Origin of the sequence: Streptomyces sp. NPDC046716 (genome assembly GCF_040645755.1) — a bacterium.
Classification (GTDB): domain Bacteria; phylum Actinomycetota; class Actinomycetes; order Streptomycetales; family Streptomycetaceae; genus Streptomyces.
Genome location: NZ_JBEYYU010000046.1, coordinates 1 through 55,202 on the forward strand (window position 1 = coordinate 1; position 55,202 = coordinate 55,202).

Annotated in this window: 57 protein-coding genes and 1 pseudogene (1 of these 58 running past the window's edge); 22 read left to right on the forward strand and 36 right to left on the reverse strand. The window is 70.6% G+C overall.

The genetic code is table 11. From position 1 onward, the window contains the following. Positions 1-172: 172 nt before the first annotated feature. The 10 genes from rlmB to ABZ930_RS29015 form a co-directional block, all read right to left on the reverse strand. Positions 173-1,123, reverse strand: coding sequence for a 23S rRNA (guanosine(2251)-2'-O)-methyltransferase RlmB (gene rlmB / locus ABZ930_RS28970; RefSeq protein WP_361553913.1), 951 nt, complete (start codon positions 1,121-1,123; stop codon positions 173-175). 95 nt (positions 1,124-1,218) lie between these two features. Next, complete coding sequence (gene cysS, locus ABZ930_RS28975; protein WP_361553915.1) at positions 1,219-2,619, reverse strand: cysteine--tRNA ligase; 1,401 nt, start codon at positions 2,617-2,619, stop codon at positions 1,219-1,221. Between the two features lie 137 nt (positions 2,620-2,756). After that, positions 2,757-3,161 (reverse strand): PPOX class F420-dependent oxidoreductase, encoded by a 405-nt coding sequence (locus ABZ930_RS28980; protein WP_361553917.1) that lies wholly within the window; start codon positions 3,159-3,161, stop codon positions 2,757-2,759. Positions 3,162-3,165: 4 nt separating this feature from the next. Beyond that, a complete protein-coding gene (locus ABZ930_RS28985; protein ID WP_361553920.1) occupies positions 3,166-4,446 on the reverse strand; it encodes an MFS transporter in 1,281 nt (426 codons plus the stop codon). Next, positions 4,443-6,224 (reverse strand): ABC transporter permease subunit, encoded by a 1,782-nt coding sequence (locus ABZ930_RS28990; protein ID WP_361553923.1) that lies wholly within the window; start codon positions 6,222-6,224, stop codon positions 4,443-4,445. The genes ABZ930_RS28985 and ABZ930_RS28990 overlap by 4 nt, the downstream gene beginning before the upstream one ends. Then, positions 6,221-7,684: an ABC transporter substrate-binding protein gene (locus ABZ930_RS28995; protein WP_361553926.1), complete on the reverse strand. Its 1,464-nt coding sequence runs from the start codon at positions 7,682-7,684 to the stop codon at positions 6,221-6,223. The genes ABZ930_RS28990 and ABZ930_RS28995 overlap by 4 nt, the downstream gene beginning before the upstream one ends. Next, positions 7,684-8,241, reverse strand: a complete 558-nt coding sequence (locus tag ABZ930_RS29000; protein ID WP_361553929.1) for a GNAT family N-acetyltransferase — start codon at positions 8,239-8,241, stop codon at positions 7,684-7,686. Before ABZ930_RS29000 ends, ABZ930_RS28995 begins: the two co-directional genes overlap by 1 nt. 94 nt (positions 8,242-8,335) lie before the next feature. Then, positions 8,336-8,857: a 2-C-methyl-D-erythritol 2,4-cyclodiphosphate synthase gene (ispF, locus tag ABZ930_RS29005; protein WP_361553932.1), complete on the reverse strand. Its 522-nt coding sequence runs from the start codon at positions 8,855-8,857 to the stop codon at positions 8,336-8,338. Then, positions 8,847-9,596, reverse strand: a complete 750-nt coding sequence (gene ispD, locus ABZ930_RS29010; RefSeq protein ID WP_361553935.1) for a 2-C-methyl-D-erythritol 4-phosphate cytidylyltransferase — start codon at positions 9,594-9,596, stop codon at positions 8,847-8,849. The genes ispF and ispD overlap by 11 nt, the downstream gene beginning before the upstream one ends. A gap of 285 nt (positions 9,597-9,881) precedes the next feature. Further along, positions 9,882-10,364, reverse strand: coding sequence for a CarD family transcriptional regulator (locus tag ABZ930_RS29015; protein WP_003953493.1), 483 nt, complete (start codon positions 10,362-10,364; stop codon positions 9,882-9,884). 624 nt (positions 10,365-10,988) lie between these two features. Here ABZ930_RS29015 and ABZ930_RS29020 point away from each other — a divergent pair. Continuing rightward, positions 10,989-11,642 carry a DUF461 domain-containing protein gene (locus ABZ930_RS29020; protein ID WP_361553938.1) on the forward strand — a complete coding sequence of 218 codons (654 nt, stop codon included), beginning with the start codon at positions 10,989-10,991 and terminating at the stop codon, positions 11,640-11,642. Between the two features lie 97 nt (positions 11,643-11,739). Here ABZ930_RS29020 and ABZ930_RS29025 read toward each other — a convergent pair whose 3' ends face one another. Then, positions 11,740-12,420, reverse strand: a complete 681-nt coding sequence (locus ABZ930_RS29025) for a response regulator transcription factor (protein WP_353943871.1) — start codon at positions 12,418-12,420, stop codon at positions 11,740-11,742. Continuing rightward, the gene (locus ABZ930_RS29030) at positions 12,417-13,694 is read right to left on the reverse strand and encodes an ATP-binding protein (RefSeq protein ID WP_361553941.1); all 1,278 of its coding nucleotides are present in this window, start codon (positions 13,692-13,694) and stop codon (positions 12,417-12,419) included. The genes ABZ930_RS29025 and ABZ930_RS29030 overlap by 4 nt, the downstream gene beginning before the upstream one ends. Before the next feature lie 196 nt (positions 13,695-13,890). Between ABZ930_RS29030 and phoU the strand changes: the two genes are divergently transcribed. After that, the gene (phoU, locus tag ABZ930_RS29035) at positions 13,891-14,583 is read left to right on the forward strand and encodes a phosphate signaling complex protein PhoU (protein ID WP_361553944.1); all 693 of its coding nucleotides are present in this window, start codon (positions 13,891-13,893) and stop codon (positions 14,581-14,583) included. Positions 14,584-14,655: 72 nt separating this feature from the next. On the opposite strand, the gene ABZ930_RS29040 is transcribed toward phoU, so the two are convergent. After that, positions 14,656-14,820 carry a hypothetical protein gene (locus ABZ930_RS29040; protein ID WP_361553946.1) on the reverse strand — a complete coding sequence of 55 codons (165 nt, stop codon included), beginning with the start codon at positions 14,818-14,820 and terminating at the stop codon, positions 14,656-14,658. Between the two features lie 263 nt (positions 14,821-15,083). On the opposite strand from ABZ930_RS29040, the gene ABZ930_RS29045 reads away from it, so the two are divergent. Next, the gene (locus ABZ930_RS29045) at positions 15,084-17,054 is read left to right on the forward strand and encodes an Ig-like domain repeat protein (protein WP_361553949.1); all 1,971 of its coding nucleotides are present in this window, start codon (positions 15,084-15,086) and stop codon (positions 17,052-17,054) included. 35 nt (positions 17,055-17,089) lie between these two features. After that, the gene (locus ABZ930_RS29050) at positions 17,090-17,620 is read left to right on the forward strand and encodes an AAA family ATPase (RefSeq protein WP_361553952.1); all 531 of its coding nucleotides are present in this window, start codon (positions 17,090-17,092) and stop codon (positions 17,618-17,620) included. Positions 17,621-17,722: 102 nt separating this feature from the next. Here ABZ930_RS29050 and ABZ930_RS29055 read toward each other — a convergent pair whose 3' ends face one another. Next, entirely contained in the window at positions 17,723-18,208 is a 486-nt protein-coding gene (locus ABZ930_RS29055) for a hypothetical protein (RefSeq protein ID WP_361553955.1), read from the reverse strand. Between the two features lie 80 nt (positions 18,209-18,288). On the opposite strand from ABZ930_RS29055, the gene ABZ930_RS29060 reads away from it, so the two are divergent. Next, the gene (locus ABZ930_RS29060; RefSeq protein WP_361553957.1) at positions 18,289-18,780 is read left to right on the forward strand and encodes an HAD domain-containing protein; all 492 of its coding nucleotides are present in this window, start codon (positions 18,289-18,291) and stop codon (positions 18,778-18,780) included. 35 nt (positions 18,781-18,815) lie between these two features. Beyond that, the gene (locus ABZ930_RS29065) at positions 18,816-19,220 is read left to right on the forward strand and encodes a hypothetical protein (RefSeq protein WP_361553959.1); all 405 of its coding nucleotides are present in this window, start codon (positions 18,816-18,818) and stop codon (positions 19,218-19,220) included. Between the two features lies 1 nt (position 19,221). Here ABZ930_RS29065 and ABZ930_RS29070 read toward each other — a convergent pair whose 3' ends face one another. Continuing rightward, positions 19,222-19,815: a TetR/AcrR family transcriptional regulator gene (locus tag ABZ930_RS29070; RefSeq protein WP_361554109.1), complete on the reverse strand. Its 594-nt coding sequence runs from the start codon at positions 19,813-19,815 to the stop codon at positions 19,222-19,224. Positions 19,816-19,928: 113 nt separating this feature from the next. Between ABZ930_RS29070 and ABZ930_RS29075 the strand changes: the two genes are divergently transcribed. Next, a complete protein-coding gene (locus ABZ930_RS29075; RefSeq protein WP_361553961.1) occupies positions 19,929-20,699 on the forward strand; it encodes an SDR family oxidoreductase in 771 nt (256 codons plus the stop codon). Positions 20,700-20,838: 139 nt separating this feature from the next. After that, the gene (locus tag ABZ930_RS29080; RefSeq protein WP_361553963.1) at positions 20,839-21,267 is read left to right on the forward strand and encodes a hypothetical protein; all 429 of its coding nucleotides are present in this window, start codon (positions 20,839-20,841) and stop codon (positions 21,265-21,267) included. Between the two features lie 280 nt (positions 21,268-21,547). On the opposite strand, the gene ABZ930_RS29085 is transcribed toward ABZ930_RS29080, so the two are convergent. The 4 genes from ABZ930_RS29085 to ABZ930_RS29100 all read right to left on the reverse strand — a co-directional run bounded on the left by ABZ930_RS29085 (position 21,548) and on the right by ABZ930_RS29100 (position 24,626). Then, complete coding sequence (locus ABZ930_RS29085; protein ID WP_361553965.1) at positions 21,548-22,090, reverse strand: hypothetical protein; 543 nt, start codon at positions 22,088-22,090, stop codon at positions 21,548-21,550. 94 nt (positions 22,091-22,184) lie between these two features. Continuing rightward, a complete protein-coding gene (locus tag ABZ930_RS29090; protein WP_361553967.1) occupies positions 22,185-22,796 on the reverse strand; it encodes a hypothetical protein in 612 nt (203 codons plus the stop codon). A gap of 502 nt (positions 22,797-23,298) precedes the next feature. Next, a complete protein-coding gene (locus tag ABZ930_RS29095; RefSeq protein WP_361553969.1) occupies positions 23,299-23,856 on the reverse strand; it encodes a GNAT family N-acetyltransferase in 558 nt (185 codons plus the stop codon). Continuing rightward, positions 23,853-24,626: a GntR family transcriptional regulator gene (locus ABZ930_RS29100; RefSeq protein ID WP_361553972.1), complete on the reverse strand. Its 774-nt coding sequence runs from the start codon at positions 24,624-24,626 to the stop codon at positions 23,853-23,855. The genes ABZ930_RS29095 and ABZ930_RS29100 overlap by 4 nt, the downstream gene beginning before the upstream one ends. A gap of 206 nt (positions 24,627-24,832) precedes the next feature. Between ABZ930_RS29100 and ABZ930_RS29105 the strand changes: the two genes are divergently transcribed. From ABZ930_RS29105 to ABZ930_RS29120, 4 genes are read left to right on the forward strand one after another with little or no spacing between them, the layout of a single operon-like run. Next, positions 24,833-25,300 carry a hypothetical protein gene (locus ABZ930_RS29105; RefSeq protein WP_361553975.1) on the forward strand — a complete coding sequence of 156 codons (468 nt, stop codon included), beginning with the start codon at positions 24,833-24,835 and terminating at the stop codon, positions 25,298-25,300. Then, positions 25,297-26,715: a replication initiator protein RepSA gene (repSA, locus tag ABZ930_RS29110; protein ID WP_361553978.1), complete on the forward strand. Its 1,419-nt coding sequence runs from the start codon at positions 25,297-25,299 to the stop codon at positions 26,713-26,715. Before ABZ930_RS29105 ends, repSA begins: the two co-directional genes overlap by 4 nt. Continuing rightward, on the forward strand, positions 26,712-26,906 hold the full coding sequence (locus ABZ930_RS29115; RefSeq protein WP_361553980.1) for a helix-turn-helix domain-containing protein: 195 nt from the start codon (positions 26,712-26,714) through the stop codon (positions 26,904-26,906). Before repSA ends, ABZ930_RS29115 begins: the two co-directional genes overlap by 4 nt. After that, on the forward strand, positions 26,906-28,144 hold the full coding sequence (locus ABZ930_RS29120; RefSeq protein ID WP_361553983.1) for a tyrosine-type recombinase/integrase: 1,239 nt from the start codon (positions 26,906-26,908) through the stop codon (positions 28,142-28,144). The genes ABZ930_RS29115 and ABZ930_RS29120 overlap by 1 nt, the downstream gene beginning before the upstream one ends. 80 nt (positions 28,145-28,224) lie before the next feature. On the opposite strand, the gene ABZ930_RS29125 is transcribed toward ABZ930_RS29120, so the two are convergent. Then, entirely contained in the window at positions 28,225-28,986 is a 762-nt protein-coding gene (locus ABZ930_RS29125; protein WP_361553986.1) for a phosphoglyceromutase, read from the reverse strand. Between the two features lie 135 nt (positions 28,987-29,121). On the opposite strand from ABZ930_RS29125, the gene ABZ930_RS29130 reads away from it, so the two are divergent. The 3 genes from ABZ930_RS29130 to ABZ930_RS29140 all read left to right on the forward strand — a co-directional run bounded on the left by ABZ930_RS29130 (position 29,122) and on the right by ABZ930_RS29140 (position 30,965). Further along, entirely contained in the window at positions 29,122-30,396 is a 1,275-nt protein-coding gene (locus ABZ930_RS29130) for an MFS transporter (RefSeq protein ID WP_361553988.1), read from the forward strand. Between the two features lie 30 nt (positions 30,397-30,426). Continuing rightward, positions 30,427-30,705: a hypothetical protein gene (locus tag ABZ930_RS29135; RefSeq protein WP_361553991.1), complete on the forward strand. Its 279-nt coding sequence runs from the start codon at positions 30,427-30,429 to the stop codon at positions 30,703-30,705. A 68-nt stretch (positions 30,706-30,773) separates the two neighbouring features. After that, positions 30,774-30,965 (forward strand): hypothetical protein, encoded by a 192-nt coding sequence (locus ABZ930_RS29140; protein ID WP_361554112.1) that lies wholly within the window; start codon positions 30,774-30,776, stop codon positions 30,963-30,965. On the opposite strand, the gene ABZ930_RS29145 is transcribed toward ABZ930_RS29140, so the two are convergent. Together ABZ930_RS29145 and mshA are read right to left on the reverse strand one after the other, a co-directional pair. Next, positions 30,958-31,482 carry a YbjN domain-containing protein gene (locus tag ABZ930_RS29145; RefSeq protein WP_361553994.1) on the reverse strand — a complete coding sequence of 175 codons (525 nt, stop codon included), beginning with the start codon at positions 31,480-31,482 and terminating at the stop codon, positions 30,958-30,960. The genes ABZ930_RS29140 and ABZ930_RS29145 overlap by 8 nt on opposite strands. Next, a complete protein-coding gene (mshA, locus tag ABZ930_RS29150) occupies positions 31,475-32,824 on the reverse strand; it encodes a D-inositol-3-phosphate glycosyltransferase (RefSeq protein WP_361553997.1) in 1,350 nt (449 codons plus the stop codon). Before mshA ends, ABZ930_RS29145 begins: the two co-directional genes overlap by 8 nt. Positions 32,825-33,015: 191 nt before the next feature. Here mshA and ABZ930_RS29155 point away from each other — a divergent pair, with 191 nt between their 5' ends. The 3 genes from ABZ930_RS29155 (at position 33,016) to ABZ930_RS29165 (ending at position 36,770) form a co-directional block, all read left to right on the forward strand. Continuing rightward, positions 33,016-33,831, forward strand: a complete 816-nt coding sequence (locus ABZ930_RS29155; protein WP_361554000.1) for a class I SAM-dependent methyltransferase — start codon at positions 33,016-33,018, stop codon at positions 33,829-33,831. Between the two features lie 168 nt (positions 33,832-33,999). Next, the gene (locus ABZ930_RS29160; RefSeq protein ID WP_361554003.1) at positions 34,000-35,082 is read left to right on the forward strand and encodes an NlpC/P60 family protein; all 1,083 of its coding nucleotides are present in this window, start codon (positions 34,000-34,002) and stop codon (positions 35,080-35,082) included. Positions 35,083-35,369: 287 nt separating this feature from the next. Further along, a complete protein-coding gene (locus ABZ930_RS29165; protein WP_361554006.1) occupies positions 35,370-36,770 on the forward strand; it encodes a SpoIIE family protein phosphatase in 1,401 nt (466 codons plus the stop codon). Positions 36,771-36,800: 30 nt separating this feature from the next. Here the strand turns inward: ABZ930_RS29165 and ABZ930_RS29170 are convergent, their stop codons facing one another. The 5 genes and pseudogenes from ABZ930_RS29170 to ABZ930_RS29190 form a co-directional block, all read right to left on the reverse strand. After that, positions 36,801-37,136, reverse strand: coding sequence for a DUF2516 family protein (locus tag ABZ930_RS29170; RefSeq protein WP_353943845.1), 336 nt, complete (start codon positions 37,134-37,136; stop codon positions 36,801-36,803). A gap of 125 nt (positions 37,137-37,261) precedes the next feature. After that, positions 37,262-37,858 carry a hypothetical protein gene (locus ABZ930_RS29175; protein WP_361554009.1) on the reverse strand — a complete coding sequence of 199 codons (597 nt, stop codon included), beginning with the start codon at positions 37,856-37,858 and terminating at the stop codon, positions 37,262-37,264. Positions 37,859-37,926: 68 nt separating this feature from the next. Further along, a pseudogene (locus ABZ930_RS29180) lies at positions 37,927-38,271 on the reverse strand (helix-turn-helix transcriptional regulator); the annotation flags it as partial. A gap of 167 nt (positions 38,272-38,438) precedes the next feature. Further along, the gene (locus ABZ930_RS29185) at positions 38,439-38,828 is read right to left on the reverse strand and encodes a DUF805 domain-containing protein (protein ID WP_361554012.1); all 390 of its coding nucleotides are present in this window, start codon (positions 38,826-38,828) and stop codon (positions 38,439-38,441) included. Positions 38,829-38,919: 91 nt separating this feature from the next. Further along, positions 38,920-39,801, reverse strand: coding sequence for an RNA polymerase sigma-70 factor (locus ABZ930_RS29190; RefSeq protein ID WP_361554015.1), 882 nt, complete (start codon positions 39,799-39,801; stop codon positions 38,920-38,922). Positions 39,802-39,951: 150 nt separating this feature from the next. Here ABZ930_RS29190 and ABZ930_RS29195 point away from each other — a divergent pair, with 150 nt between their 5' ends. After that, positions 39,952-40,299, forward strand: a complete 348-nt coding sequence (locus ABZ930_RS29195) for a VOC family protein (RefSeq protein ID WP_361554018.1) — start codon at positions 39,952-39,954, stop codon at positions 40,297-40,299. A 38-nt stretch (positions 40,300-40,337) separates the two neighbouring features. Next, positions 40,338-42,749, forward strand: a complete 2,412-nt coding sequence (locus tag ABZ930_RS29200) for an excinuclease ABC subunit UvrA (RefSeq protein WP_361554021.1) — start codon at positions 40,338-40,340, stop codon at positions 42,747-42,749. A gap of 342 nt (positions 42,750-43,091) precedes the next feature. Here the strand turns inward: ABZ930_RS29200 and ABZ930_RS29205 are convergent, their stop codons facing one another. From ABZ930_RS29205 to ABZ930_RS29215, 3 genes are all read right to left on the reverse strand, one after another. Continuing rightward, entirely contained in the window at positions 43,092-44,438 is a 1,347-nt protein-coding gene (locus tag ABZ930_RS29205) for an MFS transporter (RefSeq protein ID WP_361554114.1), read from the reverse strand. 140 nt (positions 44,439-44,578) lie between these two features. Beyond that, entirely contained in the window at positions 44,579-45,025 is a 447-nt protein-coding gene (locus ABZ930_RS29210) for a TIGR03618 family F420-dependent PPOX class oxidoreductase (protein ID WP_361554024.1), read from the reverse strand. A gap of 94 nt (positions 45,026-45,119) precedes the next feature. Then, positions 45,120-46,529 carry an MFS transporter gene (locus tag ABZ930_RS29215; protein ID WP_361554117.1) on the reverse strand — a complete coding sequence of 470 codons (1,410 nt, stop codon included), beginning with the start codon at positions 46,527-46,529 and terminating at the stop codon, positions 45,120-45,122. A gap of 203 nt (positions 46,530-46,732) precedes the next feature. On the opposite strand from ABZ930_RS29215, the gene ABZ930_RS29220 reads away from it, so the two are divergent. Continuing rightward, entirely contained in the window at positions 46,733-47,224 is a 492-nt protein-coding gene (locus ABZ930_RS29220; RefSeq protein ID WP_361554027.1) for a MarR family winged helix-turn-helix transcriptional regulator, read from the forward strand. 309 nt (positions 47,225-47,533) lie between these two features. On the opposite strand, the gene ABZ930_RS29225 is transcribed toward ABZ930_RS29220, so the two are convergent. From ABZ930_RS29225 to ABZ930_RS29245, 5 genes are all read right to left on the reverse strand, one after another. Then, positions 47,534-49,585 carry an AAA family ATPase gene (locus ABZ930_RS29225; protein WP_361554029.1) on the reverse strand — a complete coding sequence of 684 codons (2,052 nt, stop codon included), beginning with the start codon at positions 49,583-49,585 and terminating at the stop codon, positions 47,534-47,536. Positions 49,586-49,625: 40 nt separating this feature from the next. Then, positions 49,626-50,264: a TetR/AcrR family transcriptional regulator gene (locus ABZ930_RS29230; protein ID WP_361554032.1), complete on the reverse strand. Its 639-nt coding sequence runs from the start codon at positions 50,262-50,264 to the stop codon at positions 49,626-49,628. A gap of 33 nt (positions 50,265-50,297) precedes the next feature. Continuing rightward, positions 50,298-51,185: a hypothetical protein gene (locus ABZ930_RS29235; RefSeq protein WP_361554035.1), complete on the reverse strand. Its 888-nt coding sequence runs from the start codon at positions 51,183-51,185 to the stop codon at positions 50,298-50,300. 173 nt (positions 51,186-51,358) lie between these two features. After that, positions 51,359-52,192 carry a hypothetical protein gene (locus tag ABZ930_RS29240; RefSeq protein ID WP_361554038.1) on the reverse strand — a complete coding sequence of 278 codons (834 nt, stop codon included), beginning with the start codon at positions 52,190-52,192 and terminating at the stop codon, positions 51,359-51,361. Between the two features lie 156 nt (positions 52,193-52,348). Beyond that, a complete protein-coding gene (locus ABZ930_RS29245; protein ID WP_361554041.1) occupies positions 52,349-53,416 on the reverse strand; it encodes a phosphotransferase in 1,068 nt (355 codons plus the stop codon). Positions 53,417-53,565: 149 nt separating this feature from the next. On the opposite strand from ABZ930_RS29245, the gene ABZ930_RS29250 reads away from it, so the two are divergent. Continuing rightward, complete coding sequence (locus tag ABZ930_RS29250) at positions 53,566-54,294, forward strand: HAD-IA family hydrolase (protein WP_361554044.1); 729 nt, start codon at positions 53,566-53,568, stop codon at positions 54,292-54,294. Between the two features lie 320 nt (positions 54,295-54,614). Here ABZ930_RS29250 and ABZ930_RS29255 read toward each other — a convergent pair whose 3' ends face one another. Further along, positions 54,615-55,202: the 3' portion of an aminoglycoside phosphotransferase family protein gene (locus ABZ930_RS29255; protein ID WP_361554047.1), read on the reverse strand. The gene runs 573 nt beyond the window's last position; 588 of the gene's 1,161 nt are visible here — the last part of the coding sequence; its start codon lies off the right edge, out of view; the stop codon is at positions 54,615-54,617.

Here is a 55,202-nt window from a genome sequence, read left to right on the forward strand (position 1 = left end):
GTCGTTCCGGGTCTCGTCGCCACCTGCGGGCCGGTGGGGCTTCTCGCGCAGTTCCCCGCGCCCCTGAGATGCCTTCGGCATCCAGGGGAGGCTGCGCGAAGCGCATGCCTCAGGGGCGCGGGGAACTGCGCGACCAGCCACGACGAAAGCCGCACCCGGCGACGTACCGAGATCAGGCGCGGCGCCGAGCAGCCTCGTAAAGGACCACACCGGCGGCGACACCGGCGTTCAAGGACTCTGCGCCACCCGGCATCGGAATCCGCACCCGGAAGTCGCAGGTCTCCCCGACCAGTCGCGAAAGCCCCTTGCCCTCACTGCCGACCACGATGACGACCGGGCCCTCGAGCGCGGCCAGGTCACCCACGGTGTGCTCCCCGTCGGCGGCGAGCCCGACGATGGCGAGGCCCGCCTTCTTGTACTGCTCCAGCGTGCGGGTCAGATTCGTGGCGCGAGCCACCGGCGTGCGCGCGGCGGCACCGGCGGACGTCTTCCAGGCACCGGCGGTCATCCCGGCGGCCCGCCGCTCGGGCACCACGACGCCGTGCCCGCCGAACGCGGAGGTGGACCGCACGACGGCGCCCAGGTTGCGCGGGTCCGTCACCCCGTCGAGGGCGACGATCAGCGGGTCCTGGCCCTCGTCGAACGCGGCGGCGACCAGGTCCTCCGGGTGCGCGTACTCGTAGGGCGGCACCTGGAGCACGAGGCCCTGGTGGTTCAGCCCGTTGGTCATCCGGTCCAGCTCCGGGCGCGGGGCCTCCATGAGGTGGATGCCACCGCGCTCACCGGCGAGCTGGAGCGCCTCGCGGACCCGCTCGTCGTTGTCGATGAACTGCTGGACGTAGAGCGTGCTCGCGGGCACGCCCTCGCGCAGCGCCTCGACGACCGGGTTGCGGCCGACGACCATCTCGGAGGTGGACTTGCCGCGCGGGCCGCCGGTGCGGCTCGTGGGGCGGCCCTGGGCGCGCTTGGCCTGGGCCGTCGCGATGCGGTTCTTCTTGTGCTTCTTGCGCATCTCGGCGGGCGGGGTCGGGCCCTTGCCCTCGAGACCCTTGCGTCGCTGGCCGCCACTGCCGACCTGCGCGCCCTTCTTGCCGGACATGCGGCGGTTGTTGTTGGCGGCCATGACCTACCTGTTCTCTTACGGCAACGAATGTCTGTACGTATCTGTACCTATGAAGTGTGCCGCCCCACGGGCCGGGCGGCACATTCACCGTGCGGTCAGCGCGGTCCCAGCGTCCAGCGCGGGCCCTGCGGGCTGTCCTCGATGACGAGCCCGGACTGGCCGAGCTGGTCGCGGATGGCGTCGGCGGTGGCCCAGTCCTTGCGGGCGCGGGCGCCCTCGCGCTGGTCGAGCACGAGCCGTACGAGGCTGTCGACGACTCCGTGGAGGTCCTCGCCCTGGCCCTGCTCGCCGGCCCACCGCTCGTCGAGCGGGTCGAGGCCGAGGACGCCGAGCATGGCGCGCACCTCGGCGAGCCGGGCGACGGCGGTCTCCTTGTCGTCGGCGGCGAGGGCGGAGTTCCCCTGCCGGACGGCGGTGTGCACGATGGCCAGCGCCTGCGGCACGCCCAGGTCGTCGTCCATCGCCTCGGCGAACGCGAGCGGCACCTCGTCGGCCGCGGCGACCGTGCCGCCCGCCAGCTCGGTGACGCGCTGCACGAAGCCCTCGATGCGGGCGAACGCGGACTCGGCCTCGCGCAGCGCCTCCTCGCTGTACTCGATGGTCGAGCGGTAGTGCGGGGTGCCCAGGTAGTACCGGAGCACGATCGGCCGCCAGTGCTTGACCATCTCGGAGACGAGGACGCTGTTGCCCAGCGACTTCGACATCTTCTCGCCGGCCATGGTGACCCAGTAGTTGTGCACCCAGTACCGCGCGAAGTCGTCGCCGTAGGCCTTGGCCTGCGCGATCTCGTTCTCGTGGTGCGGGAAGACCAGGTCGAGGCCGCCGCCGTGGATGTCGAAGGCGGAGCCGAGGTACTTGTGGGCCATCGCCGAGCACTCCAGGTGCCAGCCCGGACGGCCGCGGCCCCACGGCGTCTCCCAGCTGGGCTCGCCCGGCTTGGTCGCCTTCCACATGGCGAAGTCGCGCGGGTCGCGCTTGCCGGTGATGCCCTCCTCGGAGGGCTGGCGCAGGCCGTCCAGGTCCTGGTTGGACAGCTCCAGGTAGCCGGGGAAGGAGCGCACGTCGAAGTACACGTTCCCGTCGGCCTCGTAGGCGTGGCCGCGCTCGATGAGCCCGCGCATCATCTCGATCATCTCGGGGACGTGGCCGGTGGCGCGCGGCTCGTACGTCGGCGGCAGGCAGCCGAGCGCGTCGTACGCGTCGTTGAACGCCCGCTCGTTCTCGTACCCGATCGACCACCACGGCCGGTTCTGCTCGGCCGACTTCTGGATGATCTTGTCGTCGATGTCCGTCACGTTGCGGATGAACGTGACGTCGTAGCCGCGGTACGCGAACCAGCGGCGCATGATGTCGAAGTTGAGGCCGGACCTGATGTGCCCGATGTGCGGGGCGGCCTGCACGGTCGCACCACAGAGGTAGATCGAGACGCAGCCCGGCGTGAGCGGGATGAAGTCACGGATCTGCCGGGCGCTGGTGTCGTACAGGCGAATAGTCACGCCTCCAGGGTAGTAGCCCGCAGGGAGTGCCGTGGCCCCGTGAGGGGCGCGAGAAGCCCCCACCGGCCGTCGGCCGACGACGCACCGGCGGGAGCCAGGGGACGCAGTCCCCCAAAAGAGGCGAACCCCCACGAACCTCAGACCCGCCCGACGACCTTCCGGGCCCGGACCCGCACCACGACCCGCTCCGCGTCGTCGGCCGACGACGGGTTGAACTCCGCGTACTTCTTCCCGGTGTACTTCACCGACAGCTCGTCGATGAGTTCCTGGCCGCCCTCGGTGGTGATGTCGACGGTGCCGCGGATCTCGGCGTACGCGTACGGGTTGTCGGCGGGCTGCACGAGGACCGTCACGCGCGGGTCGCGCCGCAGGTTCTTCTCCTTGCGGCGGCCGACGGTCGTGGAGAACAGCACGTCGTCGCCGTCGCGCTTGGCCCACACCGGGGAGACCTGCGGGCTCCCGTCGGGCTGGATGGTGGCGACGCCGATGAAGACCTTGCTGTCGAGCAGGGCCTTGAGCTCGTCGGAGAGCTGGGCGGACATGGCTTCACTCCTTCTCGTATGACTGCGAACGCGTACCCGATCCTGCGGCAACACACCGGGCGGGCGCGGTATTTCGGCCGGGTGTCACCCACCGGGCGAGCCCCGCCGCGGCCAGCGGCACGGCCGCCAGGACGGACCACAGAGCGGGCGCGGGCAGGTCGAGCAGGGCGCCCGTCGCGGCGCTCCCGCCGAGCACGGCGAGCCCGGCGACGGAGGACAGCGCGCCGGTGGCCAGGCCCAGGTGGCGGGCGTCGACGAGGTCGGGGACGAGCCCGCGCGCGGCCGGCACCAGCAGCATCTGCCCGCAGGTGAGCAGCGTGACGAGGACGCCGAGCGGCAGCAGCGCCCACCCCGGGCCCGGCAGCCGCCCGGCCGTCGCGGCCACCGTCGCGAACCCGGCGGCCACCAGCAGCAGCCCCGCCGTGAGCGCGGTGCGCGGCGCGAGCCGCCCCGCCGACCAGCGGGTCACCGGCAGCTGGACGAGGACGACGAGCAGCGACGACAGCGCGAACAGCGGGCCGACGGCGTCCTGCGAACCGGTCGTGCGGACCGCCTCCGCGGGCAGCGCGAGGTAGAGCTGGTTGTACGCGATGAGGTAGCCGCTGTACGCGAGGCACAGGGCGAGGAAGCGCGGCCGGGCGAGGACGGCGGCGCCGGCCGTGAGGCTCCGGGCCGGTACGCGTTCGCGGCGCGGCATGAAGCGGGCGTGCCCGGCGAACACGCCGACGAAGACCAGCGCGCCCGCGAGGCAGGCCGCCCGGAACCCGGCGAACAGCAGGGCCGTGCCGAGCAGCGGCCCGAGGAAGGCGCCCGCCTGTCCGGCCGCCGAGAAGACGCCGAGGACCTGGGCGCGCGGGATGCCGGTGGCGGCCTCGTGGCGGACGGCCTCGCGGGCCGTCTCCGACTCGACGGCCGGGGAGAACAGCGCGGCGGCGAACCCGACGAGGAGCACGGCCGCGACGACGGTGACCGTGCGGTCGGCGAACCCGAGCCAGAGGAACCCGGCGATGCGCAGGGCGCAGCCGGTCAGCACCACCGGGCGGGGGCCGTAGCGGTCGGTGAGGGCGCCGCCGACGACGAAGAGGCCCTGCTGGCTGAAGGTGCGCAGGCCGAGGATGAGGCCGGCCGCCCAGCCGGCCAGGCCGAGGTGGTCGGTGAGGTGGGTGGCCAGGTAGGGGAGGACCGCGTAGAAGCCGATGTTGAAGGCGAGTTGGGTGGCCGTGAGCATCCGCAGGTAGGGCGGGAGGTTGCGGATGCGGAGTTTTGGGGTGCGGGCCGGCTTCATCGCCTGCTCGCCGTAGGGGCTTCCGCGTGTGGGCGACTGCCGCTGCGTCGTGGTTGCTCGCGCAGTTCCCCGCGCCCCTGGAGGGGCCTTCGGCCCACCAGGGCCACCAGGGCGCCCACGCAGGCCAGCGCCGCCGCCGGGGCCAGGACCGCCCACGGGGCCCGTTCCGCGTACGGGAGGTTCTCCATCAGGAGGCGGCCCCACTCGGGGGTGGGGGGCTGGGTGCCCAGGCCGAGGAAGCTGAGAGAGGCCAGGGCGAGGGTGGTGGGGGCCAGGCGCAGGGCGGCGTGGCGGGTGACCTGCGGGAGGACGCCGGTCAGGACGTGGCGGCGCAGGACGTGCAGGCGTCCGGCGCCCTGGGCGAGCGCGGCCTCGACGTGCCCGGAGGCCCGTTCCGTCTCGGCCAGGGCGGCGGTGTGCGCGGCCAGCGGGGCCCAGCCGACGGCGGCGACGGCGACGGCCGCCCCGGTCTGACCGGCCCCGAACAGGCCCGTGACCAGGAGCCCGGCGAGGATCGCGGGCAGCGCGTTGGCGACCTCGGTCGGGCCCTTGGCCCAGCGGGTGAGGCCGAGCGCGATGCCGACGGCCCAGCAGGCGGCGCACACGGCGGCGGCCGTGGCCAGGGTGCGCAGCGCGCCGTGGCCGAGCCGGGCCAGCACGTCGCGGCCCAGCGCGTCGGTACCGAAGGGATGGGCGGCGGAGGGCGCGGCGAGGCGGGCGGTCAGGTCGACCTGGAGCGGGTCGCGGGTCAGGCCCCACCCGATCACCGCGAGCAGGACGGCGGCGAGGGCGAGCGCCGCGTACGCGGCCGACCGGCGGCCCGCGCGCACCGGAGCGGCACCGGGCAGCGCGCCCGCGCGCAGGGCGGGGCCGAGCAGCCGCCGCCGGACGAGTTCGACGGCGGCCGCCGCGACGACGCCGAGCGCGAGCAGCGCGAGGAGACAGCCCTGGAGCAGCGGCAGGTCGAGGTCGAGCGCGGCGGCGACGGCGGTGCCGCCGAGGCCGGGGATGGCGAACACCGCTTCGACGGCGGCCGCCGCCCCGGTCAGGCCGACCACGGTGAGCCCGGCCTGCGGCAGCACGGCGGGCAGCGCGCGGCGCACCGCGTGCCCGGCGATGCGCGAGCGCGGCATGCCGTTCGCGCGGGCGGTGCGCACCCAGGGCTCGGCGAACGCGGTGGGCAGCGCGTCCTGCCCGAGCCGTCCGAGGACGGCGCCCGCGGGCAGGCCGAGGGCGAGCGCGGGCAGCACGGCGGAGGCGGGCGAGGCCCAGCCCTGCGCCGGGAACCAGCCGAGCCGCACGGCGAACAGGGTCGCGAGGACGGAGGCGAGCAGGAACTCGGGGAGGGCGGCGAGCACCCCGGCGACCACCCCGTTCGGCGCCTCGGTCCGGCCGCGCCGCAGGGCCGGCAGACACACCGCCGCCGCGACGAGGACGGCGACCACCATCGCGTACGCCATCAGCGACACGGACACCCAGAACCCGGCGGCGACGTCCGCGCCGACGTCGGCGCCCGTCACCCAGGACGTGCCGAGGTCCCCGTGCGCGAGGCCGCGCAGCCACTGCCCGAGGAAGGTGAAGGGGCCGTCGCCGAGGCCCAGTTGGTCGCGCACCTCGGCGAGCTGCTTCGGTGTCGTGGGCGCGTCCCCGTACCGCGCGTGCAGCACGGTCAGGGCCGGGTCGGTGCGGGTCAGCCAGGGCAGCAGCGCGGTGAGCGCGAGCAGTCCGCCCACGGCGGCCACCCGGCCCGCGCCCACCTTGAGGCCGGTCAGCTTCACGCGCGTGTCTCCAGACCGATGAACTGCCGCTCGTAGGGGTCGAGGACGACTCCGCGCACCCCGGCGCCGACGCCCTGGAGGTGCTCCTCGTGGACGATCGGCACGACGGCGTCGGTGCGCAGCACGGCGGCCTCGGCGGTGAGCACGGCCCGCTGCCGCGCCCGGCCCTCGCGGCCCGCCGCGTCGCGCACGGCGGCGTCGACCCGCGCGTCGCGCAGCTGGGAGATGTTGAAGCTGCCGCCGCTGGTGAAGTCGGAGGCGAGGTACGAGACCGGGTCGCCGGTGTCGAGCGCGGTGGAGCGGGACATCAGGAACGCGTCGTACTCCCCGGCGAGCGCCCCGGCCTCCAGGCGCGCGTAGTCCTTGACGACGAGGCGCACCCCGAACCCGGCCCGCTTCAGCTGCTGCCCGAGCGCGGTGCCGGCCTCGGGCAGCTCGGCCCGGTTGGTGTACGTGGCGAGGGTGAGCGTGCGGCCGCGCGGCGCGGTGGCCGCGGCCCGGCCGGTGACGGGCAGCTGCTTGCCGTCGGCCCAGGCGAACCCGGGTCCGAGCAGCCCGTGGGCGCGCTCGGCGTATCCCTCGTAGACGCTGCTCGCCAGGGCGCCGCCGTCGATGCCCGCGCGGACGGCGGCCCGCAGTCCGGGATCGGCGAGCGGGCCCTCGCGGGTGTTCAGGTACAGGGTCGTGGTGCGCACGGTGGCGACCCGGCGGGCCCGGTCGCCGAGGACCAGCGCCTGGGCGGCGGGCACGAACTCGGCGACCTCGATCTGTCCCGAACGCAGCGCGTTGGCCCGGGCGTTGTTGTCGGCGACGAAGGTGACGTCGAGGCCGCGGGCGGCGGCCCGGCCGCGCCAGTGCCCGTCGAACCGGTCGAGCGTCGCGGACACCGCCCCGTTCACCTCGGTCAGGGCGAACGGGCCGGTGGCGGTCCCGACGGGGTCCACCGTCCCGCCCGCCCTGTACGCGGCGGGCGAGAAGACGGCGAGGGAGGGGTTGGCGAGCCGTGCGGGCAGCAGCGGGTCGGCGTCCCCGGTCGTGACCCGTACGGTCCGCTCCCCCACGGCCTCGGCGCTCAGTTTCACGTCGCTCAGCACGCGCGGGGTCACCTTCGCCCGCCCGGCCTCGGTCAGGGACCGCACGACGGCGGCGGCGGTGACGTCCCGGCCGTCCTGGAAGCGCGCGGCGCGCAGGGTGAACTCCCAGGTGGTGACGGTGGTACGGGTCCACTTCGCGGCCAGCGCGGGATGGATCACGCCGTCCGCGTCCATCCGGGTGAGCCCGTCGACGACCGCGAGCCGGCTCAGCAGCAGCCCGTCGTCGCCGTACGGGGACAGGCCCTGGGTGGGCGCGAAGGCGAGGTCGACGCCGAGCCGGCCGCCGCGCGCGGTGCCGGTGAACGAACCGCAGGCGCTGGTGAGACCGAGCCCGGCCGCCGCGAGCAGAAAGCCACGGCGGCGCATCAGCCGACGGGGACGGGCACGGCCGCGGGCAGCGGCAGCTCGAAGTGGACGATGCCCTGTCCGCCGCCGGGCAGCCCGCGCTCGTCGCAGACCTCGTGCGCGAGCGCCCGCCAGAACGGTTCGGCGCCGGTCACGGCCGGGTCGGTGTGCAGGTAGATCGCGTCGTAGCCGCCGACGGCCGCGACGAAGGCGGTCAGCTCCCGTACGAGGGCGCGGGCGAGCCCGTGCCGCCGGTGCTCGGGATGTACGTAGATGCGGCACAGCTGGGCGGTGGAGCCGGACGGGAAGCGGTCGGCGACCCACTGCGGATTGGGCGGGGCGGCCGGGCCCCGGTCCCGCACCCCGCCCGTGGCGACGATCTCGCCGCTGGGCAGGTGCTCGGCGACGAGCAGGGTGCACCGCTCGGGCCGCAGGTAGTGGCCGGCCGGGTCGATGATGTCGGCGTGCCAGCGCGGCACGTAGCCGGACTTCAGGTCGCGGTACACGGTGTCCAGCATGACGGCACGGGCTCCGTCCACATCGCCGTCACCGGCCACGCGGATCACGTAGTCACCCATTGCCTGCCTTCACCTGTCCGAGCCCGATCAACCTGCCCGGCCATGCTAACTGCAAGCAATGTGCAATAAGGAGCGGGGGCGGCCGATCCGCAGGTCAGGCGGTACCGGTCCGCACCACCAGCGCCGTCGCCACCGCCATCAGCCCCTCGTCGCGCCCGGGGAAGCCGAGCCCGTCGGTGGTGGCGCCCGAGACGGACACCGGCGCTCCGGCGGCCTCGGACAGCACCTTCTGCGCCTCGTCGCGCCGCTTGCCGATCTTCGGCCGGGGGCCGACGACCTGCACGGCGACGTTGCCGATCACGAAACCCGCGTCCCGCACGATCCGCGCCGCCTCCGCGAGCAGCGTGAGCCCGCTCGCGCCCGCCCACTCGGGCCGCCCGGTCCCGAAGTGCTGTCCGAGGTCAGCGAGCCCGGCGGCCGAGAACAGCGCGTTGCACGCGGCGTGGGCGACCACGTCGGCGTCGGAGTGCCCGGCGAGGCCGGGGCCGGAGTAGTCGGGGGCCTCCCACTTCAGGCCGCCGCACCACATCTCCCGCCCGTCCTCGAAGGCGTGGATGTCGGTCCCGATGCCGACCTGCGGCAGGACGTACGGGAAGGGCTGCTGCTCAGAACCCATCGTTGGCCCTCCTGCGGGCGAGCACGGCCTCGGCGAGCACGAGGTCCAGCGGCCGGGTCACCTTGAAGGCCTCCTCGTGCCCGGGCACGAGCACGACCTGAAGGCCCAGCTGCTCCACCATGCTCGCGTCGTCGGTCACGTCCTCGGTGACGCTCTCGTGCGCACGCCGGAGCGTGTCGTGGTCGAAGCCCTGCGGGGTCTGCACCGCGCGCAGCCTGGCCCGCGAGGGGGTCGCGACCACCGGCTCGGGGCTGCCGTCGGTGGTCGGCACGACCTCCTTGACGGTGTCCGCGAGCGGCAGCGCGGGCACGACGGCGGGCTGGCCGTCGCGGACGGCCTCGATGACCGCGTCGACGGTGTCCACCGGCACCAGCGGCCGGGCCGCGTCGTGCACGAGGACGATGTCGATGCCGTCCGGCAGGGCGTCGAGGCCCCGCTTCACGGACTCCTGACGGGATTCGCCGCCGGGCACGACGACGAAGTCGGTGCGCTCGGGAAGGGCGTGGTCGGCGAGCAGGCTCTTCACCTCGGCCGCGCCGTCGGGCGGGGCGACGACCACGACGAGGGAGACGGAGCGGGACGCCGCCATGGCGCGGACGGCGTGGATCAGCATCGGGGTGCCGCTCAGCGTGCGCAGCGCCTTGGGGGTGCCCGGGCCGAGGCGTACACCCCGGCCGGCGGCCGGAATCACGGCCGCGGTGCGTGCGCGGGCGACAACGGGACGCGTTTCGTCAGACATCGGTTCCGTTCAGGTTTGTACGCTCGGGGGTGGTGGGTATGGCCACATCGTGCCGGGCGCGACGCCTTGACCGGACCCTTCCGTGACGCCGGTCGAGTCGGCTGCCCGGGCCCGGCACGCCAGGGGACGGCACATCGGTACATCGGCACACCGACGGGCTTCAACGGACATCACGAGCAGGGCGGGGCGGGCGGATACGCGCATGCCGCAGCGCCCGACGACACCATCAGGGTCAGCGGGCACCACGGCATTGTTTCCTACGCGCTCATCCCGCGCAGCAGCGCGTCAGGACGCGAGAACCTCGTCGAGCAGGGCCTCGGCCTTGTCCTCGTTCGTGTTCTCCGCGAGAGCGAGCTCGCTCACCAGGATCTGGCGAGCCTTGGCGAGCATGCGCTTCTCACCCGCGGACAGTCCGCGCTCACGCTCTCGACGCCACAGGTCACGCACAACCTCCGCGACCTTGATGACATCACCGGAGGCGAGCTTCTCCAGGTTTGCCTTGTAGCGGCGCGACCAGTTCGTGGGCTCCTCGGCGTACGGCGCGCGCAGTACCTCGAAGACCCGGTCGAGCCCGTCCTGACCGACCACATCACGCACGCCGACGAACTCCGCATTGTCCGCTGGCACACGTACCGTCAAGTCGCCCTGGGCGACCTTCAGCACCAAGTAGGTCTTGTCCACGCCTTTGATCTGACGAGTTTCGATAGCCTCGATCAGCGCGGCCCCGTGATGGGGATAGACCACGGTGTCGCCAACCTTGAACGTCATGTGACAGGTACCCCTTCCGTGGCTATCCAGGGTAACACGGAAACTGCGGGTTCTGAATGGCGTTTTCGCAGGTCAGGGCATATCTCGGGGCTTGACAACAACAACAGGAACGTGCTGCGAAGGGGTCCGCGGACGGAAGAGGAGCGGGGTATTCGCAGGTCGGAGCATCTGTCCGGCGAGGGAGAAACGCGAACGTTACAGGCATCTGAACAGGCGTCCAAAGGGTCGAACGTCCCGTTTTGTGAGGTTCGGAGCGTGCGACTTCCGCTACTCCGTTCGGGCGCACCGCCCCCCGTTCGAGCCGAATCCGGAATTGATCACTGCGTTTCCCGTGCCCGAGTGATCGTTTTTCCGGACCGCCATGCATTCCTTACCGGAAATCCGCAGTCCCCGCTGGACAGGGCCTATGCGAATGTCGAACAAGGGGCCATTGGTGACGGTGAGGAACACGGGATGTCCGGTGCGTGCGGGACACCTGACGAGGAGCCGTCGGCCGCTAGGGGCGGGTCGGGTGCGATGGCGTGAGAACGGCTCGGTAATCTAAGGCCGCTGACAGACCCTTAGGACGGCTTTACACCGCGTGGAGCCGTCTGCCCCGCCCACGTTCAAGGAGTAGCCGCCGCCGTGAGCAGCAGCCTTCGACGCGGCGCCCTCGCCGCCGCCGCCATCGCGTTCTCGATCGCCTCGCTCGCCGCGTGCGGTGCCGGCCACAACGCGCAGACGCTCGAGGTGAAGCCCGACAACGCCGCGACCTCGGTGGGTGACATCAAGGTGCAGAACGCCACCGTGATCACCCAGCCCGACCTCACCTCCAAGGGCCCGGCCGTCGTCACCGCCACCCTCTTCAACAACGGCACGACCGACCAGAAGCTCGACGGCATCACCGTCGACGGGGTCGGCAAGACCGCGACCCTGACCGACGCCAAGGGCGGCTCGACCATCACGGTCCCGGCCGGCGGCTCGGTCGTCCTCGGCGGCAAGGGCAACGCCTCCGCCGAGCTGCCCAACAGCCGCACCGCCGTCCTCGACGGGAACGCCCAGCCGATCACCTTCTCCTTCAGCAAGGCCGGTGACGTGAAGCTGAAGGCGTTCGTCGTGCCGGCCGAGAGCTACTTCGAGAAGTGGGGCCCGAGCGAGGCGCCGCAGACGCCGAACGCCTCGGCGTCGTCGTCCGCCACCGGGTCGCCGTCCGCCACCGGGTCGCCGTCGTCCTCGTCGTCCGCCTCCACGGACGCCTCGTCGTCCGCGACGGCCACCGAGTCCGCCGCGGGCCGCTGAGCCGCGTACGACCTGCCACAACGCCCCGGGGGCGGATCCCAGCTGGGATCCGCCCCCGGGGCGTTTCGTGCTCTGTGCTCCGTGCGGCGCTCGCGGCCTACGGCTCGAACTTGTAGCCGAGGCCGCGGACCGTGACCAGGTAGCGCGGGGCGCCCGGGTCCGGCTCGATCTTGGCGCGCAGGCGCTTCACGTGGACGTCGAGGGTCTTGGTGTCGCCCACGTAGTCGGCGCCCCAGACCCGGTCGATGAGCTGCATGCGGGTGAGGACACGGCCCGCGTTGCGCAGCAGCATCTCCAGCAGGTCGAACTCCTTCAGCGGGAGGTCGACCTTGGAGCCGGCGACGGTCACCACGTGCCGGTCGACGTCCATCCGGACCGGACCCGCCTCCAGGGCCTGCGGAGTGACCTCCTCGGGCTCGCCGCGACGGCGCAGGACGGCCCGGATCCGGGCGACCAGCTCGCGCGACGAGAAGGGCTTGGTGACGTAGTCGTCCGCTCCTATTTCGAGCCCGACGACCTTGTCGATCTCGCTGTCCTTGGCGGTCACCATGATCACCGGAACGTTGGAGCGGCCGCGCAGCTGACGGCAGACCTCCGTGCCGGGCAGGCCCGGCAGCATCAGGTCGAGCAGGACGAGGTCGGCGCCGTTGCGCTCGAACTCGTCGAGTCCGTCGGGCCCGGTGGCCGCGATGGCGACCTCGAAGCCCTCCTTGCGAAGCATGTAGGACAGGGCGTCGGAGAAGGACTCCTCGTCCTCTACGACGAGCACTCGGGTCACGGAAGGACCTCCGGGGCGGCAGGGATGGATTCGTATGCGGTGGTGCGGTCGGGCCCGTCTGCGTCGTCTTCGTCGCGTACGTCTCCGGGGCCTGAGGCTGGGGAGTTCGGGTGGGGACTGCGCGGAGCGGCCGCTTCCGGCAGCCGCAGTGTGAAGGTGGAGCCCTGTCCCTCAGAGCTCCACACGGTGACCTCTCCGCCGTGGGAGGCGGCCACGTGCTTGACGATGGCGAGGCCGAGGCCCGTACCGCCCGTCGCGCGGGAGCGGGCCGGGTCGACCCGGTAGAAGCGCTCGAAGATGCGCTCCTTGTCCTTGTCGGAGATGCCGATGCCCTGGTCGGTGACGGCTATCTCGATCAGGTCGCCGCCGGGCGCGGTCACCCGGCGGGCGGCTATGCCGACGCGGGTGCGGGCGGGCGAGTAGTTGACCGCGTTCTCCACCAGATTGCCCAGGGCGGCGGCGAGCTGCCCCCTGTTGCCCCAGACGCGGACGTCGGCGGTGCCGCCGGCGGCCATGGTGATCTGCTTGGTGGCGGCCGGCTGGCGGCAGCGGTCGACGGCCTCGGCGACCAGCTCGTCGACGCGGACCGGCTCGGCGTCCTCCAGCGGGTCGTCGTTCTGCACCCGGGAGAGGTCGATGAGCTCCTGGACGAGGCTGGTCAGGCGGGTCGCCTCGATCTGCATCCGGCCGGCGAAGCGCTCGACGGCCTCGGGGTCCTCGGAGGCGTCCATGACGGCCTCGGAGAGCAGGGAGAGGGCGCCCACGGGAGTCTTGAGTTCATGGCTGACGTTCGCGACGAAGTCGCGGCGGACCGCCTCGATGCGGCGGGCCTCGGTCAGGTCCTCGACGAGGAGGAGCACCAGGCGGGAGCCGAGCGGGGCCACCCGCGCGGAGACGGCGAGGGCTTCGCCGCGGCCGGTGCCCCGGCGCGGCAGGTCCAGCTCGACCTGCCGTATCTCGCCGTCGCGGCGGGTGTCCCTGGCCATCTGCAGCATCGGCTCGACGGCGAGCTTCCCGCCGCGTACGAGACCGAGCGCGTACGCCGCCGAGCTGGCCTTGACCACGCTGTCCGCCTCGTCGAGGACGACGGCGGAGGAGCGCAGCACGGACAGGACCGTGTCGACGCCGGGCGGCAGGGCCGGGTCCGTGTGCAGAGAGGTGCGGGTGGGGCGCTTCTGGTCGCGTTCGCTCCAGCGGAACGCCAGCGTCGCGACCGCACCGGTGCACACTCCGGCGATCGCTGAGGCTGCGGCGACCGCCGCGTTCACGTCCATGTCTCCAGGTTATGCGGGTCGGGCAAGTCCTCCACAGCCGTCCGGGTGCACGCTCGAACACTCGTCGCCCAGAGTTCACCTTCAGTACGGAGCTGATTCATTTCAGGTGCCGGATCCGGACGCGTACGGGACGGAACGTGGGAGCGTGGGGCCGACCCGGTCCCCACGGACACCATCCTTGAGAGAGGCACGTCGTATGCGTGACGCGTACCACGAGGAACTTGACTCGATCGGCGAGGGCCTGGTCGAGATGGCCCGCCTTGTCGGGTCGGCGATCGGGCGCGCCACCACGGCCATGCTCGACGCCGATCTGAAGCTGGCCGAGACCGTGATCGCCGCCGACCAGAAGGTCGACGATCTGCAGCACGAGCTGGAGGCGCGGGCCATAGCCCTGCTGGCGCGCCAGCAGCCGGTGGCCACCGATCTGCGGATCGTCGTCACCTCGCTCCGCATGAGCGCCGACCTGGAGCGCAGCGGCGACCTGGCCCAGCACGTCGCCAAGCTGGCCCGGCTGCGCTTCCCGGAGCGGGCCGTCCCGCACGACCTGCACGCGACCATCCTGGAGATGGGCCAGCTCGCGCAGCGCCTGATGGCGAAGGCGGCCGAGGTGATCATCACCAAGGACGTCGATCTGGCGATGCAGCTGGAGCAGGACGACGACGAGATGGACCTGCTGCACCGCACGCTCTTCCAGCACCTGATGGACGAGAAGTGGAAGCACGGCATCGAGACGGCGGTCGACGTGACGCTGCTCGGCCGGTACTACGAGCGGTACGCCGACCACGCCGTGGCCGTCGCCAAGCGCGTCGTCTACCTGGTGACGGGTGAGCACGCGGACGACGTGCAGGCGGCGGCTTCGGCGCCCGCGCCGACGGGCGAGGGCGCCTGACCGCTCGCGCCCCGGTACGCGGACGAGGGCCCCGCACCCTGCTACGGGTGCGGGGCCCTCGTCCGTCAGCGGTCAGCCGCAGCAGCCGCCGCACTGGCAGGGCGCGCCGGACTGGCAGCCACAGCCGCAGCCGGAGCCGCAGCCGCAGGCGCCGAGCAGCACCAGCTCGGTGACCGGGCGGCTCACTTCGACGAACGTCTCGGGTGTCTGGTCGGGCCTGGGGGACTCGGCAGCCATGGTTCCCTCCTCGATGGACCTGTGTGGACCTCCGTGGCGGAGAGCCTCATCCATTGCATGCCCCGACCGGCGGGCGCATCAACGGCGCACATGAGCAGAGAAGCCGGCCGTGCCGCACCGCACATCACCGGGGAAACTCCCTCCCCATATGTCACAGGCATGCCCTACGCTGCCCCCTGCAGCCGCGCCCCGGTTTCCCGGACGTCGCGCGGCACTTCTCTCGTCCCGGCCGTCGGCCGGGACTCTTCAGTGGGGGTACGACTGTGCGCAAGCGCAGCATCACTACCGCGACGGCGCTCGCGGTCTTCTTCAGTTCGGCCGCGCTCGTCGCGGGGGCGACGGGCACGGCCGCGGCCGACACCGACCGGGCGATCTCGCTGAACGAGCCCTGGGACACGGTCGTGGACAGCGCGCATCAGCGGCTGTTCTTCAGCGACCGCTCGGGCTCCAAGATCGTCGCCACCGGCCTCGACGGGCAGCCGGTGGGCACCCTGTCCGGGCTGAACTACGTCCAGGACCTCGAACTGACGCCCGACGGCAGCACCCTGTACGCGGCCGTCGCCGAGGACGACAAGATCGTCGCGATCGACCCGGCGACCCTCAAGGTCACGGCGGAGTATCCGACCGGGGCCGACAGCAGCCCCTCGAAGGTGGCGTACGCGGGCGGAAAGCTCTGGTTCTCCTACGGGGACCAGTGGGACTCCGGGCTCGGCGCCGTCGACGTGGGCGCCGAGACGCCGACCGTGACCCTGGACCTGGCGGGCGACCACGACTTCTCCGGCCCGCCCATGCTGTACGCCGTCCCCGGCGACCCGGGCACCCTGCTGGCGCTGGACGCGCACATCAGCTCCGGCCCGATCGTGGTGTACGACATCTCGGGCGGCACCCCGTCGATCAAGGTCTCCGCCGAGAAGGGCGGCTTCTACAACGACGCGGCGTTCATGCCCGACGGGACGTCGTTCGTCGTGGCGGGGCCCGGCAACCGCGCCCTGACCGAGTACCGGCTCTCCGACCTCGCCGAGCTGCGCACCTACCCGGTGCCCGACGAGCCGGAGACGGTGAGCGTCGCCCCGGACGGCACGGTCGCGGCCACCGTCATGGACACGGAGGACGCGGGCGACACGTACGTCTTCTCCCGCGGCGCAGACCAGCCCGCCAGCGTGCGCAACCTGTCGCACTCCTGGATGCCCTGGCTCGGCCACACCACGAACTGGTCCGCGGACGGCTCCCGGCTGTACGTGCTCTCCGGTTCGAACGACGCCACCCGGTTCCACGCGGTCGACGCCCCGCGCAAGTACTCCGTGACCGCGTCGGCCGCCGCCCCCGCCAAGGCGACCCGCGGCAAGCCGCTGACCGTCACCGGCACCCTGAAGACGACGCTCCCGCTGCCCTCCGGCACCCCGCTGACCGTCACCCGCACCGACCTGGACTCCCCCGGCGGCAAGTCGCTGGGCACCAAGTCCCTGGGCGCCAACGGCAAGTTCAGCTTCACCGACACCCCGCCGGCCGGCGGCAAGGTCACGTACAAGGTGACGTACGCGGGTGACGCCACGTACACGGCGGCCTCCGCGTCGGACACCGTCGAGGTCTCCCGCAGCACGCCCGCCCTGACGCTGAACAAGAACGGCAACGTCTACTCGTACGGCGCCGACGTCTCCTTCACCGCGCACCTCGGCTCGACGTACAAGAACCGCACGGTGGAGATCTGGGCGAACCCGTACGGCGGCGACAAGCCGAACAAGCTGATCAGGACGGCGAAGGTCAACTCCAGCGGAAACGTCTCCGCGACCGTGGACATGAAGCGCGACACCACGGTGAGCGCGGTGTTCGCCGGGGACGCGCGCTACGCGCCGAAGACCGTGAAGGTGACCGCCTACGCGCGCGTGAAGGTGTCGAACTCGATCTCCAAGCACTACAAGACGGGGAAGGTCGGCTCGCACACCTACTACTGGTTCCACAAGAAGACGAGCCCTGTGGTGACCACGACGATGTCGTACTACAAGGGCCGCAAGGAGCGTCTGGAGCTGGAGGTCTACTACAACGGCAAGTGGTACGACTCCGGTTCGCAGTACTTCAAGCTCGGTACGAACGGCAAGGTGGCCGTGAGTCTCGGCGCTCCCGGTGAGGCGGGCGTCAAGGCGCGCGTGCGCTCCTCGTACATCAACAACTCGTCCGGGGACAACGTGAACTCGACGACGCACAGCTCCTGGAAGTACCTGTACTTCACGAAGTGACCTGAGCCCGCGCCCAGCTGGTCTACGGTGCCCCGATGACCCACGTGATCGTCCTCAACGGCGGCTCGAGCTCCGGCAAGACCAGCCTCGCGCGCGCCCTCCAGGAGGAGCTGCCCGGCATCTGGCTGACCCTGGGCACCGACACGTTCGTGGCGGCGTTGCCCGCGACGGACGCGGGGATCGAGTTCGGGGCCGACGGGACGGTGACCGTCGGCCCCGGATTCCGTACGGCGGAGGCCGCGTGGATCGCGGGCGTCGCGGCGATGGCGGCGGCCGGGGCGCGGATCGTCGTGGACGAGGTGTTCCTCGGCGGCGCCGCCTCCCAGGCCCGCTGGCGCACGGCGCTCGCCGCACACGCCCTGGACGTCCTCTGGGTCGGCGTCCGCTGCGCCCCCGAGGTGGCGTCCCGCAGGGAAGCGGCCCGGGGCGACCGGATCACCGGGATGGCGGTGCGGCAGGCCGAGTCGGTGCACGAGGGTGTCACGTACGACGTGGTGGTGGACACGGGGGCGAGTGCGGCGGGGGTGTGCGCACGGGAGATCGCGGGAAGTGTCGCTCTCGACTGAAGCCGCGCGCAGCGCAGGCTTTCAGGGGCGCGGAGAACCGCGCGAGAAGCGGCCACCGGACCGCGGATCGCGACGAACTCCCCTGGGGCAGACGCGGATCCGTCAGGGGCGCGGGGAACCGGGCGCCGAGCCACGACGCCCCCGCACCCTGCGCCGCACCACGTCCGCACTCGCCCCGAGCGCCAGCCCGAACATCGCGAGCCCGACGAAGACGACCGGATTCACCCAGCCCGGAACAAGCTCGGTCCCCTCCCCCGCCGAGGTCACACACTGCGAACTGACCGGCAGGGCCGCCCGCGTGACCACATGGTCGCCCCGCACGCCCAGGGCGGCACACATCTGATCCGGATCGAGAATGTAGAACCCGGACATGAGCCCCCACGCATACGCCCCGAACGCCGCCGCCCCCGCCATGACCAGCACCAGCACACAGGTCCCGCCACTCGGCGGATGCCACCGCAACGTACCGAGCCGCAGCCGCTGATACCCCCGCCGGACCAGCAGGGCCCCGGCCCCCGCCACCAGAAACGGCGACACCAACGGCGCGAAGACCAACACCACGAACAAACCCCTCAGCACACTGTCCACGCCGGTCCGACTCCGCGGGGGCGGGAAGGGTTGCCCTGGGAGACCGGCGAGAACCCAGGGGTTTCCGTAGCGTGCTTCCCGTGACGCACACGCCCCCGCTGCTCTTCCTGGACGTCGACGGGCCCCTGATCCCGTTCGGATCCCCGGCCACCGGCACCGGTCCGGCCCCGGAACCGGGCCCCGGCAATCCCCTGCTCGGCCGGCTCGACCCGACCGCCGGCCCTCGCCTGCTGGCACTCGGCTGCACCCTCGTCTGGGCCACGACCTGGGAGCACGAGGCGAACGATGTGGTCGCCCCGCGCATCGGTCTGCCGCCGCTGCCGGTGGTCGAGTGGCCACCAGGCCCGGCCGACGGCGTCCCGCGCGGACTGCACTGGAAGACCCCGGCCCTCGTCGCGTGGGCCGGACGCCGCCCGTTCGTCTGGATCGACGACGAGATCGGCGCGATGGACCGCCAGTGGGTCGCGGCGACGCATCCCGGGCCCGCCCTGCTGCACCGCGTCGACCCGGCGACAGGGCTGACCGACGAGGACTTCACGGCACTCGCCGACTGGCTGCGCGCGCCGTCCTGACCCCGTTGTCAGTGCCGGATGCCACAGTGGCCGACATGACCGACACCGCCACGAAACCGCTGCTGCTGACCGACATCGAGCGTGCTGTGCGCGTCAGTTGGGATGCCGAGACCTGTACGCCCGAGTACCGCGCGCGCTGGACGGGGGAGAATCCGGCCCGGGACCAGTGCGGGGTGACCGCGCTGGTTCTCCACGATCTGCTCGGCGGTGATCTGTTGCGCGGCGAGGTGCACGTCGACGGGGTGCGGGTCGACTACCACTGGTGGAACAGACTGGGCGACGGTCTCGAAGTCGACCTCACCCGGGAGCAGTTCGCGCCGCACGAGATCGTCACGCCGGGGACGGTGATACCCCGCCCGCCCAACTCCGGGCTGCGCAGACTGCGGGAGGAGTACGAGCTGCTGCGCGAGCGCGTGCTCGACCGGCTCGGGGCCGCGTAGGTCAGCCCTCGCGCAGGTACGCGATGCCGGTGTCGAGCGCGGCCCTGAGATGGGTGGAGTCACCGGTGGACATCATGATCGTCACGCCGCCCTGGATCCCGGCGAGCAGCGCCCCGGCCGTACGGTCCACGTCGAGGGAGGCCCGCACCAGACCGCCCGCCTGCACGGCACGGATCCCGCGCGCCAGCTCCGCCTGCCACTGCCGCATCAGCTCCGTGACGATCGCCCGCGCACCCGGACTCGACCGCCCGACCTGGAGGAACAGCGCGCCCAAGGGGCAGTGGTCGCCCTGGAGTTCGTAGCGCTCCACCACCACGTCCCGCCACCGCTGCCAGGACTCCCACGAGTCGAGGCGGCCCAGATGCGGCTGCTGGTCCTCGATCACCCGGTCGGCCTCGAACCGGGCCACGGCGAGCAGCAGCTCGTCCTTGCCGCCGGGGAAGTAGTGGAAGAGCTGGCTCTTGCTGGTGCCGGTCCGGGCGCGGATGTCGTCGAGCGTCGTGACGGAGACACCCTGCTCCCGCAGGACCTCCGCCGCGCCCTCGACGATCCGGGCCCTGGTGGCACGCCCCTTCGCGGTCAACGTCTCGGCCACGACCGACCTCTCCTTCTCGCCCCACACTCTGGACTTGCTGGTCCATTTTATGCGGAGCACGGTGGTCACCGTCACCACGACCGATCACGGTCACGATCACCAGGGAGCGCATCATGAGTGGACGACTGCACGGCAGGACGGCGCTGGTCACGGGCTCGACGAGCAATATCGGCCGGGCCATCGCCGAGGTGTTCGCGGCCGAGGGCGCCCACGTCGTCGTATCCGGACGCGACGCGCACCGGGGCGCCGCCGTCGTCGACGGCATCCGCGCGGCGGGTGGCCGGGCCGACTTCGTGGCGGCGGACCTCGACGGCTCCCCGGGTGCCTCCCGCGACCTGGCGGCCCGGGCCACCGAGGCCCTCGGCGGCCGCATCGACATCCTGGTCAACAACGCCGGCGTCTACCCGGCGCCCGGCACGGCCGACACCACCGAGGAGACCTTCGACCTGGTCTACGGGGTGAACGTGAAGGCCCCCTTCTTCCTGACCGCCACCGTCGCCCCCGCGATGGCGGCCGCGGGCGGCGGCACGATCATCAACCTCGGCTCGTGGATCACCCGCCTCGCCGTCCCGCTCGGCGCCCTCTACAGCTCCACGAAGGGCGCGATGGAGACCCTGACCCGCGCCTGGTCCGCCGAGTTCGGCCCGCAGGGCGTCCGCGTCAACGCCGTCTCCCCCGGCGTCGTCCTCCCGCCGTCCCCCGAGGGCACCGACCCCCACCCCGGCGAGGCGATGATGCACGGCACCCCGGCGGGCACCGTCGGCACCCCGGACGCCATCGCCCACGCGGCCCTCTGGCTGGCGAGCGACGAGGCGTCCTTCGTCCACGGCACGGTGGTGGACGTGGACGGCGGCCGGACCGGGGTGGCGGTGGTCGCGGCGTAGCCCGGCAGCCCCGACCGTCGGCTCCGGGGACGGCGATCACCGATTCTGGCAAGATCATGCCAAACAGTCGGGCCGTCCGTCCTCATGCGTCCGGCCCACCGGCCGATCCGGATCACCTCCGCTCGAAAGGTTCCGCCTCATGCGCATGAAGAGACTGCTCACCGCCGGCGCCGCCACGCTCGCCGCCACCGCCGGAACCCTGGTCGTGGCCTCCCCCGCACAGGCCGTCGACTGCGACCACGTCTGGTACACCGACGAGTCGGACTCGATCGGCTCGGTCGACCAGGGCGGACGCCTGTGCTTCGCGGAGCACGGCGACTACGTCTACCTGGCCGACTACGACGCCGACGGCTACAGCGTCCTCCTCGGCGTCTTCATGGACGGCACCGGTCAGCTCCTGTACACGCTGAAGGCGTCGGGCGCCGGCGACGTGCAGACCGCCAACGCCGGCGACGGCATCGCCTTCCACAACCTGCCCGAGGTGGACATCAGGTTCCGGATGTACCTGACCAAGTCCGGCTCGGGCCCGGTCGGCGACGTCACGCACGTCGTGAACAACGACCACTGACATGAAAACGCCCCCGATCCGCGCCGAAAGCGCAGGTCGGGGGCGTGATCACGCGAGTTACTTCTTCTTGCCCTGGGTGTTGCCGGGGATCTTGGCGACCTGCGTTTTTGCAGCTCCGGGGCATGGTCACGGTCGTCTGACTGGTCGTCATTGGTCGTTGTTGGCCGCTGTTGAGCGGCGTCGGACGGCCCAGGGACGGCCCATCAGCCAAGCCTCGTCCCGTCGCCCCCAGTTGGGCGCGTGCCGCGTGGAATACATCGAGCCCAACCCAAGACAGCGATCACTTGTTCACCTGCTTAGCGATCAGATCTAGCTTGGCAACAACCGTCTCCCGATCGAGCGCGATGCCTTGAACGACATCGAGATCAATTACGTAAGTCAGAGGCTCAACTGCCCCTGAGGGGCCCTTCGACTTGACCGTTACGGTGTACTGACGGGGAAGGTCAGCCTTTTCGAAGAAGCGCGGCCCGAAGGAGAAAAACCACTCTAGTCGGCGGTGCGGCGGCAAGTGCGGGATCTTGCGCGCAACGGCACGCGCGAGATTTTCATCCCAGTCGCTTCGCTCACCTCCCTGAAGGGGTGGTGTAACGCTTAGCTCGACGTCCCGAGCTACCGTCGGGCCGATATTTTCCACGGTAAAAACAAGGAGGCCAGACCCCCCGGCACGAGGTTGGATATCGGCAACCACATACGGTTCTGTCGATTCCCTACGCACGCGTTCGCCCAGCCTCAATTGTTGACGGCTATAGACAGCCTGCAAGCGGGAGTAGACCAGAGCGGGAACACTGATCAAGACGGCAATGACAGCGAGGACGTTGCTCATAGCCGGAGGGTACAACCAGTCACAGTCTCCACGGCAGGGTTCAACGAATGAGCCACTCATGCACGAGTATGGCCAGGTCAGCCTGCGCCGAGCGTCAGGAACCGCAGTCGGGCCGTAGCGTCGCCCCGGGGGGCGTGTCGGGCTCATGCTGCGGCATCTTCACCAAAATCGTGTTGCGGCCAGACCGGAGGCGTTGCCACTTGGTTTGAGATGATCGAGCCACCTCGTACATGTATGTGGTCCGACCAAGGCTAAGCAGCTTCGCGGCATCACCGATGCCCTGCGGATCCCAAATGTCGAGCAATTCCCGCTTCCCTTCGGGGATCGCGACGAGGTGTTCGAGATTCCGAATCGCGGACTTCACCTCGTCAATGCCAGGGAAGTACGGGAGGGCGTGAGCTTCCACTCTTGCTCTAGCAATGGGATCCAAAATCGCAAACACATACGGCTCGCGCTGCTCATAGTCCGTCACATCTATGTCATCAAGTGCTGCCATGTATCGGTTACCGGCATCTGCAGCATCCATGAAGTGCTGGAGCGTGGTCTCAAATCGGTTGATATTAAACTTAACGACTTCCAGTTTGGCTTCCCATTGAACGCGGTCTTGGGCAACCCCTCGTTGAGTCCACCGCGTCACTCCACCAACGATCAGCGCCGCCCCAGCCGTGATCAACGGCGCGATGGTCGCTACAGAGGCAAGGTGCATAGGTGCATGCTGCACCACAGCCTTCGTTCCGCGTGGGCGAATACCCGAACCCCCACTACCCCCAGCTCCCATCCCGTCCGCCGTCGACCCACACACCGTGGAGCGGGCGTGGTTCAGGGGCGTCAAGGTGGAGCGCGCCACTGTACGAACGACCTTGACGCCCCTGGGCCGCGTCTGCTCGGCTCTGCCTGGGTCGATGGTGGACGGGATGGGAGCCCACCAACGCTCGCCACGATGTGCCCGCGGCCGGGAACGGCGCCCCCTCCCACCCGGTGCCGGCCGATCCCCCGCCGGAGGCATCGTCCGTGACCGTGGGCCGAAGTCGTCGGGAGCTCGCCTCATGACCTCCGGGCCTATCCACTGTGGGCGGGCGTAGGCGGGAGCGGGGCGGAGCGGGCCGAAGGCAGGAGCGGCAGCCCCAGCGGGAGCCGGGAGCCCGCCCGGCGGAGCGGAGCGCAGCCGGGTGCTTGATGAGGTAGAGAAACCCGTAACAGCCCCCGGTCTAAAAGGGCTGAGGACTGGGTGCCTCATCGGCGAATCCGTGGTCCGCTAGCCGGGCTGAACGCTGGGCAAGCCATCCCGAGACTCGTGGTCCACCGTTGACTGCGCTGCCTTGGCGAACTGTCCTGACGTGCTCAAAGCCCTGGCGCAAGTAGTAGTTCTGGAGTGCCGTATTGGTGGTCCAGGCGTCGAGTCGTACCCACTTTGCGGACGCTTTGTAGGCCCGGTCACCTGCCCAATCGAGAAGCCTGCCACCCACATTCAGCCCCGCGTACTCACGAGAGACTGTGAGCTTGTTGACGAACAAGGAGGGATCTTCCAACTCATCGGCAGACCACAACCCCTCCTCCGCTTCTGGCGTGAGGGTGATCGTTCCTGCGGTCTTCTTGCCATCACGGACCATGAACACGGTCCCGGCCTCGATGGTGGCCAAGAGGCGATCTGCCGGATACGGGCGGCTCCATTGATCACTACCAAGCTCACTGATCCAAGACGCTGCCTCCTCCCGGAAGTTGAGGAGAAGCTGAAGGTCATCAGGGGAGGCAAGAGTGATCTTCACTGGGGCTCGTTCTCATCTCGGGCGGAGAGATCACCGATCTCATAGTTCATACGGTTTAGATCGCCCCGGAAGGTTGTGATCGTGCAGCGGATCGGGCGGGTAGCGGAGTAGCCCGTCCGGGTCCAGAGGAGGACCGGGACACCAGCTCCTATGTCCAAGAGCCTGGCTTCCTCCGGGGTCGGCATGCGGGTAGCAATCTCGTCGGCGTAACCGATCTGCTCGACCCCTGCGCTCGCCAAGTAGCGGGTCGTTCCTTCAGCAATGTCTCCAGGCTCGGTCAGACGCGGCGCCTGGTCGACGAGCCAGTCTGGATAGTGCGTGGCCTGCGTCGACCACGGCACATCGTCGACGAACCGGTGACAGAACCGAAGGACTGCCCGAGAATCCGCATCGACCTTGAGGCGCTGAGCGATGTACTCCGAGGCGGTTGTCAGCTCGACCCGGAACGTCTGATGCGGACGCCTACCAGCGTTCGTCACGTCCGTTGAGTAGGCGTCACCGTGCTGCGGAAAGTCGAGGTTCTCGAAGCGTGAGGCGTTGAGTTCGAAGACCTCGTGCTTGCGCACCTCATAACCAAGACCTTGGCTCGATGAGATCAGCCCTTGGCTGACCAGGAGATTCAGCCCAGACCGGACCGTGTTCCGGGACGCGTCGAAGCGAGCCGACAGCTCACTCTCCGAGGGGAGTCGCGCGCCGGGCCCGTAGGTCCCGCTGTCGATCTCTCGGCGCAGTGCGTCGGCCACTTGCCGGTACTTCGGCTGCTTGCTCATAACCCCATCATGACGCACTCGCTCAACTTGTTGGTACATGTGCGGCCGAAATGCTTGACGGGTCACATCCGGCGGGGCAGCATCGTCATAGCAGCTTGTACCAACAAGTTGAGCATGCGGACCGAATGGTCTGAGTGCACAAGCCAGGGAGCGGCCTCCCACCGCCAAGTAGTCAGCCGCTCCCCAGACCCTCAAGGGGCCTTCACATGATGCCTGCTACCGCCCGCAGCCTGCACGGTCTCCCGAACCTGGCTGACGCCGACGAGTCGGTTTGCGAGGACTGCGACGGCCTCGGCTGCGTTGTTGACGAAGACGGTTCCTTGTCCGGCACGGTTGGGCTGATCGTCCCGTGCCGCTGCGCCGAACTCGACGAGAGCTACCCGGTCACCATCGGCCCCGAGGATGAGCCGGTTCCCGGGTACTCCGCGATGCGCTTCATCCCCGCCTCGGCCCCCGAGCCGCTGACCGCTCCGCTCTCCCGCACCGATGACGCCGAAGTGATCCCCTCGCCGTGCTTCGCGTGTGGGGCTGAGGTCGACGGGTGGCGCTACGTCCGCGTGGACGACTGCTTGGTCCTCACGCACGACGGCAACACCCTGTGCCCGAAGTACCTGGCCTTCGACTGGGCGAACGGCGAGCCTCGCACCCTGGCCGTCAAGGCGGTGGCTGCGTGACGGACTTCCCCGTCGCCCCCGAGGCCGTGGCCGGTGCTGCGGCCTCCCTGGGCACCGACCCCATCACCCTCGCCGACCTGCTTCGGGTGGCCAACGCCCCGGGCTTCGATCGCTGGCAGGAGCAAGTACGCCGTACCGGCGGCTGCTCGCACCCGATCCGGCTGACGGGCCAGACAGTCACCCGGGACGCCAAGACCCACGACGTCCTCTACTCCTACAGCACGGAGAACGAGCCGGGCGGCATGCTCCGGGTCGCCTGCGGCAACCGCCGGGCCTCCCGCTGCCCCTCCTGCGCCTGGACCTACGCGGGCGACGTCTACCACCTGATCCGCGCCGGAATCACGGGCGACTCCCGCATGGGCATCGCGGGTGAGATCCGCCAGCACCCGGGCGTCTTCGCCACCCTGACGGCTCCCTCCTTCGGGCCGGTCCACAACCGCCCCTCCAAGGGCCGCTGCCGCTGCGGGAGCTCCCACGCGGAGGACGATCCCGCACTCGGCACAGCCCTCGACCCCAGCCGGTACGACTACGCCGGGGCGGTGCTGTGGAACAACCACGCGGGGGACCTATGGCGACGGTTCACCATCTACCTCCGTCGCGAGGTCGCCGCCCGCGCGGGCCTGACCCAATCGGCCCTGAAGGAGGTGTGCCGGGTCTCCTTCGGCAAGGTCGCCGAGTTCCAGAAGCGTGGCGCCGTGCACTTCCACGCGGTCGTCCGCCTCGACGGTCCCGACGGGCCCGACGCCCCTCCGCCGGCATGGGCCACGGTCGCTCTCCTGGACGACTCCATCAAGGCCGCCGCCGCCCGCGTCGCCGTCCCACTGCCCGCCTCCGACGACGTCCCCGCCCGAGTGCTGCGGTGGGGCTCGCAGATCGACGTCCAGGCCATCGGGAGCATGGAAGGGGTCGAGCTGACCGACCAGGCGGTCGCCTCCTACGTCGCGAAGTACGCCACCAAAGCGGCTGAGGCCACCGAGACCGTTGACCGCCGGATCGGTGAACTCTCGGAACTCGACAAGCTGGCCCTGCCCGCGCACACCCGGAGCCTGATCGAAGCCTGCCGCGACCTCGACGACGCCTACCCGGATCGGCTGCTGTGGCGCTGGGCTCACATGCTCGGCTTCCGCGGGCACTTCATGACCAAGTCCCGGGCCTACTCCACCACCCTCGGCGAACGCCGCCAAGTCCGCGCCGACTTCCGCGCCCGCCAGGAACGCCGCGAACGGGGCCTGCCCGAAGACCTCGACGACTCGGAGGGCTCCACGCTCACCCTCGCCCACTGGACCTACGCCGGACAGGGCCACACCCCCGGCGAATCCTGGCTCGCCGCCACGATCGCACGCGAGGTCCGCGACAACCGCGAGTTGGCCCGTGAGGTCCGCGCCGACCTCGACGACATGGAGGTGTGGGCATGACGCGTCCGCTCCCTGAGCGCTACCTGACCCCGGTCGACCTGGCGGACCTCCTGGGCGTTCCGATCGAGACCGTCTATCAGTGGCGCCGCAAGCGCACCGGACCGCGTGGATTCCGCGTCGGCCGGCACATCCGCTTCGACCCCGAGGACGTACGCGCCTGGGTCCAGGCCCAGATGGAAGAGGCCGCCTGATGGCCGGACACATCCAAGACCGCTGGTACAAGACCGAGCCCGGCCCGAACGGCAAGCCGGTCAAGGTCAAGAGCGACCGCCACGGCGCGGGCCTGCGCTACCGCGCTCGCTACGTCGGCCCGGACGGTACGGAGAAGTCCAAGAGCTTCCCCGATCGACAGAAGCGGCTCGCTGACCAGTGGTTGGCCCACACCGAGGCCGACATGGCGCGCGGCCAGTACATCGACCCCCGCGCCGCTCGGATCACCTTTCAGCAGTACGCAGAGCGTTGGGTAGCGACTCAGGGCGCCGACCCCAACACCCAGGCCTCGATGGAGTCCCAGCTCCGACTACACGCCTTCCCGTACGTGGGATCGCGTCCGCTCGGCTCCTTCCAACCGGCCCATATCCGGGACTGGGTGCGGCAGCTGCAGGAGAACGGCGTACGGGGCTCGTATGCCCGGACGATCTACTCCAACGTGCGTGCCGCGCTCTCCGCGGCTGTCGACGACGGGCACCTGCCCCGGAACCCGTGCGCCGCTCGCTCGGTCCGACCCCCGACCGTCGACACCAAGCGGGTCACGCCGTGGACCCCGGAACGCGTCTTCGCCGTCCAGGCCGCCATGCCGGAGCGGTATCAGTCCATGGTCGACCTCGGCGGCGGCTGTGGCCTTCGGCAAGGAGAGATCCTCGGTATCGCCGTCGATGCGATCGACTTCGAATCGGACACGCTCCACGTCGTCCAGCAGCTCAAGTTGAGCCGGAGCAAGCCCGTCTTCGCCCCGCCCAAGGGCGGCAAGCTCCGGGACGTCCCGCTCCCCGGTCCCGTTGCTGATGCCCTGCGGGCCCACATGAAGCAGTTCGCGCCGGTTGAGGTCACCTTGCCCTGGAAAGTCGCCGACGGACCGCCGGTGACCAAGCGGCTCATCTTCACCGGTCCTCGTGGCGGGCACGTCTGGCGTACCTCGCTCAACGAGGAGGCATGGAAACGGGCTTTGGCCGCTGCCGGAGTGATCCCGACGCCCAAGTGTGGTGAGACCTACGCGGAGTCGCGCGAGAACGGAATGCACGCCCTGAGGCACTTCTACGCCTCGGTGCTCCTGGACGCCGGGGAGAGCATCAAGGCCGTCGCCGAGTACCTCGGGCACTCGGACCCGGGGCTCACGCTCCGCGTGTACGCACACCTGATGCCGTCGAGCCAGGAGCGGACCCGAAAGGCGGTCGCCGCCATCTTCGGTCCGGCCCGACCAAGCACCTGACGGCCCAGCGACGGCCCCAGGGCAGCAACAAGCCCCCTACTAGCGGAGAACCCGCAGGTAGGGGGCTCGAAGCGTCGGGCTTACTTCTTCTTGCCCTGGTTCTTCACAGCCTCGATCGCCGCCGCGGCCGCGTCCGGGTCCAGGTACGTGCCGCCCGGCTTCACCGGCTTGAAGTCGGCGTCCAGTTCGTAGGCCAGCGGGATGCCCGTCGGGATGTTGAGGCCCGCGATGTCGGCGTCCGAGATGCCGTCCAGGTGCTTGACCAGGGCGCGCAGCGAGTTGCCGTGCGCCGCGACCAGGACCGTCCTGCCCGTCAGGAGGTCGGGGACGATGCCGTCGAACCAGTACGGGAGCATGCGGACGACGACGTCCTTGAGGCACTCCGTCTGCGGGCGCAGCTCCGGCGGGAGCGTCGCGTAGCGCGGGTCGGAGAACTGGGAGTACTCCGCGTCGCGGTCGAGCGCCGGCGGCGGGGTGTCGTACGAGCGGCGCCACAGCATGAACTGCTCCTCGCCGAACTCGGCGAGGGTCTGCGCCTTGTCCTTGCCCTGGAGGGCGCCGTAGTGGCGCTCGTTCAGCCGCCACGAGCGGTGGACGGGGATCCAGTGGCGGTCCGCGGACTCCAGCGCCAGCTGGGCCGTGCGGATCGCGCGCTTCTGGAGCGAGGTGTGCACCACGTCGGGGAGCAGGCCGGCGTCCTTGAGCAGCTCACCGCCGCGGACCGCCTCCTTCTCGCCCTTCTCGTTCAGGTTGACGTCCACCCATCCGGTGAACAGGTTCTTCGCGTTCCACTCGCTCTCGCCGTGACGGAGGAGGATCAGCTTGTACGGTGCGTCGGCCATGGAGCCGAGCCTAATCGACGCCTGTGACGCGCGCCGATTGACGGTCCCCGTCAATTGAGTGGCCGACGAAGCTACCCGGGTCGTAAGTTGTGCAAACCTTCCGCACCGCTTACTTCTGCCCCGGGGGATGCACCCATGTCAGTCGCCGCGCTCAGACGTGCCTCCAAGGAGGCGGTCGCCGGGCTCCCCCGCGAATTCTGGTGGCTGTGGACCAGCACCCTCGTGAACCGGCTCGGCGGCTTCGTCCTCACCTTCCTCGCTCTGTACCTGACCGCCGCGCGCGGGTTCTCGGCCTCGTACGCCGGTCTGGTCGCCTCGCTCATCGGGGCGGGCGGTGTCATCGCCTCCATGCTGGGCGGCGTGCTCGCCGACCGGCTCGGGCGGCGTCCCACCCTGCTCGGCGCGCAGCTCGCGACCGCCGCGACCGTCGCCGTTCTGGCCTTCGTGCGCGACCCGGTCTCCATCGCCGTCACCGGCTTCGCGCTCGGCCTCGCCTCGAACGCCTCACGGCCCGCGATCCAGGCGATGATGGCCGACATCGTCCGCCCGGAGGACCGGGTGCGCGCCTTCTCGCTCAACTACTGGGCGATCAACCTGGGCTTCGCGATCTCGTCGGTGTATGCCGGTTTCTTGGTCGCGCAGAGCTATACGTTCGGCTTCCTCGTCGAGGCCGGCATGACGCTGGCCTGCGCCTGCGTCGTCTTCGTGAAGGTGAAGGAGTCGCGGCCCGAGCCGGGCCCGCGGATCTCGGCGGCGCCCGCGGTCACCATGGGCACCGTGCTGCGCGACGGCCGGTTCATGGTCATGGTGGGGCTGTCGTTCCTGGTCGCGGTCGTCTTCACGCAGAGCTCGGTCGGCCTGCCGATCGTGATGGGCGAGAACGGGTTGAGCAGCTCCGACGTCGGCCTGGTCGCCGCCGTGAACGGCATCGTCATCGTCGCCCTGCAGATCCCGCTGACCCGGTTCATCCAGCGCCGCGACCCGGGCCGGCTGCTCGCGGTCTCCTCGCTCCTCATCGGCTACGGCTTCGCGCTCACCGCCTTCGCCGGGTCGCTGGCCGCGTACGCGCTGACCGTCGTGGTGTGGACGCTGGGCGAGATGGTCAACGCGCCCACCCAGTCCGGGCTCGTGGCCCGGCTCGCGCCCGCCGAGGGGCGCGGCCGCTACCAGGGCGTCTACACGATGTCCTGGGCCGCCGCCGCGCTCGTCGCGCCGCTGGCCGGCGGCTGGGTGCTCGACTCCGCCGGTGCGGGCTGGCTGTGGGCGGGGTGCGCCGCGCTCGGCACGGTCACCGCGGGCGGGTACTGGGCGCTGATGCGCGGGCTGCACGCGGAGGGCTCGGTCACCGAGGTCCAACCGGCCGCCCCGGCGCGGGAGTCGGCCGGCACCCCGGAGAACACCCCGGCGTGAAGCGGGACTTGTTCGGGTACGTACCCGAACATGCCCGAAGCACCAAGGACCGCCCCGGGAACGGACGAACCGCCCAGAACCCGCGTGGGCGGCATCGAGGTCGACGTCCCGAACAGCATTCCGGCGATCCGTGCGGCCCTCACGCCCGAGCGCCGCACGGAGTTCGACCAGGACATCAACGCCGCGGGGGTCCACGAGATCCACGCCGTCATGCGGCACTGGATGCTGGAGGCGGTGCCCGACCCGGAGGCCGACGCGATCCTGGCCCGGCTCGCCCGCGACGAGGCGGAGAGGCGGGGCCCGGCTTGAGCCGTCGCCGCAGGCGCAGCCCCTGCCGCATCGCGTACGCACCGCCCGCCGACGACACCCTCGTCAAGATGGCGGACCCCGACGCCTTCCGCGCCGAGATGCTCCGCACCCTCGCGCACGACCCGTACGGGCACGGCTCCTGCTCGGTGGCGGGCGAGCGCGACCGCCGGGAGGCGACGGTCGGCGGGGCGATAGTCCTCTACTACGTCTCCGGGTCCGTCCTCACGGTCACCGTCGTCCGCATGGTCGCGCTCAGCTAGCCGACTGCTCCGGTTCGGGGCGCTCGATCAGGTGCGTGAACGCGTCCAGATTGCGGGTCGATTCGCCGCGCGAGACCCGCCACTCGTACTCGCGGCGGATCGCGCTCGCGAAGCCGAGCTCCAGGAGCGTGTTGAACGCGCCGTCGGAGGCTTCGAGGACCGAGCCGAGGAGCCGGTCCAGCTCGTCGGGGGTGACGGCGGTGAGCGGCAGCTTGCCGGTGAGGTAGATGTCGCCGAGCCGGTCGACGGAGTAACCGACCCCGTACAGGCGCAGATTGCGCTCCAGGAGCCAGCGGTGCACCCCCGCCTCGTTCTCGTCCGGGTGGCGGATCACGAAGGCGTTCAGGGACAGGCTGTGCCGGCCGAGCCGCAGCGAGAGGGTCGTGGACAGCTTGCGGGTGCCCGGCAGCTTGACGACGTACGCGCCCGGCTCCGGGCTCTCCCACTCCAGCTCGGCGTCCTTGAGGAACGTCTCGACGACCTCGGATGCCTCGTGTGCCGGGTGCTGGTCAGCCATGGTGCGAGAGTACGTGACGGCGGTGTTCCTGCATCGCGGCGGTGTAGACGTCGGCCGTGGTGGCGGCGGCCGTGTCCCAGCCGAAGAGCTGCGCGTGCCGGGCCGCCGCGGCGCCCATGCTGTCCACGAGGTGGGGATGGTCGGCGAACTCGCGCAGCACGCGCGCGTAGGCGGCCGGTTCGTGGCCGTCGACCAGGAAGCCGGTCTTCTCGTCCCGCACCGCCACCGGCAGTCCGCCCACCGACGCGGCGAGCACCGGCGTCCCGGCCGCCTGCGCCTCTATGGCGACGAGCCCGAAGGACTCGCTGTAGGAGGGCATGACGAGCAGGGAGGCGGCCCGGAACCAGTCCGCGAGCTGGTCCTGGCCGACCGGCGGGTGGAACCGCACGACGTCCGAGATGCCCAGCTGGGCGGCGAGCTTCTGGAGCGCGGCGGGCTTGGCGAGGCCGGAGCCGCTCGGGCCGCCGACGACCGGCACGACCATGCGCGTGCGCAGCTCGGGGCGCTCGTCGAGCAGCACCGCGACGGCCTTGAGCAGGATGTCGGGCGCCTTCAGCGGCTGGATGCGGCCCGCGAAGAGCGGGATCAGGGCGTCCTGGGGCAGACCGAGGCGGGCGCGGGCGGCGGCCCGGCCGTCGGCGACCCGGAACCGCTCCAGGTTCACCCCGGGGTGCACGATCGCGACCTTGCCGGGGTCGGCCTCGTAGTGGTGGATCAGCTCGTCGGCCTCGCCCGCGGTGTTGGCGATCAGCCGGTCGGCGGCGCGCACGATCTGGGTCTCGCCGATGACGCGGGCGGCCGGCTCGGGGGTGTCGCCCTCGGCGAGCGCGGCGTTCTTGACCTTGGCCATGGTGTGCATGGCGTGCACCAGCGGGGCGCCCCAGCGCTCGGCGGCCAGCCAGCCGACGTGCCCGGACAGCCAGTAGTGCGAGTGGACCAGGTCGTAGTAGCCGGGCCGGTGACCCGCCCAGGCCTGCATGACCCCGTGCGTGAAGGCGCACAGCTGGGCCGGGAGGTCCTCCTTGGCCAGGCCCTCGTAGGGGCCCGCGTCGACGTGCCGGACCAGCACGCCCGGCGCCAGCTCGACCTCGGGCGGCAGGCCGCCGGTGGTGGCCCGGGTGAAGATCTCGACCTCGATGTTGATCGCGGCCAGGCGCCTGGCCAGCTCCACGATGTACACGTTCATGCCGCCCGCGTCGCCCGTGCCCGGCTGGTGCAGGGGCGAGGTGTGGACGCTGAGCATGGCGACGCGGCGGGGGCGGCGCTGCGCGCCCGGGAAACGCAGACGGGCGGGGCCCGCACCCGCTCCGGTGCGGCGGAACCTGGACACGTACTGACTCACGTGCGGTCCTCCTGCTGGCGGCTCTACTCGGCTCTGCCGGGCCCGTCCGCGGGCACGGCTGAAGGAGGGCACAGGCCCTCTTCCAAGAGCGGCAACATCGGACTGTGCCCCTCCATTTCCACTTTGCCGAATCATTACCGTACGAGACAGCGTGGCGGCTCGGCGTGGCCGCGCCGCGTACCCTCGTACCTGTGACCCCGCGTACCCCGTCCCGCCCCGTAGGAACGGTGACGCGAGGCACCACCAACCCCAACCGGCTGCGCCGCATGGACCGCTGGATCGCGGCCGCGCACGGCGCCGCGCTGCGCCGGGCCGCCGACCCGGTGGCCGTCGACCTCGGCTACGGGGCCGCCCCCTGGACCGCCGTGGAGCTGCTGGCCCGACTGCGGGAGACCGCGCCCCGCGCGCGCGTGGTCGGCATCGAGATCGAACCCGCGCGGGTCGCCGCCGCGAAACCGTACGAGCGCGCGGGCCTGGAGTTCCGGCACGGCGGCTTCGAGGTGCCACTGGACCCCGCGGGGACGTCCCCGGTCCTGATCCGCGCGGCGAACGTGCTGCGCCAGTACGACGAGGACCGGGTCGCCGACGTCTGGCGGCGGCTGTGCGGGCGGCTCGCGCCCGGCGGCCTCCTCGTGGAGGGCACCTGCGACGAGATCGGGCGGCGGCACGTGTGGGTGGCGCTCGGCCCCGAGGGGCCGCGCACGGTGACCTTCGCGACCCGGCTCGGCTCCCTGCACACGCCCTCCGACCTCGCCGAGCGTCTCCCCAAGGCGCTGATCCACCGCAACGTCCCCGGCGAGCCGGTGCACGCCTTCCTGCGCGACTTCGACCGGGCCTGGGCGGCGGCCGCCCCCTACGCCTCGTACGGCGCCCGGCAGCGGTGGATCCGCACGGTCCGCGCCCTGACGGCCGACTGGCCGGTGGTGGACACCCCGGCACGCTGGCGACAGGGCGAAGTCACCGTGGCATGGGGTGCGTTGGCGCCCGTCGGGGGCATGAGGGACTGACGGGATCGGCGGGAACGAACTCGGCGCGCCGTTCGTCACACCGTGCGGGGTCTGTCGGATTCGGCGTCCACGTGGCACCATCCACCGAACGCGCACAAGTTACTGACGGTAAATCAGGTTTCACCACGGGGTGATCCTGAGACGGTCTCGGCTGTGGGGGCGGAGCGGATGAGCAAGCGGAGCACGACGACGATGGCGGCCCTGGCGGTGGTCTGCGCCGTGACCGTCCTGGCGGCGCCCGGAGCGGCCTACGCGGCCCCGACGCCCACGCCCTCGACGACCCCGCCGACCCCGAAGACCCCTGAGACCCCTGAGAACAGGGACCTCGAGGCGGTCCGCGCGAAGATCGACAAGCTGTACCACGACGCGGCGGTGGCGACGGACGAGTACAACGCCGCGGAGGAGAAGGCCGAGAAGCAGTCCGACGCGATCGTGAAGCTGGCCCAGAAGATCGCCGACGGACAGCGCCGGCTCGACCGCCTCAAGAGCAGCGCGGGCGCGGTCGCCCGGGAGCAGTACCGCAACGGCGGCATCCCGCGCGAGACCCGGTTCCTGCTCTCCGGCGACCCGCGGCAGTTCCTGGACAACGCCGGCCGGATGTACCAGGGCCAGCAGGCCACGAAGAACCTGATGTCCCAACTGGCCGACACCCAGGACGATCTCGCGCGCTACGCCGACGACGCCTCCGCCAAGTGGAAAGAGCTGGACGCGGGCGCCAAGGACAAGGCCGCGGCCAAGAAGAAGATCGAGCGCCAGATCAAGGAGGCGCAGGCGCTCGAGGGCAGGCTGGAGAAGAAGGAGCGCGAGCGGCTGCGCAAGCTGGAGGAGCAGGCCGAGCAGCAGGCGCAGACGGCCTGGCTCTCCTCGGGCGTCCTGAAGGAGATCAACGGCCGGGCGACGCCCGCGGGCAAGAAGGCCGTCCAGTTCGCCACCGCCCAGCTCGGCAAGCCGTACGTGTGGGGCGCCGAGGGCCCGAAGTCGTACGACTGCTCGGGGCTCACCTCGCAGGCCTGGGCCTCGGCCGGCCACGGCATCCCGCGCACGTCCCAGGAGCAGTGGAAGCAGCTCGAGCGCATCGACATCGAGGACATGCGCCCCGGCGACCTGATCATCTACCACGACGACGCCAGCCACGTCGGGATGTACATAGGCGACGGCGCCATCATCCACGCGCCGCGCCCCGGCCGGACGGTGACCGTGGCCGGAGCCGGTTCGATGGCGATCCTGGGAGTCGTGCGGCCGGACGCGTGACGGGCCGCACGGCGCAGCAGGTGACGGGGCGCCACCGCGTGGCGCACCCCACGTGACGCATCACACTTCCTTCACTCCAGTTCCACCGTTCCGACGTGATCTTCGTCATCCCCCATCCAGCCCCCAAGGGCCGGAACCTGCCCAATTCCGCTCGTCGGCACGGCATATGACGGGGGCCGATTGCCGTTCACCATTCCGTTCGGGCGGCGGCTGACGCTAAGGTCCCGTCGGTGGTTCGAGGACCTTCGTCCCACCGCGCCCTCGGGGGGAGGGAAGGAAACCTAGCGATGCCCGTACCCGTACCGCGGCAGAGAGCGATCCCGGCCGTGGAAGGTGGTCAGGGTCGAGCTGCGTCCACGACACCGTCCGCCGGACCGGCCCATCGGCCGACCGCCCACGACACGACCGGCCCCACGGCCGCGAAAGGCAGCAGCACCGGCACCCGAGCCCTCGACACCACGGATGTCACGGAGAACACCACGGACACCATGGCCACAGAGGAAACCGGCGGCCCGGCGGCCGGCCAGACCACCGGCCTCACGCTCCTGGTCATCGAGGACGACCCGGCAGGGTCGCTCACCGTCCCGGAGGTGCCGGACGCCGCGGGCAAGCCGATCCGTGTCCGCACCGCCCGCAACCTCACCGAGGCCGAGCGGCTGCTCACGCACGACGTCAACTGCATCCTGCTCGACCTCGCGCTGCCCGGCGCCAAGACGGACACCGACGAGCTGGAGACGCTGCGGCACGTGCTGCGCCTCGCGCCCCGGCACGCCGTCCTGGCGCTGACCGCGTCGGGCGACGCCGAGCGCGGCGCCGAGGCGGTCCGGGTCGGAGCCCAGGACTATCTGTTCCGGGACGAACTGGACGGCCGGCTCCTCGGCCGCGCCATCCGCTACGCCGTCGAGCGCAAGCGCGGCGACGTGGCCCAGCGCAAGCTGACCGAGTCCCGGCTGCGCGCCCAGGAGAACGTCCGCCTGGAGCGCGGCCTGCTGCCGACCCCGCTGCTCGAAGGATCGTCCCTGCGGTTCGCGTCCGGCTACCGGCCGGGCCGCTCCCGCGCCCTGCTCGGCGGCGACTTCTACGACACGGTCCGCACGCCCGACGGCACGGTCCACGCGATGATCGGCGACGTCTGCGGGCACGGCCCCGACGCGGCGGCGCTCGGCGTCCAGCTGCGCATCGCGTGGCGGGCCCTGACGTTCGCGGGCCTGTGCGGCGACGAACTGCTCTCCACCCTCCAGCGGGTCCTGGAGCACGAGCGGTCGGACGAGGAGATCTTCGCGACGCTGTGCACGGTGGACATCGCGCCGGACGGCCGCCGCGCGGGCCTGTGCCTGGCCGGCCACCCGTCGCCGCTGATCGCGAGCCCGGGCCGCGAGGCGACGCTGCTCCCGTACGAGAACAGCGGCCCGGCCCTCGGGCTGCTGCCGAAGGCCCGCTGGCCGCGGATGCAGGTGGAGCTGGGCCCGTCCTGGAACCTGATGCTCTACACGGACGGCCTGATCGAGGGCCGGATCGGCAAGGGGAACCAGCGCCTCGGCCAGGAGGGCATGGTGGAGATGATCCGCCGTCAGCAGGCGCAGGGCCTGCGCGGCGAGGAACTGCTGGAGGCCGCGATGAACGAGGTGCGCGACCTCAACGGGGGCGAGCTGACGGACGACGTGGCGGTCCTGCTGCTGGACCGGTGACCGGCTCCCCGGTCACCGGTGCCGGCCGGGTCAGCGTCCGCCGTTGTACGGCCCGTACGGGCCGTCGCTGCTGGAGCCGCCCCTGCGGCCGCCACCGCCACCGCTGACCTGCCGGACGGCGGGCCGCACGTCGACCATGTACACGATCGTCGCGATGAGCCCGATGATCGGCAGGAACGACAGGATCCCGAAGATCCAGTTCACGACGAAGGCCAGCGCGAGAATGATCAGCCAGAACGGCTTGGTCTTCTTGTCCGCCGCCCGGAACGCGTCCTCACGCCGGATCGCGGCGTCGACCAGCGCGAAGCCGCTGAAGACGATCAACGCCAGGTTCAGCAGCGACAAGAAACTGTTGAAACCCTGCATCAGCACAACGCCACCACCCGTATCGACCTGCCTGCGCCACGGCGCCCCGTCATTCTGGTCACCGTACCCGTACAACGGGCCGGGCACGCGAGACGTGCCCGACCCGTCGGCGTACGCCGTACGCCCTACTCTGCCGTCGCCGCGGTGCCGGTGCCCGGCTTCTTGGCGGCGGGGGTCTTCTTCGCCGTCGCCTTCTTGGCCGTGGTCTTCTTCGTGGGCGCGGGCTTCTCCGCCGTGGCGGACGGAGCCTGCGCGGCCGCCGGCTCGGGGTCCGGCTCGACGGCCCCGGCGATCTCGACGATCTCCTCGGCCGCCTCACCGCGCCAGTGCTTCACGGTCTCCTCGCCGTGCTCGGCGACCTTCTCGTAGGTCTCGCGCGCCTTGACGGCGGCCTCGGCGGCGATGCCGACACCGCGCAGCGCGAACTCCTGCGCCGTCTCGCCGAGCTTCTTCAGGTCGGTGTCGAGACCGGTGACGAACTCGTTCACCTTCGCGGTGAGCACGGCCTGCGCCTCCTTGGCGCGGCCGGTCGCCTTCTCCTGCACGTCCTTGGGGTCGGTGTTGCGTACGGCCTCGAAGCGCGCGGGCGCCTCGGCGCGCAGCTGCTCGACGAGCCCCGGCACCTTCTTCGCCTGCTGGTACGTCAACTCGGCGGCGCCCGCGGCGAAGTAGAGCGGGGTCGGGTCGGAGAAGGTCTTGCGCAGGTCGTCCTTGATGGCCATGGCGTGGTCCTCCCGGATCACATCAACTGCTACTTGCTTGAGGGCTCGGCACCGTCGCCGTCGTGGTTCCCGTTCTCTTTCCTGAAGGATTCGTAGATCTGCAACAGGACTTGCTTCTGCCGCTCGTCGAGCGAGGGGTCGGCGAGAATCACCGCACGTGTCTCGATCTCGTCCCGGTCCCGCTCCGCGTCGAGGATGCCGGCGCGCACGTACAGCGTCTCGGCGGAGATCCGCAGGGCCTTGGCGACCTGCTGCAGCACCTCCGCGCTCGGCTTGCGCAGCCCGCGCTCGATCTGGCTGAGGTACGGGTTGGACACCCCGGTGGCATCGGCGAGCTGACGGAGCGACAACTGCGCGTTGCGACGCTGCTCGCGCAGATACTCGCCGAGATTGCCGACGTTGAGCGATGCCATACGTCGATACTGCCCCACCCGCGCTAACTATTGCAAGCAGATGCTTGCAATAGTGCGCCTCGTCTCATCGGACGGCCGCGCCCGGAACGCACAAGTGCCCTGATCCGCTGTCGGATCAGGGCACTTGCGCGAGCGGTCTGACGGTTGAGCGATGCGGCGGAGCGGAATCAGACCGCGTACGCCCCCGGGCCCGGCTGGGCTCCGCCGAAGCCCTTGGGGTTCGGGCCGTAGTTGTTGTCCCCGGGAGTGCCCTCGAGGACGGTCAGGACGAGCAGCCAGATGCCGCCGATGAGCGGCACGAAGCTGATGAAGAACCAGGCACCGGAGCGGCCGGTGTCGTGCAGCCGGCGGACCAGGACACCCAGCGAGGGCAGCAGCGTCGCCAGGATGTACAGGCCGTAGACGATGTAGAGGGCCGAGCTCTTGGTGACGGCGGCCAGAATCATCAGGACGATCGCGATGATGGCGTTGAAGAGCGCGAACATCCAGTACTCGGCGCGCCGGGCCCGCCCCTGGAACGTCGCGTACTTCTTCAGGACATCGGTGTAGTAGTGCACAGGTCCCCCCTGCGTAAGTGCTTATGTCATGCTCACATCCGCATGATTCCCGCTGAACCTAGACGAGAGCGCGCACCTTGGTCAACGTCGTTCACCTCGTGAGGTCCGACGGAGTGTCCAGGCGCGTCAACTTACCCGGATTACGCACCACATAGACCCGCGTGATGCGCCCGTCCTCCACCACGACACTGACCGTCGACGGCACGCCGTCGAAGTCGACGCGACCGGCGGGCTCGCCGTTGAGGAGGACGACGGCGGTGGCGAGTTCCGACACCTTTCCGTGCGCGCCCGCGAGGATCCGCGCGACCGACTCGGCGCCGTGCAGCGGCGCGAGCGCGGCCGCCACCACGCCGCCCCCGTCGGTGATCATGACCACGTCGGGCGCCATGACCTCCATCAGCTCCTGGAGCCGCCCGGTGCGCAGCGCGGCCAGGAACCGCGCCACGACCTCCCGCTGCTCCGCCCGCTCCACCCGCATCCGGGGCCTGCGGGCCGCCACGTGCGCGCGGGCCCGCCGCGCGGTCTGCCGCACCGCCGCCGCCGACTTGCCGACCGCCGCGGCGATCTCCTCGTACGGCAGCTCGAAGACCTCCCGGAGCACGAACACCGCGCGCTCGGCCGGCGCGAGCGTTTCCAGCACCGTGAGCACGGCGATCGACACGCTCTCCGCCAGCTCGACGTCCTCGGCGACGTCCGGGCTGGTCAGCAGCGGTTCCGGCAGCCATTCACCGACGTAGTCCTCGCGGCGGCGGGACAGGGTGCGCAGCCGGTTGAGGGACTGCCGCGTCACGATGCGGACGAGGTACGCGCGCGGGTCGCCCACCACCGCGCGGTCGACGCCCGACCAGCGCAGCCAGGACTCCTGCACCACGTCCTCCGCGTCGGCCGCCGAGCCGAGCATCTCGTAGGCGACGGTGAACAGCAGGTTCCGATGCGTGTGGAACGGGTCCCCGGACCCCGGTGCGCTCGTCATGCCCATAAGGACACCGGCGGCGGCATGGATGTGACAAGACCGCCGGAAGAACGCTGTGACCTGCGGCGACGCAAGCGGTCAGGAATCGAGAAGCGGTGCCGGGCAGCCGCGGTTAGCGTCGTTCGTACAGACACGGAACCGGGAGCGACCATGACGAACAACGGCATCAAGACCGTCCTCCACCCCGTCTCCGACGTGGCGAAGGCCAAGGAGGTCTACGCGGCGCTCCTCGGCACCGCGCCGCAGGTCGACGAGGCGTACTACGTGGGCTTCGACGTCGCGGGGCAGCACATCGGGCTGGTGCCGAACGGCGCGCAGCAGGGCATGACGTCCCCCGTGACCTACTGGCACGTAGCGGACATTGAAGCGAAGCTCGCCGAGGTGACCGCCGCGGGTGGCACTGTGAAGGAGCCCGCGCACGATGTCGGCGGCGGCCGCCTGGTGGCCACCTTCACCGACCCCGACGGCAACGTTCTGGGCGTGCTCCAGGACAGCTGACGCGCCCGCCCGCCCGGACCCAGGGAGAGACGAGACCGATGAGCCCCGCCAAGAGAGCGGCCGCGGCAGCGGCGGCCCCGCACGCCGCAGACCGCCACGACCTGATCCGTGTGCACGGCGCCCGCGAGAACAACCTCAAGGACGTCAGCATCGAGATCCCCAAGCGCCGCCTCACGGTGTTCACGGGCGTCTCGGGTTCGGGCAAGAGCTCGCTCGTCTTCGACACCATCGCCGCCGAGTCGCAGCGGCTGATCAACGAGACGTACAGCTCGTTCGTGCAGGGCTTCATGCCGTCGCTGTCCCGTCCCGAGGTGGACGTCCTCGACGGTCTGACGACGGCGATCATCGTGGACCAGCAGCGGATGGGCGCGGATCCGCGCTCCACGGTCGGCACGGCGACCGACGCGCACGCGATGCTGCGGATCCTGTTCAGCAGGCTGGGCGAGCCGCACATCGGGCCGCCGAGCGCGTTCTCCTTCAACACCGCCTCGGTGAAGGGCGCGGGCGCGATCAGCGTCGGCACCAAGAAGGCGGTCAGGGCGACGTTCGAACGCCTCGGCGGGATGTGTCCGCGGTGCGAGGGCCGCGGCTCGGTCTCCGACATCGACCTGACCCAGCTCTACGACGACTCCAAGTCGCTCAACGAGGGCGCGCTGACCATCCCCGGCTACACGATGGACGGCTGGTACGGCCGGATCTTCCGGGGCTGCGGCTTCTTCGACCCGGACAAGCCGATCCGCAAGTACACCAAGCGGGAGCTGAACGACCTGCTCCACAAGGAGCCGACCAAGATCAAGGTCGAGGGCATCAACCTCACGTACGAGGGCCTGATCCCGAAGATCCAGAAGTCGATGCTGTCGAAGGACATCGACTCCCTCCAGCCGCACGTGCGCGCCTTCGTCGAGCGGGCCACGGCCTTCTCCGTCTGCCCGGAGTGCGACGGGACGCGGCTGGCCGAGGGGGCCCGTTCGAGCAAGATCAAGAAGGTCTCGATCGCGGATGCCTGCCGGATGGAGATCAGGGATCTCGCGGAGTGGGTCCGCACGCTGGAGGAGCCCTCGGTCGCCCCGCTCCTCGAAGCGCTCCAGCAGAGCCTGGACTCGTTCGTGGAGATCGGCCTCGGCTATCTCTCCCTGGACCGCCCGGCCGGCACGCTCTCCGGCGGCGAGGCGCAGCGCGTGAAGATGATCCGCCATCTCGGCTCGTCCCTCACCGACGTCACGTACGTCTTCGACGAGCCGACGACCGGGCTGCACCCGCACGACATCAGCAACATGAACAATTTGCTCCTTCGCCTGCGCGACAAGGGCAACACGGTGCTCGTGGTCGAGCACAAGCCGCAGGTCATCGCGATCGCCGACCACGTGGTGGACCTCGGTCCGGGCGCGGGGACGGCGGGCGGCACCGTCTGCTTCGAGGGCGACGTGGCGGGTCTGCGGGCCGGCGGCACGACCACCGGCCGGCATCTGGACGACCGCAGGTCGCTCAAGGAGGCGCCCCGCGCCGCGACCGGCAAGCTCTCCGTCCGCGGCGCCGACACCCACAACCTCCAGAAGGTGAACGTCGACATCCCGCTGGGCGTCCTGACCGTCGTCACGGGCGTCGCGGGCTCCGGCAAGAGCTCGCTCGTGCACGGCGCGGTCCCCCTCCAGGAGGGCGCCGAGGGCGTCGTCTCCGTCGACCAGACCCCGATCCGCGGTTCGCGGCGCAGCAACCCGGCGACGTACACGGGCCTGCTCGAACCGATCCGCAAGGCGTTCGCGAAGGAGAACGGCGTCAAGCCCGCGCTCTTCTCCGCCAACTCCGAGGGCGCCTGTCCCACGTGCAACGGCGCGGGGGTCGTCTTCACCGACCTCGCGATGATGGCGGGCACCTCGTCGACCTGCGAGGACTGCGAGGGGCGGCGCTTCGACTCCTCGGTCCTCGGCTACACGTTCGGCGGGCGGGACATCAGCGAGGTGCTGGCCATGCCGGTCGCGGAGGCCGAGGCCTTCTTCGCCGACGGCCCGGCCCGCACCCCGGCCGCCCACAAGATCCTCACCCGCCTCACCGACGTCGGCCTCGGCTATCTCACCCTCGGCCAGCCGCTCACCACGCTCTCCGGCGGCGAACGGCAGCGCCTGAAGCTGGCCACGCACCTGGTGGGCAAGGGAGGCGCGGGTGGCAGTGCCGGCACCGTCTACGTCATCGACGAGCCGACGACCGGGCTCCACCTGGCCGACGTGGAACAACTCCTCGGCCTCCTCGACCGGTTGGTCGACTCCGGCAAGACGGTGATCGTGGTCGAACACCACCCCGCGGTGATGGCTCACGCCGACTGGATCATCGACCTGGGCCCGGGCGCCGGCCACGACGGCGGCCGGATCGTGTTCGAGGGGACGCCGACGGATCTGGTGGCCGAGCGGGGTACTTTGACCGGGGAGCATTTGGCTCGGTATGTAGGGGTGTGAGGGTGTGATGCGGGGGGCGAGCACGTGAGGACTCGCCCCCTGTGATTTCCGCGTCTGCCCGATGGGGGTTCGTCGCGACCTGCGGGCCGGTGGCCGCGCACCTCAAAGATCCGCGCCTGCCCCACGGGGGTTCGTCGCAACCCGCGGGCCGGTGGCCGTTTCTCGCGCAGTTCCCCGCGCCCCTGACAGATCCGCGCCTGCCCCACGGGGGTTCGTCGCGACCCGCGGGCCGGTGGCCGCGCACCTGGCGGGGCGGGGGAAGGCTGCGCGCAGCGCATGTCTTCAGGGGCGCGGGGAACTGCGCGACCAGCCACGACGCGCCCGCAGACGGCATCGCACCGACTAGCGCACCCCCTCGGCCGCCCGCTCCCCCACCCCGCCCTTGTCAGCCACCCCGAGCCCCACGACCCGGGCCCGCGCGGCCAGCGCCCCCGCCGCGGCGACCGGCAGCAGCAACAGCACGAACGCCCCGGCGAACGCCGGAAGTTGACCGGCCGCCACCGCGCTCACCGCGCTGAACAGCCCCGACGCCACGGCAAGCACCACGGTCTGACCGAGGTTCTGGGACGTCTGCATCGCACTGCTCGCCGCCCCCTGCCGATCCGCGGCACTGTGCGCGAGCGAGAGCAGCGTCAGCGAGGGCGCCACCCAGCCCATGCCCACCGCGGCGAGCACCATCGACGCCACCGCCACCGTGGCCGGCACCGCGGGCAGCGTGCAGAGCCCGGCGAGCACCACCGCCACCGCCATCACCCCGGCCCCCACGCGCACCATCAGATGCCGCGGCACCCGTTCCTGAACCCGCCCCTGCACCCACGACGCCCCGGCCCACCCCAGCGCGGCCCCGGTGAACGCGAGGCCGACGACCACTTCCGGCACCCGCCGCTCCGTCGTCAGCATCAGCGGCACGAAGGCTTCGAGCGTGAAGTACGCGCCCGAGGTCAGCGCCCGCAGCAACGCCGTCGCCGGCAGCCCCCGGGCCGCCCGCCAGGTGCCGGGTGGCAACAGACGCGGGGCGAGCACGACCAGCGCCACGAGCCCCGTCCCCGTACACAGCAGGTGCACGACGTCCCACTCCGAGACCCCGAACTGGGTGAGCGCCGCCGCCACGCTCACCACACCGGCGACCAACAGGGCAGGCCGGGGCGGCGGTTCGGCGGACACCGCGTCGGCCCGCATCGGCCGGCCCCGCAACAGCAGGACGGCGGCCGCCGCCGGGATCACGGTGAGCACGGCGAGCCCGAAGAACACCGTCCGCCACGACGACCAGGCCGCCACGAGCCCCGCGAGCGGCGGCCCGGTGAGCGACGGCACGATCCAGCACGTACTCATCAGGGCGAGGGCCTTGGCCCGTACGTGGTCGGGGTACGACTGCCCGATGGCGGCGTTCACGGAGACGGCCACGAGCCCGGCCGCGATCCCGTCCGTGAACCGCCCGAACGCCAGCTGCCAGATGCTCCCGCTGGTCGCGGAGATGATCAGGGTGGCGACGGTGAGCACCACGCCCGCCATCAGCGGCAGCCGCGCCCCCGCCCGGTCCGCCCAGGCCCCGCCGAGCACCCCGCCCAGCAGACTCGCGGCGACGAACGCGCCTGCCACCAGCGGATACAGACCCACCCCGTCGAGATCCCGGGCCGCCATCGGCAGCATCGGCATCACGGCGAGCGCCGCGAACCCGCTCAGGAACATCACGGCGGCGAAGCTGGCGGTGGCGGGCAGATACGTACGGGAGAAGAGCCCCGCGGAGTCGGAAGGAGCGGCGCGTCTCGTCACGAGCCGGAAAGGTACACACCAATCGGCGCCGCCTGCCACGCCTTTTCCCGGCGCCCCTACCCGTCGAGAGCGGTCCCGTACAACCGCGCCACTCCGATCCGGATGACGACGCGCCGCTCGTCGACCATCTCCGCGAAGAACGCCTCCTCTTCGCCCTCCTTGACGAACTCGCGCGCCACCTCCAGCAGTTCGCGCCCCACGGCGTCGCCGGGCGTACCGCTGGGCTCGGTCACCTGGGCCTCCCCCTCCGCGACGGCGAACGCGAAGTCGCCCTGGCGGACATGCAGCGCCGCATGCGGATCGGCCCGGAACTGGCGCGGCTTCAGCCGCCCTTCGGTGGTGGAGACGCGCAGCACACGCTCGTCGGGGCTCCAGTGGTACAGAACCGTGGACAGGTGCGGATGCCCGGTGCCGCGGACACTGGCGAGCACCCCGAACCTCCCTTCCTCCAGGATCTTCCGGAGCTCGGCGTCGGTGAGCGAACGGGGAGCGGGGCCGGCCATGACAGTTCTCCTCAGGTAGTGGTTCGTAGTGGTTCGTAGTGGTTCACAGATGTCGGGCGGCCGGCGACGGGACCGTCACCCGGCCGTACGTGGATCAACGCGCGCCCCGCGTCGCCCGGGCCCCCGTCGGCCGCAGGACGACCAGCGCCACCACGAACGCCGCCGCGATCAGCCCGGCCCCGATGCCGAACGCGAGCCGGTACCCCTCGGTCAGAGCGACGACCTCGGAACTTCCGGTCTCTGCAAGCGCGTTGGCGCGCGTCGCGGCGAGGGTCGACAGGACGGCGACGCCGAGCGCCATGCCTATCTGCTGCGTGGTGTTGAACAGTCCGGAGGCCAGCCCCGCGTCCTCCTCGCCCGCCGCCGACATCCCCAGCCCGGCGAGCGCCGGCAGCACGAGGCCGCCGCCGGAGATCAGCAGCATCACGGGCAGCAGATCGGCCGCGTACTGCCCCTGGACGGGAACGCGCGCCAGATAGCCGAGGGCGCCGGCCAGCAGCACGAGGCCCGCGAGCAGCACCGCCCGCTCCCCGAACCGCGCCGCCAGCCGCGCCGAGACCCCGAGCGACACGGCCCCGATCAGCACGGCGGCGGGCAGCATCGCGAGGCCGGTACGCAGGGCTCCGTAGCCGAGCACGCGCTGCATGTAGAGCGCGGCCAGGACCTGGAAGGCGAACATCGCGGCCAGGGTGAGGATCTGCGTGACATTGGCACCGGCGACGGTGCGCGAGCGCAGGATGCGCAGCGGCATGAGCGGCGTACGAGCGCGGGCCTGCCGCACGAAGAACCCGGCGACGAGCACGAGCCCCGCAGCGACGGCGCCGCCCGCGGGCAGCGAACTCACGCCGTGCGCCTCGATGTTGACCACCCCGAAGATGGCCAGCATCAGACCGACGGTGATCAGCGCGGCACCCCACACGTCCGCGCCCGCCCGCAGCCCGGCTCCCCGGTCGACCGGCAGCGCGGGCACGGCGAGGGCCAGGACGGCGGCGCCGATCGGCAGGTTGATGAAGAAGATCCAGTGCCAGTCGAGCACGTCGGTCAGCACTCCGCCCAGCACCTGCCCGATCGACGCCCCGGCGGCGCCGGTGAAGCTGAACACGCCTATCGCGCGGGCCCGTTCACGCGGATCGGTGAAGAGCGTGACGAGGATGCCGAGCCCGACGGCGGCGGCCATGGCACTGCCGACGCCCTGAAGGAAACGGGCCGCGAGCAGCACGGCGGGCGTCGTGGCCAGCCCGGCCAGGAGCGAGGCAGCGGTGAAGACGACGGTGCCCGCGAGGAACATCCGCTTGCGCCCGACCAGGTCACCGAGCCGCCCGGCGAGCAGCAGCAGGCTGCCGAACGCGATGAGGTAGGCGTTCACCACCCAGCTCAGGGCCGTCGCCGAGAAGCCCAGGTCCCGCTGGATCGCCGGCAGCGCGACGGTGACGATCGAGCCGTCGAGAATGATCATCAGGGTGCCGGTGGCGATGACCCCGAGGGCGACCCAGCGACTACGCAACCCCTCGCGGCGCGCGGCCCCCCGGACCTCTCCTTCTGCTGCTGTTTCTGCTGCTTCGGCTTCTGTGGATACGGCGGACACGGCAGGAGCACCTCCGAGTCGGGCCGCCGCCCCTACCGGGCGGCGACGACAACACGACCGTAACAGATAGTTCTGTTGCAGACTATCTTTCTCCGAACCATTGATGAACTACCCTTGGCTGCATGACCGCGATGACGCCCGCCCCCACCCGGACCAGGCCCGACCTCTCGTACCTCCTGGACCACACCAGCCATGTGCTGCGTACGCGGATGGCGGCGGCGCTCGCCGAGATCGGTCTGACGGCGCGGATGCACTGCGTTCTCGTGCACGCGCTGGAGGAGGAGCGCACCCAGAACCAGCTCGCCGAGATCGGCGACATGGACAAGACGACGATGGTCGTCACGGTCGACGCCCTGGAGCAGGCGGGCCTGGCCGAGCGCAGGCCGTCCAGCACCGATCGCCGGGCGCGGATCATCGCCGTGACGAAGGCGGGGGCCAAGGTCGCCGCGCGGAGTCAGGAGATCGTGGACGGGGTGCACGAGGAGGCGCTCTCGGCCTTTCCTCCGGAGGACCGGGAGGTGTTCCTCCGCCTGATGTCCCACCTGGCCGGCGGCCACCTGAGCACCCCGTCCCCGACCCCGACTCCCGCGCGCAGGGCTCGCCAGCGGGGTTAGCTCCTCGTCGCCGGGTGCGGCCCGCTGGGGTCTCTCACGCAGTTCCCCGCGCCCCTGAGGCTGCGGCTCCGCCGCGCCTCTCAGAGGTGGCGCCGCACGGGCGCGCCTCCCAGGCGAGGTGCCTCACGAGCACGCTTCTCCGATGACGCGTCGCACAAGCGCACCTCTCTTGATGAGATGCCGCACGAAGTGCGCATCTCAGGGGCGCGGGGAACTGCGCGAGAAGCGGCCACCGGCCCGCACACGAAGAACCACTCAGGATCGCGGGGAACTGCACGACCACAAGAACAGCCGCACCCACCCCCCACGTCAGCCGAACGGCAACTCCCGCGCGTGCACCACATCGAGCCGCGACACAGCCCGGGTCAGCACCACATACAACCGCTCGAGCCCCCGCACCTCGGCCTCCACGATCGCCGCGGGCTCGACGGCCACGACATGGTCGTACTCCAGCCCCTTGGCCTCCCCGGCGGCCAGCACACCGACCCGGACCCCCAGTTCATCGGCCCCGCCGACGACAATCCCGGCAGCGACAAGCCCGTCCCGCACCCGCCCCACATCCCCCTCGGCAGCGATCACCCCGACCGACCCGGCGAACCCGAGCGCCCGCCGCACCGCGTCCACGACCCCGCCCACCAAGTCTCCGACCTCCCGCACCCGCAACTCCCCGTCCCCGCGCAGCGACCGCGCCGCGGGCACCGCGACATCGATCCGCTCCAGCACCCGGTTGGCCAGCCCGACCACGGCCGCCGGCACCCGGAACCCCACGGTCAGCGGCACCACCCGCGCCTCCGGCCGCCCGAGATGCCCGAGCAGCCCACCCCAGCTCCGCGCCGCCCAGGGCGTGGTGCCCTGCGCCAGATCCCCCAGCACGGTCAGCGAACCGAACGTGGCCCGCCGCGCGATGACCCGGGCCTGCATCGGGGACAGATCCTGCGCCTCGTCGACGACGATGTGCCCGTACCCCTCGGGATGCCCGAGCAGCCCGGCGACCTCGTCGACCAGCACCAGATCGGCGGCCGACCACCGGGCGGACTTCCACGAGCGCGCCGCCCGCGCCCACAGCACGGCCCGCCGCTCCGCCGCGTCGAGCACCCCGTCCGCGGCCCGCGCCAGCACCTCCGGATCCGACAGCAGCCGGTGCACGACCTCCTCGGCCCGCACCCGGGGCCACACGGCGTCCACGTAGGCGCTCATGGGCCGGGACCGTTCGATCCGCTGCAGCCAGGCCCGGTTGACGTTGACGGCCCGCCGCTCGGCGCGCTCCTGGATGTATCGCACGGCCCTGCTGCGCACCCGCTCGCGCCCGACGGCGTACGGCGGCGCCTCGGCGAGCACGCCCTCGACGATGCGCACCAGTTCCGCGGCGGGCACCCTCCACCGGTACGAGACCTGCGGATCGGGGACCGCCAGATCGTCGACGATCCCGGCCGCCGACACCCGCGCGTACAGCGCCCGCCGCAGCACCTCGGCCATCCGGGCGTCGTGCTTGACGACGGCGGCGGCCTCGTCGTCGGACGACCGCACGGTCAACGCCTCCGAGCCCACCAACTCCTCCACCGTCGACTGCCGCACCCCGCTCTCGCCGAGCGCGGGCAGCACCGCGGAGATGTAGGAGAGGAACGTCCGGTTCGGCCCGACCACCAACAACCCGCCCCGCTGGACGCGCTGCGGGAACGTATAGAGCAGGTACGCGGCCCGGTGCAGCCCGACAGCCGTCTTGCCGGTGCCCGGCGCCCCCTGCACGCACACGGACGCGGTCAGCGCCTCCCGCACCAGATCGTCCTGTTCCGGCTGGATGGTCGCGGCGATGTCCCGCATCGGGCCGACGCGCGGCCGCTCGATCTCCCCGGCGAGAATCCGGCTCCCGGAATCCGCCTCTCCGGCCCCGATCCGCTCGTCCTCCAGGCTCGTCAGATCCGCCGTGTCCCCCACGCTCCCCGGCGCCCAGCCGAACCGGCGCCGGACATCCACACCCTGTGGATCCTTGGCGCTCGCCTGGTAGAAGGCCCGGGACACCGGCGCCCGCCAGTCGACGACGAGCGGCGGCGCGGCCGGATGCTCCGTGATGCGCAGCCGCCCCACGTGGTAGCTCTGCCCCGCGTGCTCCCCCGCCGCCCCGAAGTCGAGCCGCCCGAAGAACAACGGCGCCGGCGGCAGCTCCTTCATCTCCTTGGCCCGGCTGCGCAGTTGATAGCCGAGCACCTCGGCGTCGGCGCCGGAGGCGGAGGCGTTCTCCCCGATGACGACCTGCTCGTCGGCGCCCTCGACCATGGCGGTGAGGGCGGTGCGGCAGGTGTCGTGGAAACGGCGTTCGGAGGCGAGCAGGAAGCCGAGGGAGTCGCGGGAGTCGTCACTCATGCCCCCACGATAACCAAAATACGTTACCGAGTAACATTCTTTACTCTGTAACGTTCCCCACCGACGCCGCCACCCCCCGCTCCAACTGCCCGAACCCCAGCTCGGCGGCGCGCACCGCGTCCGCCTCGATCGCGTCGGCCGACTCCCCGGCCGCGATCCGCCGCCCGTTCTCCTGCGCCAGCACGCGCTGCACGGCCACGATCTGCCCGGCGGCGAGCCGCGCCTCGAACTCCGGCCCGCCGAGCGCCCCCGCCAGCGCCGCCTCGGACCGCTCCTGATACCCGTACAACCGCGCCACCAGCGCCGGCGTCCCGTACAACAGCCGCTGATAGGCCAGCACCGCCGGGTGATCGCAGAGCCCCGTCACCGGATCCCGCCGCGCGAGCCCCGCCAGAAAGTGCCGCCGCAACGCCTCCAGCGCACCCTCCCCCGCCGCACGCCCCGCCACGACCCGCGCCGCCTCGTCCTCATGGTCGGCGAACCGGTGCAGAACCAGGTCCTCCTTGGAAGCGAAGTACCGGAACAACGTCGGCTTGGACACCTCGGCAGCCGCGGCCACCTCGGCCACCGACACCTGCTCGTACCCCCTCTCCAGAAACAACCGAACAGCGGTCTCGGAGAGCGTCTCGCGGGTGCGCCGCTTCTTCAGTTCGCGGAGGGAGGGGGGTGGGGTGGTCATGGGGAGGAGGGTACGGGGCCGAGCGCCGGCGGCTCAGGCAGCGGTGGCGCGGCGCCAGGAGGGCACCTCGCCCACCAGTCTCCACATGTCGTCGAAGTGCTTGACCCACATCCCGATGGCGGCCTCGTCCTGACTGCCGTGATCGCCGGCGAGGATGGTGATGTCCGTGTCGTATCCCCTGGGGTCGTAGTACTCGGCACCGCGAAGCGGCATACGAGTCGCGACGTTGTACAGGCCGTGAAGGACGCGCTTGCGGTTGAAGATGCACAGCTTTTGCAGCGGAGACCCCTGAAAGACGCGGTACTGACAGGTCACATCCATTCTTCCGATCCGGGTGAGCCCCTCCGCCAGTTCGGAGAGGATCTGGTCGTACTCCTGACATCGTCGCTCGGCTCGAGCCCGAAACTCCGGGTCGTCCTGCGGCTCGTTGTCCGCCCCCACTCGCGAGGGCACCAGCATCGGACGTGAGAAGTCCGGCACCATGATGCGGATGACGACCCGGCGGGTGGGGCCAGGGTTGTCCGCAAGCCGTTCGAGACGGCGGTACAGCTCGTTGTAGAGGGTCTCCCCCGTGTAACCGAAGAAACTGATCTCCACCCGTCGCGCCTCGAACGCCTCTGCCACAAAGCCGCCCAGCTCACGGGAGTTGACCCGCCCACGTGCCGGGGGCCGGGCGGCCTGGGTCAGATCGCGCAGCGCGTCGTAGACGACGTATCCGACGAGACTGAGCAGCGCGCCGCCCAGAAACGCCGTGCCTTCGAGTGCATCCCCGACCGGTTTGACGAACTGGGCCAGCAGCCCCGTGATGAAGATGACCGCCAGCAGGACGCGGATGACCACCGGCTCGAACCGCTCCTGGAACCGCCGTAACGCACGCCAGAGTCCGGCACCGCTCTCCGCGCCCCCCGTGCCGTAGGCCATGCGCCGCCCCTCACTCAGGATGGGGTTCACGCGACACTCAGGCCCGATCCCGCACCGAGAGCGTCGCCGCCTTCCCCCCAGAACCCCATCATCCACGCTCGGGCGAGGCGCAAGAAGAGAAAGAAAGGGTCGCGCCTTTCGAATCCGGCCGGACTCGGGAGGCAAAGACAGGCTCAAACCCCGCTGCCCGGCGCCACACGGCGCCACCTCGGCAGGGTGGACAAGGCCCATCGGCCGTCGAACAAGATCCGCCATGTCTTGACCAGCGCTAAGGCTTCAGCCTGAGCCGCCCCCCGTCCCACGGAGGCCGAGACCCGGTTCATTGGCGTGTCCGCGCCGGACGGATCGACGTACTGCTTGCCGTCGACCAGCCGAATGGACGAGTGATCGTAGACACCAAACAGCACCGTCTCTTCGTTCAGGATGACCACTTTCAGATCGGGCACCCCGTCGTAAACCCGGTACTCGCAGGAAATTTCCCGGGAGGGCGACACTGCGGACTTCAACTCCTCGACACGGCCCTCAAGTTGTGTGGCTATTGACTTGCACTTGACCCGGATCTCGTCACGGAAATCAGGGTCGTCGACCCGGCCGTCGCCTTCCAGCCGAGCCGGAACGAGCCTGGGGACGCTGAAGTCCGGCGCCAGGATCCGGATACGGATCCTGTCGACCTGCCCCGCCCTGCCTCTCAGAGCGCGCAGCCCCTGCTCGATCTCGTGAAGCAACGTCTCACCGGTGTATCCCATGACACAGAGCTCGATCCTGCCGGTGCCGAAGGCAGCCACCACCTCATCCCCGAAGACCCGCATGATGGCCGTCTGCGCGGGCTGGTTCTCACGCTCTGCCATTGCCGCCGTAAGCTCCTTGATCGCGTCATACAGCACGTAGGCGACAAGGCTGAGCAGCGCACCCCCTACGAATGCCTTGCCTTCGAGTGCGTTGCCAACAGGCTTCACAAATCCCGCGACCAGGCCCGTCAAGAAGATGGCCAGCAGGACGACTCGCACGGTCCACGCCTCATAGCGTTCATGAAACGATCTCCGCCAACCACCGTTCCGCTGCGGCCCGGTACCCCCATTTGACGTCATAGGACCATGGTCACCGAGCGTCGCAAAGCTGGCAAGTACGTTGACTGCACACCGAGTTGCCGCACAACTTGAGGGTCAGCCCAGCCATTCCCGCATGATCGTCGCAATGGACCGGGTGGCCGGTACGGAGATGACGCCCAGCGGCGGCGCCCCATGCAGAAGCACGCTGTGAAGCTTGCGCGCCGTAGCCGCCAGCAGGCCTGTTCGATCCACTGCGCGCCCTGCGTTCCGCAGAGTGAGGGCCGACCTGATGACATCCGTGAAAACAGACTGGGCGCGCTTGTAGGCGAGGAGCAAGGGAAGATCGTCATCGAGCCCGACCGAGCTGGCACTACCCTCGACGTCCCGCCACTCCTCCACGACCCGCTTCTCCTGCACCTCTGGGTAGCGCATCAGATGGAGGTGCGTGGCCAAGTCGTAGAGCGGATCCCCGAACATCGCCAACTCCCAATCGATGACCCAGAGCCGGTCCGACGGATCGAGAATTAGGTTCTCCCGGTGCAGGTCGGCGTGGAGCAGCCGAAAGGGGCGCTCGCGTAGCCCGGCCACTTGTTCGCGCAGGCTCTTGAAGGCATCTCCAGGGATCCCGAGCTCGGCAAACAGGTCCCCGTACAGATTCCGGTGCTTTCGGTAGACACTCATTTCCGTGAAACGGATCAGCCGCTCAAGAAATCCGTTCGTATCGCCGTCGCGCACCCTGTCCTCAGCAGCACAAAGACACTTGACAGTCAGTGTGGCGGGCTGAATCCGCGCCAACTCGGCGAACACATTCAGAATTTGCCGCATGATCGCTTCAGGAATCTCGTCGCCGACACCGTACCTGGCCCCCAGTGTCTCGCCCTCGACAAAACGCTGGAGCCGCACTCCCTTGGTCTCGATGAGCTCCGGAACACTTGTGATGCGTCCCGTCAGGGCTTCAACCACAGCCTCCTCCGACGGGAAACACCGCCGGTCGAACCAGTAGAGACCCTCGCGTGGCTCCCGGCACTTCCAGCGCACCGAGGCCAGGTGGTCCGATGCGCCCTTGAGCGAGATGACGTACGTCTCATGGTGATAGCCCTTCAGAGGCCCCTCGATCTCCGGTTCACTCCGGCTGAGGGTCGCTGCCGTACGACGCGCCCGCGAGGTCTTCTCCACTGCCATTGCCCACTCCGCAGAATCGACGCCCGTGCCACACCGATGGGGGAGCACGCTACTCCGTGCCAAAGGTCCGAAGCGGACGAAAGCAACGCGTACCGACCCGACTGTCCCCGGAAGTGGGCATTCCTGTCCGCACGTGCGAGCCTTGCGTCATGAATGAGAGGAACCATGCACATCGCCATGGCCGATTGGCAGGGCTCATCAAGCGGGCCTCGGGAGTGATTTTCGACTTCGATGGCCCGATGTGCCGCCTCTTCCCGGATGGTACAGCTCCCCAGGCCGAGGAGATCAAGGAAGCCATGTTGCGGGCTGGAGGTGTCCGGCTGCCAGGCACCATGACGGCACTGCGCGACTCCCACGCCATTCTTCAGGAACTGCGCCGAGACACGTCCGCGACCGCCGGCCTGGCCGCCGACCTGGTGACACGCGCCGAGTACGTGGCCGTCCAGACGGCCAGAGCGTCTGACCACCTTCACGCGGTGGTCACGCAACTGGCCGCCGCAGGGGTCGGACTCGCCGTGGCGAGCAACAATGACGCCGGTCCCATTTCGGCCTTTTTGAATCAACACGGCCTAGCTGGTCACTTTGGGAATCGGGTCTACGGGCGTGATCCCCGTGCGCTGGACAGAATGAAACCCGATCCGGACAGCGTCCTACGCGCGTCGGCGGGCTTGGGTCTGAAGCCGGAATTCTGTCTCATGGTGGGAGACAAGGTCACGGACCTGGAAGCCGCCCAAGCGGCAGGAACCTTGTTCCTCGGCTGCACCGACAATGAAGCAGAAGGAAGCCAGATGGCCAAGTTGGGAGCGGACGCCGTCGTGGACTCGCTGGCACCACTGCTGGATACCGTGCTGACTCTTACGGCACAGGGCAACCATTGACCCAGAAGGGTGGAACAGTGCACTTTCGCAGATGGTCACCTCACTCGCAAGAGCGTCGAACAGCCGCAGCAACTCCCTGAATCTCAAGCGAAACTCAAGGAACTGAAACCCGGGAGCGGCGAGGACCGTGAAGCCCTCTCCTAGAGGTAGGTACTGGCGCCCCTCGGCATCCACGCCTCCCGCGGTCACCACGGTGCTGAGATGCGTCGCACCCTTGACACCGGGCGGGCGGAGGCCGGCGCCTCGACCCACAGCGCTTCCTCGACCACCTACTCGTCGAAGTCGGCACGCGGCGGGACTCGTTCATCGCTTTCCTAGGCTCAGCGCGCGCCCGGTCCCTTCTCCAGGAACCGGGCTCCGTGGCCCTTGCACCAGCACAGGATCAGCTGCTCGATCGCGCTCGTCTTCGGCAGCCCACGCAGTCGCAGCGGCCGCTCCGCCGCCTCCAGGGCCCGGTGCACCTCCAGGGCCGCCATCTCCAGTTCATCGGGCCCGAACGAGGAACCGAGCGTCCACACCGCTCGCATCACATCGGGATACACGGACTGCGCACGCTCGAAGTCGACGTAGTGCGGCAGATCGCTCGTCACACCGTCCGTCGCCTGCTCCCGTCCCTCCTCCTTCATCGCCCGGCACCACGCCTCGACGACCTCGTCCCATTGATGGTGCGGATAGCGCATGCGCACCAGATGGGTGGCGAGGTCGTGCAGCGGGTCCCCGTACATCGCGAGTTCCCAGTCGACGCAGATCAGGGGACGTTTCGGCCGGTCGAAGGCGAGGATCACGTTGTCGCGGTGCAGATCGCCGTGCAGCAGGCTGAAAGGCCGGTCGTGGAGCCTCGGCACCCTCTCCGCGAAACCGATCAGTGCCCGTCCCTCCACGCCCAGCGATGCGAACAGCCCAGCGAA

Bases quoted from the DNA above. Each gene is read 5' to 3' on its own strand.
- ABZ930_RS29135 (WP_361553991.1), top strand. From the start codon at position 30,427: ATGCCCGAAGCACCAAGGACCGCCCCGGGAACGGACGAACCGCCCAGA.
- ABZ930_RS29250 (WP_361554044.1), top strand. From the start codon at position 53,566: ATGAATGAGAGGAACCATGCACATCGCCATGGCCGATTGGCAGGGCTC.
- ABZ930_RS29030 (WP_361553941.1), bottom strand. From the start codon at position 13,694: ATGGACGTGAACGCGGCGGTCGCCGCAGCCTCAGCGATCGCCGGAGTG.
- ABZ930_RS29085 (WP_361553965.1), bottom strand. From the start codon at position 22,090: ATGAGCAACGTCCTCGCTGTCATTGCCGTCTTGATCAGTGTTCCCGCT.
- ABZ930_RS29175 (WP_361554009.1), bottom strand. From the start codon at position 37,858: ATGGCCATCAAGGACGACCTGCGCAAGACCTTCTCCGACCCGACCCCG.
- ABZ930_RS28995 (WP_361553926.1), bottom strand. From the start codon at position 7,684: ATGCGCCGCCGTGGCTTTCTGCTCGCGGCGGCCGGGCTCGGTCTCACC.
- ABZ930_RS29105 (WP_361553975.1), top strand. From the start codon at position 24,833: ATGATGCCTGCTACCGCCCGCAGCCTGCACGGTCTCCCGAACCTGGCT.
- ABZ930_RS29130 (WP_361553988.1), top strand. From the start codon at position 29,122: ATGTCAGTCGCCGCGCTCAGACGTGCCTCCAAGGAGGCGGTCGCCGGG.
- phoU (WP_361553944.1), top strand. From the start codon at position 13,891: ATGCGTGACGCGTACCACGAGGAACTTGACTCGATCGGCGAGGGCCTG.
- ABZ930_RS29190 (WP_361554015.1), bottom strand. From the start codon at position 39,801: ATGACGAGCGCACCGGGGTCCGGGGACCCGTTCCACACGCATCGGAAC.
- ABZ930_RS29120 (WP_361553983.1), top strand. From the start codon at position 26,906: ATGGCCGGACACATCCAAGACCGCTGGTACAAGACCGAGCCCGGCCCG.
- ABZ930_RS29230 (WP_361554032.1), bottom strand. From the start codon at position 50,264: ATGACCACCCCACCCCCCTCCCTCCGCGAACTGAAGAAGCGGCGCACC.
- ABZ930_RS29220 (WP_361554027.1), top strand. From the start codon at position 46,733: ATGACCGCGATGACGCCCGCCCCCACCCGGACCAGGCCCGACCTCTCG.
- ABZ930_RS29080 (WP_361553963.1), top strand. From the start codon at position 20,839: ATGCGCATGAAGAGACTGCTCACCGCCGGCGCCGCCACGCTCGCCGCC.
- ABZ930_RS29165 (WP_361554006.1), top strand. From the start codon at position 35,370: ATGCCCGTACCCGTACCGCGGCAGAGAGCGATCCCGGCCGTGGAAGGT.
- ispD (WP_361553935.1), bottom strand. From the start codon at position 9,596: ATGTCTGACGAAACGCGTCCCGTTGTCGCCCGCGCACGCACCGCGGCC.
- ABZ930_RS29145 (WP_361553994.1), bottom strand. From the start codon at position 31,482: ATGGCTGACCAGCACCCGGCACACGAGGCATCCGAGGTCGTCGAGACG.
- ABZ930_RS29125 (WP_361553986.1), bottom strand. From the start codon at position 28,986: ATGGCCGACGCACCGTACAAGCTGATCCTCCTCCGTCACGGCGAGAGC.
- ABZ930_RS29205 (WP_361554114.1), bottom strand. From the start codon at position 44,438: ATGTTCCTGAGCGGGTTCGCGGCGCTCGCCGTGATGCCGATGCTGCCG.
- ABZ930_RS29170 (WP_353943845.1), bottom strand. From the start codon at position 37,136: ATGCAGGGTTTCAACAGTTTCTTGTCGCTGCTGAACCTGGCGTTGATC.
- ABZ930_RS28985 (WP_361553920.1), bottom strand. From the start codon at position 4,446: ATGAAGCCGGCCCGCACCCCAAAACTCCGCATCCGCAACCTCCCGCCC.
- ABZ930_RS29160 (WP_361554003.1), top strand. From the start codon at position 34,000: ATGAGCAAGCGGAGCACGACGACGATGGCGGCCCTGGCGGTGGTCTGC.
- ABZ930_RS29195 (WP_361554018.1), top strand. From the start codon at position 39,952: ATGACGAACAACGGCATCAAGACCGTCCTCCACCCCGTCTCCGACGTG.
- ABZ930_RS28980 (WP_361553917.1), bottom strand. From the start codon at position 3,161: ATGTCCGCCCAGCTCTCCGACGAGCTCAAGGCCCTGCTCGACAGCAAG.
- ABZ930_RS29245 (WP_361554041.1), bottom strand. From the start codon at position 53,416: ATGGCAGTGGAGAAGACCTCGCGGGCGCGTCGTACGGCAGCGACCCTC.
- ABZ930_RS29050 (WP_361553952.1), top strand. From the start codon at position 17,090: ATGACCCACGTGATCGTCCTCAACGGCGGCTCGAGCTCCGGCAAGACC.
- ABZ930_RS29075 (WP_361553961.1), top strand. From the start codon at position 19,929: ATGAGTGGACGACTGCACGGCAGGACGGCGCTGGTCACGGGCTCGACG.
- ABZ930_RS29200 (WP_361554021.1), top strand. From the start codon at position 40,338: ATGAGCCCCGCCAAGAGAGCGGCCGCGGCAGCGGCGGCCCCGCACGCC.
- ABZ930_RS29235 (WP_361554035.1), bottom strand. From the start codon at position 51,185: ATGGCCTACGGCACGGGGGGCGCGGAGAGCGGTGCCGGACTCTGGCGT.
- ABZ930_RS29040 (WP_361553946.1), bottom strand. From the start codon at position 14,820: ATGGCTGCCGAGTCCCCCAGGCCCGACCAGACACCCGAGACGTTCGTC.
- rlmB (WP_361553913.1), bottom strand. From the start codon at position 1,123: ATGGCCGCCAACAACAACCGCCGCATGTCCGGCAAGAAGGGCGCGCAG.
- ABZ930_RS29225 (WP_361554029.1), bottom strand. From the start codon at position 49,585: ATGAGTGACGACTCCCGCGACTCCCTCGGCTTCCTGCTCGCCTCCGAA.
- ABZ930_RS29090 (WP_361553967.1), bottom strand. From the start codon at position 22,796: ATGCACCTTGCCTCTGTAGCGACCATCGCGCCGTTGATCACGGCTGGG.
- ABZ930_RS29015 (WP_003953493.1), bottom strand. From the start codon at position 10,364: ATGACGTTCAAGGTTGGCGACACCGTGGTCTATCCCCATCACGGGGCC.
- ABZ930_RS29210 (WP_361554024.1), bottom strand. From the start codon at position 45,025: ATGGCCGGCCCCGCTCCCCGTTCGCTCACCGACGCCGAGCTCCGGAAG.
- ABZ930_RS29115 (WP_361553980.1), top strand. From the start codon at position 26,712: ATGACGCGTCCGCTCCCTGAGCGCTACCTGACCCCGGTCGACCTGGCG.
- ABZ930_RS29000 (WP_361553929.1), bottom strand. From the start codon at position 8,241: ATGGGTGACTACGTGATCCGCGTGGCCGGTGACGGCGATGTGGACGGA.
- ispF (WP_361553932.1), bottom strand. From the start codon at position 8,857: ATGGGTTCTGAGCAGCAGCCCTTCCCGTACGTCCTGCCGCAGGTCGGC.
- ABZ930_RS29100 (WP_361553972.1), bottom strand. From the start codon at position 24,626: ATGAGCAAGCAGCCGAAGTACCGGCAAGTGGCCGACGCACTGCGCCGA.
- ABZ930_RS29065 (WP_361553959.1), top strand. From the start codon at position 18,816: ATGACCGACACCGCCACGAAACCGCTGCTGCTGACCGACATCGAGCGT.
- ABZ930_RS29140 (WP_361554112.1), top strand. From the start codon at position 30,774: ATGGCGGACCCCGACGCCTTCCGCGCCGAGATGCTCCGCACCCTCGCG.